Annotated in this window: 55 protein-coding genes, 2 tRNA genes and 6 pseudogenes (1 of these 63 running past the window's edge); 24 read left to right on the top strand and 39 right to left on the bottom strand. The window is 63.5% G+C overall.

From position 1 onward, the window contains the following. On the bottom strand, positions 1 to 1,267 hold the 5' portion of the coding sequence (locus tag IYY11_RS23250) for a lytic transglycosylase domain-containing protein (RefSeq protein WP_196402955.1). The gene continues 986 nt to the left of window position 1, outside the view; only the first 1,267 of its 2,253 coding nucleotides appear in the window; it begins with the start codon at positions 1,265 to 1,267; its stop codon lies beyond the left edge, outside the window. A gap of 236 nt (positions 1,268 to 1,503) precedes the next feature. On the opposite strand from IYY11_RS23250, the gene dapA reads away from it, so the two are divergent. Together dapA and smpB are read left to right on the top strand one after the other, a co-directional pair. Next, positions 1,504 to 2,397, top strand: coding sequence for a 4-hydroxy-tetrahydrodipicolinate synthase (gene dapA, locus IYY11_RS05275; protein WP_196402954.1), 894 nt, complete (start codon positions 1,504 to 1,506; stop codon positions 2,395 to 2,397). 49 nt (positions 2,398 to 2,446) lie between these two features. Continuing rightward, entirely contained in the window at positions 2,447 to 2,923 is a 477-nt protein-coding gene (gene smpB, locus IYY11_RS05270) for an SsrA-binding protein SmpB (protein ID WP_018409713.1), read from the top strand. Positions 2,924 to 2,995: 72 nt separating this feature from the next. Here smpB and IYY11_RS05265 read toward each other — a convergent pair whose 3' ends face one another. Beyond that, entirely contained in the window at positions 2,996 to 3,607 is a 612-nt protein-coding gene (locus IYY11_RS05265) for an NYN domain-containing protein (RefSeq protein WP_196394703.1), read from the bottom strand. Between the two features lie 387 nt (positions 3,608 to 3,994). Between IYY11_RS05265 and rpoZ the strand changes: the two genes are divergently transcribed. Together rpoZ and IYY11_RS05255 are read left to right on the top strand one after the other, a co-directional pair. Further along, the gene (gene rpoZ, locus IYY11_RS05260; RefSeq protein WP_018409711.1) at positions 3,995 to 4,381 is read left to right on the top strand and encodes a DNA-directed RNA polymerase subunit omega; all 387 of its coding nucleotides are present in this window, start codon (positions 3,995 to 3,997) and stop codon (positions 4,379 to 4,381) included. Positions 4,382 to 4,631: 250 nt separating this feature from the next. Beyond that, positions 4,632 to 6,842: a bifunctional (p)ppGpp synthetase/guanosine-3',5'-bis(diphosphate) 3'-pyrophosphohydrolase gene (locus tag IYY11_RS05255; protein WP_196402953.1), complete on the top strand. Its 2,211-nt coding sequence runs from the start codon at positions 4,632 to 4,634 to the stop codon at positions 6,840 to 6,842. Between the two features lie 48 nt (positions 6,843 to 6,890). Here IYY11_RS05255 and IYY11_RS05250 read toward each other — a convergent pair. The 4 genes and pseudogenes from IYY11_RS05250 to IYY11_RS05235 all read right to left on the bottom strand — a co-directional run. Further along, positions 6,891 to 7,100: pseudogene (locus IYY11_RS05250) on the bottom strand (hypothetical protein); the annotation flags it as partial. A gap of 155 nt (positions 7,101 to 7,255) precedes the next feature. After that, the gene (locus IYY11_RS05245; RefSeq protein ID WP_210331242.1) at positions 7,256 to 7,744 is read right to left on the bottom strand and encodes a GNAT family N-acetyltransferase; all 489 of its coding nucleotides are present in this window, start codon (positions 7,742 to 7,744) and stop codon (positions 7,256 to 7,258) included. A gap of 31 nt (positions 7,745 to 7,775) precedes the next feature. Next, the gene (locus IYY11_RS05240; RefSeq protein WP_196402950.1) at positions 7,776 to 8,069 is read right to left on the bottom strand and encodes a DUF1778 domain-containing protein; all 294 of its coding nucleotides are present in this window, start codon (positions 8,067 to 8,069) and stop codon (positions 7,776 to 7,778) included. An 87-nt stretch (positions 8,070 to 8,156) separates the two neighbouring features. Continuing rightward, positions 8,157 to 9,038: a GyrI-like domain-containing protein gene (locus tag IYY11_RS05235; RefSeq protein ID WP_196402949.1), complete on the bottom strand. Its 882-nt coding sequence runs from the start codon at positions 9,036 to 9,038 to the stop codon at positions 8,157 to 8,159. 114 nt (positions 9,039 to 9,152) lie between these two features. On the opposite strand from IYY11_RS05235, the gene IYY11_RS05230 reads away from it, so the two are divergent. From IYY11_RS05230 to recO, 6 genes are all read left to right on the top strand, one after another. Further along, positions 9,153 to 9,908 (top strand): pyridoxine 5'-phosphate synthase, encoded by a 756-nt coding sequence (locus IYY11_RS05230; RefSeq protein ID WP_196402948.1) that lies wholly within the window; start codon positions 9,153 to 9,155, stop codon positions 9,906 to 9,908. Positions 9,909 to 10,159: 251 nt separating this feature from the next. After that, a complete protein-coding gene (gene lepB / locus IYY11_RS05225; protein ID WP_196402994.1) occupies positions 10,160 to 10,930 on the top strand; it encodes a signal peptidase I in 771 nt (256 codons plus the stop codon). A gap of 19 nt (positions 10,931 to 10,949) precedes the next feature. Further along, a complete protein-coding gene (gene rnc / locus IYY11_RS05220; RefSeq protein WP_196402947.1) occupies positions 10,950 to 11,657 on the top strand; it encodes a ribonuclease III in 708 nt (235 codons plus the stop codon). After that, positions 11,654 to 12,580: a GTPase Era gene (gene era / locus IYY11_RS05215; protein WP_196402946.1), complete on the top strand. Its 927-nt coding sequence runs from the start codon at positions 11,654 to 11,656 to the stop codon at positions 12,578 to 12,580. Before rnc ends, era begins: the two co-directional genes overlap by 4 nt. 64 nt (positions 12,581 to 12,644) lie before the next feature. After that, positions 12,645 to 12,851, top strand: a complete 207-nt coding sequence (locus IYY11_RS05210; RefSeq protein ID WP_196402993.1) for a DUF1737 domain-containing protein — start codon at positions 12,645 to 12,647, stop codon at positions 12,849 to 12,851. A gap of 7 nt (positions 12,852 to 12,858) precedes the next feature. Then, the gene (gene recO / locus IYY11_RS05205) at positions 12,859 to 13,590 is read left to right on the top strand and encodes a DNA repair protein RecO (protein WP_196402945.1); all 732 of its coding nucleotides are present in this window, start codon (positions 12,859 to 12,861) and stop codon (positions 13,588 to 13,590) included. Between the two features lie 42 nt (positions 13,591 to 13,632). Here the strand turns inward: recO and IYY11_RS05200 are convergent, their stop codons facing one another. Continuing rightward, positions 13,633 to 13,875 (bottom strand): hypothetical protein, encoded by a 243-nt coding sequence (locus IYY11_RS05200; RefSeq protein WP_246719643.1) that lies wholly within the window; start codon positions 13,873 to 13,875, stop codon positions 13,633 to 13,635. A gap of 253 nt (positions 13,876 to 14,128) precedes the next feature. Here IYY11_RS05200 and parC point away from each other — a divergent pair, with 253 nt between their 5' ends. After that, positions 14,129 to 16,396, top strand: a complete 2,268-nt coding sequence (parC, locus tag IYY11_RS05195) for a DNA topoisomerase IV subunit A (RefSeq protein WP_196402943.1) — start codon at positions 14,129 to 14,131, stop codon at positions 16,394 to 16,396. Between the two features lie 8 nt (positions 16,397 to 16,404). Here parC and IYY11_RS05190 read toward each other — a convergent pair whose 3' ends face one another. From IYY11_RS05190 to IYY11_RS05175, 4 genes are all read right to left on the bottom strand, one after another. Then, a complete protein-coding gene (locus IYY11_RS05190; RefSeq protein WP_196402942.1) occupies positions 16,405 to 17,901 on the bottom strand; it encodes a DHA2 family efflux MFS transporter permease subunit in 1,497 nt (498 codons plus the stop codon). A 200-nt stretch (positions 17,902 to 18,101) separates the two neighbouring features. Continuing rightward, positions 18,102 to 18,698, bottom strand: coding sequence for a hypothetical protein (locus tag IYY11_RS05185; RefSeq protein WP_246719642.1), 597 nt, complete (start codon positions 18,696 to 18,698; stop codon positions 18,102 to 18,104). Between the two features lie 14 nt (positions 18,699 to 18,712). Further along, complete coding sequence (gene cysE, locus IYY11_RS05180) at positions 18,713 to 19,552, bottom strand: serine O-acetyltransferase (protein WP_196402940.1); 840 nt, start codon at positions 19,550 to 19,552, stop codon at positions 18,713 to 18,715. 69 nt (positions 19,553 to 19,621) lie between these two features. Continuing rightward, complete coding sequence (locus tag IYY11_RS05175) at positions 19,622 to 20,389, bottom strand: alpha/beta fold hydrolase (protein WP_196402939.1); 768 nt, start codon at positions 20,387 to 20,389, stop codon at positions 19,622 to 19,624. A gap of 161 nt (positions 20,390 to 20,550) precedes the next feature. Between IYY11_RS05175 and IYY11_RS05170 the strand changes: the two genes are divergently transcribed. Both IYY11_RS05170 and thrS read left to right on the top strand, forming a co-directional pair. Continuing rightward, positions 20,551 to 20,627: transfer RNA gene (locus IYY11_RS05170), tRNA-Arg, on the top strand. 1,108 nt (positions 20,628 to 21,735) lie between these two features. Then, on the top strand, positions 21,736 to 23,688 hold the full coding sequence (thrS, locus tag IYY11_RS05165; protein ID WP_196402938.1) for a threonine--tRNA ligase: 1,953 nt from the start codon (positions 21,736 to 21,738) through the stop codon (positions 23,686 to 23,688). Positions 23,689 to 24,206: 518 nt separating this feature from the next. Here the strand turns inward: thrS and rpmB are convergent. Continuing rightward, the gene (gene rpmB, locus IYY11_RS05160) at positions 24,207 to 24,503 is read right to left on the bottom strand and encodes a 50S ribosomal protein L28 (RefSeq protein WP_196402937.1); all 297 of its coding nucleotides are present in this window, start codon (positions 24,501 to 24,503) and stop codon (positions 24,207 to 24,209) included. A gap of 384 nt (positions 24,504 to 24,887) precedes the next feature. On the opposite strand from rpmB, the gene IYY11_RS05155 reads away from it, so the two are divergent. From IYY11_RS05155 to IYY11_RS05145, 3 genes are all read left to right on the top strand, one after another. Next, complete coding sequence (locus tag IYY11_RS05155; protein WP_196402936.1) at positions 24,888 to 25,778, top strand: NAD(P)-dependent methylenetetrahydromethanopterin dehydrogenase; 891 nt, start codon at positions 24,888 to 24,890, stop codon at positions 25,776 to 25,778. Between the two features lie 153 nt (positions 25,779 to 25,931). Next, positions 25,932 to 26,441: a formaldehyde-activating enzyme gene (gene fae / locus IYY11_RS05150; protein WP_196402935.1), complete on the top strand. Its 510-nt coding sequence runs from the start codon at positions 25,932 to 25,934 to the stop codon at positions 26,439 to 26,441. A gap of 66 nt (positions 26,442 to 26,507) precedes the next feature. After that, complete coding sequence (locus IYY11_RS05145; protein WP_196402934.1) at positions 26,508 to 27,542, top strand: hydantoinase/oxoprolinase family protein; 1,035 nt, start codon at positions 26,508 to 26,510, stop codon at positions 27,540 to 27,542. 5 nt (positions 27,543 to 27,547) lie between these two features. On the opposite strand, the gene IYY11_RS05140 is transcribed toward IYY11_RS05145, so the two are convergent. Genes IYY11_RS05140 through IYY11_RS05120 form a run of 5 tightly spaced genes read right to left on the bottom strand, consistent with a single transcriptional unit; the run spans position 27,548 to position 31,868 of the window. Further along, entirely contained in the window at positions 27,548 to 28,123 is a 576-nt protein-coding gene (locus tag IYY11_RS05140; protein WP_196402933.1) for a DUF447 domain-containing protein, read from the bottom strand. Further along, a complete protein-coding gene (locus tag IYY11_RS05135; RefSeq protein ID WP_196402932.1) occupies positions 28,107 to 29,528 on the bottom strand; it encodes a DUF6513 domain-containing protein in 1,422 nt (473 codons plus the stop codon). Before IYY11_RS05135 ends, IYY11_RS05140 begins: the two co-directional genes overlap by 17 nt. A gap of 12 nt (positions 29,529 to 29,540) precedes the next feature. Further along, positions 29,541 to 30,098, bottom strand: coding sequence for a flavoprotein (locus IYY11_RS05130; RefSeq protein WP_196402931.1), 558 nt, complete (start codon positions 30,096 to 30,098; stop codon positions 29,541 to 29,543). Continuing rightward, the gene (locus tag IYY11_RS05125; RefSeq protein ID WP_196402930.1) at positions 30,098 to 30,736 is read right to left on the bottom strand and encodes a uridylate kinase; all 639 of its coding nucleotides are present in this window, start codon (positions 30,734 to 30,736) and stop codon (positions 30,098 to 30,100) included. Before IYY11_RS05125 ends, IYY11_RS05130 begins: the two co-directional genes overlap by 1 nt. After that, the gene (locus IYY11_RS05120) at positions 30,723 to 31,868 is read right to left on the bottom strand and encodes a (5-formylfuran-3-yl)methyl phosphate synthase (protein WP_196402929.1); all 1,146 of its coding nucleotides are present in this window, start codon (positions 31,866 to 31,868) and stop codon (positions 30,723 to 30,725) included. The genes IYY11_RS05125 and IYY11_RS05120 overlap by 14 nt, the downstream gene beginning before the upstream one ends. 178 nt (positions 31,869 to 32,046) lie before the next feature. Between IYY11_RS05120 and IYY11_RS05115 the strand changes: the two genes are divergently transcribed. Next, positions 32,047 to 32,730, top strand: a complete 684-nt coding sequence (locus IYY11_RS05115) for a type 1 glutamine amidotransferase domain-containing protein (RefSeq protein ID WP_196402928.1) — start codon at positions 32,047 to 32,049, stop codon at positions 32,728 to 32,730. A gap of 51 nt (positions 32,731 to 32,781) precedes the next feature. Here the strand turns inward: IYY11_RS05115 and IYY11_RS05110 are convergent, their stop codons facing one another. The 4 genes from IYY11_RS05110 to IYY11_RS05095 form a co-directional block, all read right to left on the bottom strand. Next, positions 32,782 to 34,098, bottom strand: a complete 1,317-nt coding sequence (locus IYY11_RS05110; protein ID WP_196402927.1) for a folylpolyglutamate synthase/dihydrofolate synthase family protein — start codon at positions 34,096 to 34,098, stop codon at positions 32,782 to 32,784. Positions 34,099 to 34,118: 20 nt separating this feature from the next. Next, positions 34,119 to 34,985, bottom strand: coding sequence for an acetyl-CoA carboxylase, carboxyltransferase subunit beta (gene accD / locus IYY11_RS05105; RefSeq protein ID WP_196402926.1), 867 nt, complete (start codon positions 34,983 to 34,985; stop codon positions 34,119 to 34,121). Continuing rightward, positions 34,982 to 35,848, bottom strand: a complete 867-nt coding sequence (gene trpA / locus IYY11_RS05100; protein WP_196402992.1) for a tryptophan synthase subunit alpha — start codon at positions 35,846 to 35,848, stop codon at positions 34,982 to 34,984. Before trpA ends, accD begins: the two co-directional genes overlap by 4 nt. 148 nt (positions 35,849 to 35,996) lie before the next feature. Next, on the bottom strand, positions 35,997 to 37,931 hold the full coding sequence (locus IYY11_RS05095; RefSeq protein ID WP_196402925.1) for a potassium transporter Kup: 1,935 nt from the start codon (positions 37,929 to 37,931) through the stop codon (positions 35,997 to 35,999). Positions 37,932 to 38,258: 327 nt separating this feature from the next. Between IYY11_RS05095 and IYY11_RS05090 the strand changes: the two genes are divergently transcribed. Then, positions 38,259 to 39,056, top strand: coding sequence for a dienelactone hydrolase family protein (locus tag IYY11_RS05090; protein WP_196402924.1), 798 nt, complete (start codon positions 38,259 to 38,261; stop codon positions 39,054 to 39,056). A 6-nt stretch (positions 39,057 to 39,062) separates the two neighbouring features. Here IYY11_RS05090 and IYY11_RS05085 read toward each other — a convergent pair whose 3' ends face one another. Together IYY11_RS05085 and IYY11_RS05080 are read right to left on the bottom strand one after the other, a co-directional pair. After that, complete coding sequence (locus IYY11_RS05085) at positions 39,063 to 39,872, bottom strand: cyclase family protein (RefSeq protein WP_196402923.1); 810 nt, start codon at positions 39,870 to 39,872, stop codon at positions 39,063 to 39,065. A 39-nt stretch (positions 39,873 to 39,911) separates the two neighbouring features. Beyond that, positions 39,912 to 40,118: a DUF1674 domain-containing protein gene (locus IYY11_RS05080; RefSeq protein WP_196402922.1), complete on the bottom strand. Its 207-nt coding sequence runs from the start codon at positions 40,116 to 40,118 to the stop codon at positions 39,912 to 39,914. Positions 40,119 to 40,198: 80 nt separating this feature from the next. Here IYY11_RS05080 and IYY11_RS05075 point away from each other — a divergent pair, with 80 nt between their 5' ends. Beyond that, positions 40,199 to 41,617 (top strand): RsmB/NOP family class I SAM-dependent RNA methyltransferase, encoded by a 1,419-nt coding sequence (locus IYY11_RS05075; protein WP_210331238.1) that lies wholly within the window; start codon positions 40,199 to 40,201, stop codon positions 41,615 to 41,617. A gap of 108 nt (positions 41,618 to 41,725) precedes the next feature. On the opposite strand, the gene IYY11_RS05070 is transcribed toward IYY11_RS05075, so the two are convergent. Both IYY11_RS05070 and IYY11_RS05065 read right to left on the bottom strand, forming a co-directional pair. Then, on the bottom strand, positions 41,726 to 42,235 hold the full coding sequence (locus IYY11_RS05070) for an RNA pyrophosphohydrolase (protein WP_196402921.1): 510 nt from the start codon (positions 42,233 to 42,235) through the stop codon (positions 41,726 to 41,728). A gap of 120 nt (positions 42,236 to 42,355) precedes the next feature. Continuing rightward, the gene (locus IYY11_RS05065) at positions 42,356 to 43,450 is read right to left on the bottom strand and encodes a Ppx/GppA phosphatase family protein (RefSeq protein WP_196402920.1); all 1,095 of its coding nucleotides are present in this window, start codon (positions 43,448 to 43,450) and stop codon (positions 42,356 to 42,358) included. A 246-nt stretch (positions 43,451 to 43,696) separates the two neighbouring features. Here IYY11_RS05065 and IYY11_RS05060 point away from each other — a divergent pair. After that, a tRNA-Gln gene (locus IYY11_RS05060) sits at positions 43,697 to 43,770 on the top strand. Positions 43,771 to 44,061: 291 nt separating this feature from the next. Here IYY11_RS05060 and IYY11_RS22845 read toward each other — a convergent pair. The 12 genes and pseudogenes from IYY11_RS22845 to IYY11_RS23740 all read right to left on the bottom strand — a co-directional run bounded on the left by IYY11_RS22845 (position 44,062) and on the right by IYY11_RS23740 (position 52,474). Beyond that, positions 44,062 to 44,754, bottom strand: a complete 693-nt coding sequence (locus IYY11_RS22845) for a hypothetical protein (RefSeq protein ID WP_246719638.1) — start codon at positions 44,752 to 44,754, stop codon at positions 44,062 to 44,064. A gap of 32 nt (positions 44,755 to 44,786) precedes the next feature. Continuing rightward, on the bottom strand, positions 44,787 to 45,683 hold the full coding sequence (locus IYY11_RS22840) for a recombinase family protein (protein WP_246719636.1): 897 nt from the start codon (positions 45,681 to 45,683) through the stop codon (positions 44,787 to 44,789). Next, positions 45,680 to 46,057: a DUF2924 domain-containing protein gene (locus IYY11_RS05050; RefSeq protein WP_246719634.1), complete on the bottom strand. Its 378-nt coding sequence runs from the start codon at positions 46,055 to 46,057 to the stop codon at positions 45,680 to 45,682. Before IYY11_RS05050 ends, IYY11_RS22840 begins: the two co-directional genes overlap by 4 nt. Positions 46,058 to 46,181: 124 nt before the next feature. Beyond that, the gene (locus IYY11_RS05045) at positions 46,182 to 46,325 is read right to left on the bottom strand and encodes a DUF3489 domain-containing protein (protein ID WP_312029700.1); all 144 of its coding nucleotides are present in this window, start codon (positions 46,323 to 46,325) and stop codon (positions 46,182 to 46,184) included. Positions 46,326 to 46,906: 581 nt separating this feature from the next. Beyond that, on the bottom strand, positions 46,907 to 47,992 hold the full coding sequence (locus IYY11_RS05040) for a hypothetical protein (protein WP_196402919.1): 1,086 nt from the start codon (positions 47,990 to 47,992) through the stop codon (positions 46,907 to 46,909). Beyond that, positions 47,989 to 48,441 (bottom strand): DUF5681 domain-containing protein, encoded by a 453-nt coding sequence (locus IYY11_RS05035; protein WP_196402918.1) that lies wholly within the window; start codon positions 48,439 to 48,441, stop codon positions 47,989 to 47,991. The genes IYY11_RS05040 and IYY11_RS05035 overlap by 4 nt, the downstream gene beginning before the upstream one ends. Beyond that, positions 48,431 to 49,825, bottom strand: a complete 1,395-nt coding sequence (locus IYY11_RS05030; protein WP_196402917.1) for a site-specific DNA-methyltransferase — start codon at positions 49,823 to 49,825, stop codon at positions 48,431 to 48,433. Before IYY11_RS05030 ends, IYY11_RS05035 begins: the two co-directional genes overlap by 11 nt. A 212-nt stretch (positions 49,826 to 50,037) precedes the next feature. Further along, complete coding sequence (locus IYY11_RS05025; RefSeq protein WP_196402916.1) at positions 50,038 to 50,415, bottom strand: hypothetical protein; 378 nt, start codon at positions 50,413 to 50,415, stop codon at positions 50,038 to 50,040. 439 nt (positions 50,416 to 50,854) lie between these two features. Then, a pseudogene (locus IYY11_RS05020) lies at positions 50,855 to 51,587 on the bottom strand (transposase); the annotation flags it as partial. Between the two features lie 164 nt (positions 51,588 to 51,751). Beyond that, positions 51,752 to 51,920, bottom strand: a pseudogene (locus IYY11_RS05015) (transposase); the annotation flags it as partial. A 12-nt stretch (positions 51,921 to 51,932) separates the two neighbouring features. Further along, a complete protein-coding gene (gene tnpB, locus IYY11_RS23745) occupies positions 51,933 to 52,208 on the bottom strand; it encodes an IS66 family insertion sequence element accessory protein TnpB (protein ID WP_409455225.1) in 276 nt (91 codons plus the stop codon). Then, the gene (locus IYY11_RS23740) at positions 52,127 to 52,474 is read right to left on the bottom strand and encodes a transposase (RefSeq protein WP_409455224.1); all 348 of its coding nucleotides are present in this window, start codon (positions 52,472 to 52,474) and stop codon (positions 52,127 to 52,129) included. Before IYY11_RS23740 ends, tnpB begins: the two co-directional genes overlap by 82 nt. A 69-nt stretch (positions 52,475 to 52,543) precedes the next feature. On the opposite strand from IYY11_RS23740, the pseudogene IYY11_RS22835 reads away from it, so the two are divergent. Further along, positions 52,544 to 52,765: pseudogene (locus IYY11_RS22835) on the top strand (IS5/IS1182 family transposase); the annotation flags it as partial. 313 nt (positions 52,766 to 53,078) lie between these two features. On the opposite strand, the gene IYY11_RS04995 reads toward IYY11_RS22835, so the two are convergent. Further along, a complete protein-coding gene (locus IYY11_RS04995) occupies positions 53,079 to 53,363 on the bottom strand; it encodes a hypothetical protein (protein ID WP_196402912.1) in 285 nt (94 codons plus the stop codon). 214 nt (positions 53,364 to 53,577) lie between these two features. Between IYY11_RS04995 and IYY11_RS23735 the strand changes: the two are divergent. After that, positions 53,578 to 53,724, top strand: a pseudogene (locus IYY11_RS23735) (IS701 family transposase); the annotation flags it as partial. Positions 53,725 to 53,953: 229 nt separating this feature from the next. On the opposite strand, the pseudogene IYY11_RS04990 reads toward IYY11_RS23735, so the two are convergent. Continuing rightward, positions 53,954 to 54,484 (bottom strand): annotated as a pseudogene (locus tag IYY11_RS04990) (IS630 family transposase); the annotation flags it as partial. Between the two features lie 190 nt (positions 54,485 to 54,674). Between IYY11_RS04990 and IYY11_RS23730 the strand changes: the two are divergent. Further along, the gene (locus IYY11_RS23730; protein ID WP_210331237.1) at positions 54,675 to 54,995 is read left to right on the top strand and encodes a transposase; all 321 of its coding nucleotides are present in this window, start codon (positions 54,675 to 54,677) and stop codon (positions 54,993 to 54,995) included. A 60-nt stretch (positions 54,996 to 55,055) separates the two neighbouring features. Next, a partial coding sequence (locus IYY11_RS23725) for a transposase (protein WP_409455227.1) occupies positions 55,056 to 55,172 on the top strand: 117 nt, incomplete at its 3' end.

Here is a 55,172-nt window from a genome sequence, read left to right as displayed (position 1 = left end):
TCGGGTCGTTCAAGAACCGCAGGGCGATCCAGCCGGCGTTGAATTCAGCGTCGACCTTATTGCTGGTCTTGGCGGCGGCGTGATCCGCGCAAAGCGTGTAAGCGGTCTGCGGATCCCCCTGGTCGAGAAGCTTGCGGGCGACGATGCGCCGCTCTTCCCACCAAACGTCGCCGTCGACGACCTTCTCGATGTCGCGCGGCGCATTGCGCAGCAGCGCGCCCGCTTCAGCGAATTTCTTGTCGTTACGCAGCTTGTGCACGCGTCCGTAAAGCAGTCCGGGATCGTTCTGCACAGACGCCGGCAAAGAAGCCGCCAGCTTTTCGACGCCGGAGATGCGCGCGCGGGCGAGCAGCGTGACGTCCTTGCCGGCGAGCTCGGCGGTGCGCAACGCGAGCGTGTTCTTTCCAGCGTAGAGCAGACGATCGGCGCGGAACTTGTGATCGGCGGGGGTCAGAAGCTCGCCGAGCTCCTTATTGAAGGTCGTGTCGAACCCCTGTCCGATATCCTCGTTGCGCCAGGCGTCGCGCGCCAGCGCCGCCGCCGATTCGAAATCGCCTTCGCGTGCGATCGCCCGCGCCAGGGCATATTTGCCAAAGCCGGTGAGCGGCTTGTCGTCCGCGAACCAGGCCAGCACGCTCTTGTCGGCGTGGCGCTCGGCGACGAGCGCCTGCTCGCCGCGACGACGCAACCAGTCGCCGGCGGGCCAATCGGGGTGAGCCGCAAGGAATTCGGCGATGCGCCTGAACCCGGCTTCGTGGGCATGAAGCCGAAGGCCGGTCCAACGCGCGGCGGCCTCGGCAAGCGGCGCATGGAGCCGCGACGCGGCGTCGTCGCCTTGCGCGAAATCTCCGGACCTGTATGCGGCGACCGCCTGGGTGAAAACCTCGGCGTCGTCTCCCAGCAGGGCGGCGGCGGGATGCGCGAGCGCGTCGACGTTGAGCCGGTTCTGCGCAGGCGCATAGGCGACGATCGGCGGCAGCGCGCCTTCATCGGCGGCAAAGAGCGAATTTTCCAGAGGATGCGCCGCCTCATCGTCGCCGCGTTTGCGCTCGACGAATTCGCGCACTGTCTCCTGCAACGTGCCGACCCGCGAGCGCCAGGCGCCGAGACTGAAGGGAATCGACGGCGTCCAGCGCGAGGCGGTTTTGCGTTTCGCCTCGCCGTCGCCAAGACGGTCAAGGCCGGTGAAAGCGGGCGCCGCAATTACGAGGGCGGCGATGCCGACCGTCAGTTTGAACCGTGTCGCGACGCGTCGAGGCAACATCATCAGCGCGTTTCCCTACTGGTGTGAAAAAGCTGCGCTCATTTGGTTTACGAAGGGTCAACTTCGCGCGCCGGCTGTCTTCGACCTCTCGTCGTCTCCCATTATCGCGTGGGGCTTATAGCACAGTGTCGGGCTTTATAAGTGGGGCTTTCCTCGACGCAGCCCAACCGCTATGAAGGGCGTTCAATCCTAGCGACGCGATTACGGCGGCTCTGAGGCGTAGGGAAAGCTTTGATTCTATGAGTGGAAAGCCGATTTTTCATGGGTCGATGACGGCCCTGGTCACGCCGTTTTCCCATGGAGAGGTCGACTATGACGCCCTGCGCGCGCTGATTGACTGGCAGATCGAAAATGGAACGCATGGCCTCGTGCCCGTCGGCACCACGGGCGAGAGCCCGACGCTGAGCCATGAAGAGCATGGGCGCGTCATCACCGAGACGATCCGCGCCGCGCGCGGGCGCGTGCCGATCGTCGCCGGCGCGGGCTCGAACAACACCCGCGAGGCGATCGCCATCGCTGGGCATGCCGAGCGCGCGGGCGCCGATGGGCTGCTCATCGTCACGCCTTATTACAATAAGCCCAATCAGGAAGGGCTATATCTGCACTTCAAGGCGATCAACGACGCCGTCTCGATTCCCATCATCATCTACAATATTCCGCCGCGCTCGGTCATCGATATGAGCGTCGAGACCATGAAGCGCTGCGCCGAGTTGAGGAATGTCGTCGGCGTGAAGGACGCGACCGGCAACATCGGCCGCATCTCGCTGCAACGCGCGGCGATGGGGCCGGAATTCATCCAGCTTTCGGGCGACGATCTCACGGCGCTCGCCTGCATGGCGGCGGGCGCGCATGGGTGCATCTCGGTCGTCGCCAACATCGCGCCGCGGCTTTGCGCCGATCTGCAGAACGCCTGTCTTGCCGGCGACTACGCCAAGGCGCTGGAGATTCAGGACAAGCTGACGCCGCTGCATGTCGCGACTTTTGTTGAGGCCGGCGTCACGGGCGCAAAATACGGGCTGTCGCTTCTGGGCAAGGCTCAAGAAGAGGTGCGTCTTCCTCTGGTGCCCTGCACGCAACCCACTAAGGATCGCATACGCGCGGCGATGATCCACGCCGGCGTGCTCCCCGCCTAAGGCGCCAGAGTCGCGTCTCTCCTTCATCGAGACGCTTTGAGGAAAATCAGTGGCCGCAAAGCCGGATCCGAATTTCAAAGTCGTCGCCGATAACCGCAAGGCGCGCTACAATTACGAAATCGGCGAAATTTTCGAAGCGGGGCTGGCGCTGACCGGCACTGAGGTGAAGTCGCTGCGCACGGGCAAGGCGACGATCGCCGAAAGCTACGCCCATGTCGATCGGCAAGGCGAGGCGTGGCTCGTCAACGCCAACATTCCCGAATATCTCGCCGGCAACCGCTTCAACCATCCGCCGAAGCGGCCGCGCAAACTGCTGCTCAAGTCGCGAGAGATCGCCAAGCTCTCGCAGGCTATTGAGCGCGAAGGCATGACGATCGTGCCGCTGAAGCTCTATTTCAACGCCAAGGGCAGGGCCAAGCTGCAAATTGCCCTCGGAAAGGGCAAGAAGCTGCACGATAAACGCGAAGTCGAAAAGAAGCGCGACTGGAGCCGCGAAAAAGGCCGGCTGTTGCGCGCGCGCGGCTGACCCCGACCTACAAAAATTCGGCGCCCCGATATCGAGACGCCGAACCTCTGGTGTTCCGTCGGGACCTTGCCGTCACTCGCCGTCTTCCTCTTCGGCGTGAGCGGCTTGCGGTGCGGGGCGAGGACGCTCCTGATACCGCTGCATGCGCTCTGCGCGCTCGCCCGGATCGCGGCCGATCTTGCCGACAAGATGGATAAGGTCGATGAATTCGTCGGCCTGCCGACGCAATTCGTCGGCGATCATCGGCGGCTGGGTGGTGATCGTCGAAATGACCGAAACCCGCACGCCGCGCCGCTGCACGGCCTCGACCAGCGACCGGAAGTCGCCGTCGCCGGAGAACAGAACCATGTGGTCGATATGCCCGGCCATTTCCATGGCGTCGACCGCGAGCTCAATGTCCATATTGCCTTTAACTTTGCGGCGGCCGAGCGAATCGACGAACTCCTTGGTCGGCTTGGTCACGACCGCATAGCCGTTGTAATCCAGCCAATCGATCAGAGGACGGATTGACGAATACTCCTGGTCCTCGATTAAGGCAGTGTAGTAGAACGCGCGGATGAGGCGGCCCTTGCCCTGGAATTCGCGGAGCAAGCGCTTATAATCAATATCGAATCCGAGCGATTTCGCGGTCGCGTATAAGTTCGCGCCGTCAATGAACAACGCAGTTCGTTCGATATCTGCCATCTTAGTCTCACGGTCGGGTTAAGGTGTTAACGCGGGCGGCGCCGGCTAACGCCGTCAACCCGCAGTTTCGGCGTTTCGCACAATCTCAACGTCCGGCGCCTAAATTAACAAATCGCGACTGAGCCGTTCTCGCTGCATTCGCCGGCTAATCACAGCCATCTTTGAAAAGCGCCGCACGCATCTCTAGCAAATACATCGCCTCTCCATGTCGCAGCGTCAAGAGGAACTGCGTTTTTTTACGGGGCCATGAGTGGGCATTTTCTAGAAAAAATCCGCTCAGCAGCGTCAAAAAAAATCGCCCGCGCGTCTAGAACCAAGAGATTATTGCCTAATTTTCCTAATTGGCGTATCAGCGCTACTCCCGAACCGAATGGAGCTTGACAGCAGATGGCGCGCGTTACTGTCGAAGATTGCGTCGACAAGATCGAAAATCGCTTCGACCTTGTCCTTCTCGCGGCGCATCGGGCGCGAAACATCTCCTCTGGTCAGCCGATCCTCGTCGATCGCGACCGCGACAAAAATCCTGTGGTCGCCCTGCGCGAGATCGCAGAATCGGCGCTCGCGCCGGAAGATCTTTCCGAGGATTTCATCCACTCGCTGCAGCATCACGTCGAAGTCGACGAGCCGGAGGCCGAAGCGGCGCCGGCCTTGACCCCCGCGGTCGCTGGCGAACTCGAAGTCGAGGGCCCCTTCGACCGGATGACGGAAGAAGACCTGCTGCGTGGTCTCGAAGGGCTTGTGCCGCCCGCAGAGGTCGAGGACGAAGCGGAGTAGGTTCGCCCGATCCCGCTGGCGGGGCGTTCGCGACGCGTCTCCGCCGCGACGTCTCCTGCCAGAGCTGCGCATTCGCGCATCGTCGCCGTTGGTCATGGGCGTTGGTCATGGTCGTTGGTCATGGCGGCCGGCGTGCGCTATTCTCGCTCAACACACTCGCCGCTCCGGCGCCGCTCGCTTGCCTTTTGCGTGGAATTTACGCTTGGGCGGCGGCCGGGTCGGCGCATAACCAGTCATTGGCGCCACGCGCATGATGCGTCAGTACGAACTTGTTGAACGCGTGCGGAAGTATAACCCGCGCGTCGACGAGGATTTGCTAAACCGAGCCTATGTCTACGCGATGAAGGCGCACGGGGCGCAAACCCGCGCCTCCGGCGACCCTTATTTTTCCCATCCGCTCGAAGTCGCAGCGATCCTCACCGATCTGAAGCTCGACGACGCGACGATCGTCGCGGCCGTTCTGCACGATACGCTCGAAGACACCGACGCCACGCGCGAAGAGATCGACCGGCTGTTTGGCGAACAGATCGGTAAACTCGTCGAGGGCCTGACCAAGATCGAGAAGCTCGATCTCGTCACCAAGCAGGCGCGGCAGGGCGAGAACTTCCGCAAATTGCTGCTCGCCGTCGCCGAAGACGTGCGCGTTCTGCTCGTCAAGCTCGCCGACCGCCTGCACAACATGCGCACGCTGCATTTCGTCCCGCAGGAAAAGCGCGCGCGCATCGCTCAGGAGACGCTCGACATCTACGCGCCGCTCGCCGGCCGCATGGGCATGCAGCGGCTGCGCGAGGAGCTCGAGGGCCTCGCCTTCCGGCATTTGATGCCGGAAGCGCATCAGACCATCGAGCAGCGACTGCACGATCTGCGCGCGAAGAACGGACGCATCATCAAGCGCATCGAGGACGAACTCACCAAGGAGTTCGAGGCGCGCGGCATCACCGCGGCGGTCACCGGACGCCAGAAGTCGACCTTTTCGGTGTGGCGCAAGATGGAGCGCAAATCGATCTCCTTCGAGCAATTGTCCGACATCTTCGGCTTTCGGATCATCGTCGGCGCGGTGGAAGACTGCTATCGCGCGCTCGGCGTCGTGCATACCAAGTGGCCAAACGTTCCCGGCCGCTTCAAGGATTACATCTCGACGCCGAAGCAGAACGACTACCGCTCGATCCATACGACGGTGATCGGTCCCGGCCATCAGCGCGTCGAACTTCAGATTCGCACCGCCGAAATGCATGAGATCGCGCGCTTCGGCATCGCCGCGCACGCGCTCTACAAGGATGCGGTCGGCGCGCATGGCCGCGAGCAGCTCGCCAAGGAAAGCCGCGCCTTCCGCTGGCTGCAGGAAACGCTCGATCTCCTCGCGCATGGCGACAATCCCGAGGAGTTTCTCGAGCATACGCGGCTCGAACTGTTTCAAGATCAGGTGTTCTGCTTTACGCCGAAGGGCGGATTGATCGCGCTGCCGCGCGGCGCGACGCCGATCGATTTTGCCTACGCCGTGCACACGAAGCTCGGCGATTCAGCCGTTGGCGCGAAGATCAACGGGCGCGTCGGCCCGGTGTTGTCGCAGCTCAAAAACGGCGACGAGGTTGAGATCATCCGCGCCGAGGGGCATGTTCCGCCGGCCGCCTGGGAGGGCGCGGTGGCGACCGGCAAGGCGCGCGCCGCGATCCGACGCGCGACGCGCGACGCGGTGCGCCAGCAATATGCCGGGCTCGGCCGCCAGATCGTTGAACGCGCCTTCGAGCGCGCCGGGCGCGTGTGGAGCGAAGAGAAACTGAAGGCGGCGCTGACCAGGCTCGCGCGGCCGTCGGTCGAAGACGCGCTCGCCGCCGTCGGCCGCGGCGAAATCTATTCGGGCGACGTCGTCAAGGCGGTCTATCCGGATTTCAGCGAAGAGCGCAAAGCCGGGCCCGCCGCCATCCGACCCGGCGAGCCGGGTTGGTTCGGCGTCAAGGCGAACGCCAATGTCGTCTTCAAGGCGCCCGGCGCGAAAGACGATGGCGGCGGCGCGATTCCGATTCGCGGGCTGCGCGGCGACGCGCCGGTGCGATTTTCGCCGGACGGCGGCGCCGTGCCGGGCGACCGCATCGTCGGCATATTCACGCCGGGCGAAGGCATCACCATCTATCCGATCCAGTCGCCCTCGCTCACCGCCTTCGACGACCAGCCTGAACGCTGGCTCGACGTGCGCTGGGATATCGAAGCCGGCTCTTCGGCGCTGTTTCCCGTCCGCATCGTCGTGACGGCGCTCAATGAGCCCGGTTCGCTCGGCGCGCTGGCGACGCTCATCGGAGAGACCGGCGCCAATATCGACAACATCAGCTTCAAGGCGCATTCGCCGGATTTCCGCGAAATGACCTTCGATCTCGAAGTCGCCGATCTGAAACATCTGAACGGCGTCGTCACGCGGCTGCGCGCGAGCGCTTTGGTCAGCAAGGTCGAGCGGATGATTGGGTAGCTAATTGGGGCGTGACCGTTTCAGGTCGTTTCAGATAGTTGCTCGAAACTATCGGTTGATCGTTTCAGCAGTAATTTCCTTCGTCATCTGAATGCAGTCAGCGGCCAATCCTCTGAGTTCCGACTCGTCCCAAATATCTTTTTTCCATGCCATTTTTTCATAGAAGCCCACAGCGTCGGGGGCTGCGTTGACCAACAAGGTCGTTATCCCGAGACGCCGTGCATAGGCTTCGACCAGAGATGAAAGCACGCTTCCGTGTCCCGACCGCCTGGCGCAATAGACACCAGCTTCACAACTCCCGAGCCGTGGCCAGCCTCGTCAAGGCGCACTGTGCCAATCGGTGCGATTTCCATTTGAGCCGATTGCGCGTAATTCCGGCGCGTCTTGACCCCCTCAACTCCGATGGCGCTTCTTTATATTTTGGACATCTTCGACAGCTTTTGCAGCTTGAGCAGGTCGAGAGCGAGCGTTGGGGCCTCCCCCGGCAGGCGGGTGAATCCGTGATGCAGGTAAAAGGCTTCGGCGTCGGGCGAGATCGCATGGACAATCACCAGCCGCGCCGAGACCTCCGCCGCCGCCCGCAGCGACCGCCGCACCACATCGGCAAGCAGCGCGCGCCCCAATCCCTTTCCCTGCCACGCGCGATCGATCGCCAGACGCCCGAGCGTCACCGCCGGAATCTGTCTCGGCATGTTCCGGCGCATGGAGCCTTTGACGTCCTGCGCGAGGATTTGCCCCATGCTCAGCGCAAAGAAGCCGACAATCCGGCCCGACCCGGCGGGGCAAATCACATAGGTGCGGCTGGCCGCGACTTGCATATTGTCCCATGCGCGATTGCGGAGCCAGTCATCGAGCACGGGTTCGCCACAGTCGAACGACGCCGCATCATGCGCTTGCGTCAATAAAACGGGCGGACTGAATAAAGGCGCTGCGTCAGTCACTCTGCCACGGGGCTTTGGATTGAAGGATGCGCTTCATGCCCGCCGCCTCGTCTTGCGTCGCTTCGGCATCCATCCAGTCCATGATTTTTTTGAAAGCTTTCGCGTCGGCGTAGAAGGTCGATTGGTCGAGCAGGATGTTTTTGGCCTCTTTGAGCGCCGAGGCCATCATGAATTGCGAACGGTTCGACCCCACCAGTTCCGCAGCTTGGTCAATCAGCTTCTTGTCCCGCGCGCGGGCGCGCAGGTGAATATTGACTTCGGCGGATGGGCGGGAGCGAGCGTTCATTTCGGTATCATATCAATGTGTGTTGACAACTACAACACAGCCGTATGGCGCGCGCGTCAAATGGCGGGCGCGCCGCCCCGTCCGACTCTATTTGAGCGGCAGATAGATTTCGGTCAGATGGCGGTGTTCGGGCGTGTCGTGATCGAGGTTCAGATAGTGGAAATAGACCGGGAAATCCCGTAATTCCTCTCCCGATTCCGGCAGCCAATCGCGATAGAGCGCGTAAACGCTCTCGCTGATCCGGTCGCGAGAACCGGCATGGATCATCATGGCGCAGCGCCCGCCCGGGATCGTCTTTGTGACGACGTCCTGCTCATTCGCGGGAACCGGCGCCGGCGCCGAGCCGCAAATGTCGAAGCGAAACTCCTCGGGCGGCGTCGTGTTGGGGTCGTTATAGGGCACGCCGTAGGTCTCGCATTGGTTGACCGGAGAAAGCCCCGACGACTTTCGCCAGGCGATAAAGCGCTGCACTGAGTCGTTGAGCAGCGCCGGCGCGCCGCGATGTTCGAGCGCCGCGACCAACACGGGTTCGACGTCGACGATTTTTACGTCCATCTCTTCAGTCCTTTCACTGGGTGGGAGGCTTATTCGAGATCGCGCGCTCCAGGACGCCCAGTCCGGCGTCTTGCGGAACGCGCTGGGCGTCTGGCCGAAGGCGGCCTTGAAAGCGCGGGAAAAGGATTCAGGATTTTCGAACCCCGAATCCAACGCGACGTCGATGATCGGCGCGGTCGGATTGAACGCCAGTCGATAAGAGGCTCTCTTGAGCCTCATGAATTGAATGTAGCGTGCGAGGCTAATCCCGCAGTGATGGGAGAACTGCCGATGGAAGTGGAACTTCGAAAAGTTCGCGACATCGCTCAGCGCGTCGACGGTCAGCTCTTCGTCGAGATGCTTGTCGATGTAATCCAGCACGCGGTTGATGCGTCGCGCATAGTCAGGTTCCTTTCGCCTTGTCTTGGTCTCCATGTTTGCATCGTAGCAAGCGCAACGGCCGGCTTCCTGACTGAAATTGCTCTTTACGCCGCTGGCGTCGGCCGCGTGGCCAATGACAAACCGTCCGTCTGCGCGCTATAGAGCGCAATGACCTCGCCGCCCCTTCGCCTCGGCGTCAACGTCGATCATGTCGCCACCGTCCGCAACGCGCGCGGCGGTCCGCGGCCCGATCCCGTGCGCGCCGCGCTGCTCGCCATCGAAGCTGGCGCCGACGGCGTCACCGCGCATCTGCGCGAAGACCGCCGTCACATCAATGACGCGGACATGGCCCGGCTGAAGGCGGCGATTTCGAAACCGCTCAATTTCGAAATGGCGGCGACCGAGCAGATGCTCGACATCGCCGTCGCGACCGCGCCGCACGCCGTCTGTCTCGTGCCGGAAAAGCGCACCGAGCGCACGACCGAGGGCGGCCTCGACGTCGTCGGCCAGCACGACTACCTGCTGCCTTACGTCGATCAGCTGACGCGGGAAGGCGTGCGCGTCTCGCTGTTCATCGAGCCGTCGACAGAGGCGATTGACGCCGCCGTGTTGATGAAAGCCCCCGTCGTCGAGCTCCATACGGGCGCCTGGTGCCACGCCGTCGAGGTCGGCGATATGGCGCGGGCCGAAGCGGAATTCGCGCGGGTCGCGCAAGCCGCCGCCTATGGCGCCGCCCTCGGCCTCGAAATTCACGCCGGCCACGGCCTCGATTATGAGACGGCGCGCCGCGTGAGCGCCTTGCCGCAGATCGTCGAACTCAACATCGGCCATTTTCTCGTCGGCGAGGCGATATTCGTCGGGCTCGGCGAGGCGATCCGGCGGATGCGGGAGGCGATGGAGCAGGGCCGGGCGCAAGCCTTTTAGGGCCAAGGCGCTGCCCGGTCGGCGCATCGCAAGCGCAAGCGCGGCGTTAGCGTTAATCCCGATCGGGCGGAGACGCGCTGGCTGAGCGCGCTAAGGTGGCGGGCGGTCATCCATTTGACGCCGGCCTGGGGCTATTCTTTGGCTTGGGCGAAGGTTCTCATGGAAGCTTTAGCGTGTTAAGCCGGGCGGCCGGGCGGGCCGACGCCGCCCAAATGCATGAGGAGTGAGTCGGCTTGAGCAGGAACGTTCCGGTGGCTGAAAAACGCGAAGAGGGCGGGGTTCTCGAAACCATCAAGGTCATCCTTCAGGCGCTGGCGATCGCGCTTGTCATTCGCACGCTGCTCTTTCAGCCGTTCAATATTCCTTCGGGCTCGATGATCCCGACGCTGCTGATCGGCGATTATGTTTTCGTGTCGAAATACGCCTACGGCTATTCGAATTACTCGATGCCGTTCGGCCCCGACATTTTTTCCGGCCGCATTCTGGCTTCGCCCCCCAACCGCGGCGACGTCATCGTCTTCAAGCTGCCGCGGGACAATGAGACCGACTATATCAAGCGCGTCATTGGCCTTCCCGGCGACCGCATCCAGGTCATCGACGGCCGGCTCTATATCAACGGCGTCATCGTGCCCCGCACCCCGCTCGAAAAGGAGGTGACGGAGAACCGCGAAGGCCGCGAAGTCCCCGTGACGACCTACGAGGAAACGCTCCCGGGCAACGGCGATCATCCCGCGGTCGAACATAAGATCATTGAAATCGAGGGCGATCACGGCATCAACGACAACACCGAGCTGTTCGTGGTGCCGCCCGACCACTATTTCATGATGGGTGATAATCGCGACAACTCCACCGATTCGCGCATCGCGCCAGAGCTTGGCGGCGTCGGCTTCGTGCCCTTCGTCAATCTCGTGGGCCGCGCCGAGATCATCTTCTTCTCGGTCAGGAAGGACGAATCGGCGCTCGCCTTCTGGCGCTGGCCATGGTCCGTGCGGTGGGACCGGCTGTTCCGGCCCGTTCATTGATCGGACGCACAGGCGCGACATGACGCGCGGCCGCGAGAAGGGGCTCGCTGAGCTCGAGGCGCGTATCGGACATGACTTCGCCGATCCGGCGCTGCTCGGCCGGGCGCTGACGCATGTCAGCGCCTCGCCAGCCCGGCGCGATTCATACGAGCGGCTGGAGTTTTTGGGCGACCGCGTGCTCGGCCTCGCCGTGGCGCACATGCTCTATGACGCCTTTCCAAACGAGAGCGAAGGCGAGCTGTCCCGCCGCCTCGCGGCGCTGGTGCGTAAGGAGACCTGCGCCGAGGTGGCCGAAGTCTGGGGCGTTGGCGCAGCGATGCGGCTCGGCGAGGGCGAGGCCCAGACCGGCGGACGCGGCAAGCGCGCCTTGCTCGGCGACATTTGCGAAGCGATCATTGGCGCAGCCTTTCTCGACGGGGGCGCCGCCGCGGCCGAACATATCGTTCGCAAGGCGTTCAGCGACCGTATGGCGGCGAGCGGCCAGGATTTGCGCGACGCGAAGACCGCCTTGCAGGAATGGGCTCAGGCGCGCGGCCTCGCCACGCCCCGCTACCGGCTCGTCGCCCGCAGCGGACCGGACCACGCGCCCTTCTTCGAGGTCGTCGTGGAGGTGCAGGGATTTACGGCGGCGCCCGGATCGGGCGCCTCGAAACGGGTCGCGGAACAGGCCGCGGCGGCGGCATTTCTGGCCCGCGAGGACGCGGCCACAGGGAAGGGCGATACATGAGCGGCGACGACGAATTGGCGCGAGAAGACACGCGCTGCGGCTTCGCCGCGCTGGTCGGCGCGCCCAACGCCGGCAAGTCGACGCTGCTCAATCAACTTGTCGGGGCCAAGGTCTCGATCGTGTCGCGCAAGGCGCAGACGACGCGGGCGCTCGTTCGCGGAATCGCCATCGAGGGCGCGGCGCAGATCATCCTTGTCGACACGCCGGGCATCTTCAAGCCCAAACGGCGGCTCGATCGCGCCATGGTCGCCAGCGCGCTCTCCGGCGCGGCCGACGCCGACGTGATCGCGCTGCTCATCGACTCCCGCAAGGGGATCGACGAAGAAGTGGACGCGATCCTGACGCAGCTTCAGCACGCCAAGGCGCCCAAGCTCCTTGTGCTGAACAAAATTGATCTCATCCCCCGCGAAAGGCTGCTGGCGCTGGCGCAAACGCTGAACGCGCGCGAGAAATTCGACGAAACCTTCATGATCTCGGCGCTGAAAGGCGACGGCGTCGGCGATCTGCGCCAGGCGCTCGCGCAGCGCATGGGGCCCTCGCCCTGGCTCTATCCCGAGGATCAGCTCTCGGACGCGCCGCTGCGGCTGCTCGCCGCGGAAATCACCCGCGAGCAGATCTATGAGCGGCTGCACGACGAATTGCCCTATCAGTCGACTGTCGAGACGGACTCCTGGACCAATCAGAAGGACGGCTCGGCGCGCATCGAGCAGACGATCTTTGTCGCGCGCGACAGCCAGAAGAAGATCGTCATCGGCGAAGGCGGCCGCACCATCAAGGCCATCGGTCAGGCGGCCCGCCGCGAGATCGCCGAGGCCGCCGAACAGGTGGTGCATCTCTTCCTGTTCGTGAAGGTCCGGGAAAATTGGGCCGACGACCCAGAGCGCTATCGCGAGATGCGCCTGGATTTCCCGAAAGGGAAATAATATCGGCCAAGGTCAGGTGATTCGCGCGGCGCTGGAGAATCGAATGTCGAACGAACGCAAGGCGATGACCGCCTATCGTTTTCTCACCGGGCCCGACGACGCAGCGTTTTGCCATCGCGTCACGGAAGCGTTGAGCCTCGGCTGGCGACTTCACGGATCGCCGTCGCTCACCTTCGACTCGACGCAAAACCGGGTGATTTGCGGCCAGGCTTTGATCAAGGATGTCGAAGACTTAGACTACAGGCCGGATATGAAGCTTTCCGAAGTGTGAGCCTGATATGGAATGGCGCGACGACGCTCTTATTCTCGGCGCGCGTCGGCATGGCGAAACTTCCGTCATCCTCGAGGTGATGACGCGCGGACACGGCCGCCATCTTGGTCTCGTGCGCGGCGGTCGCTCGCGCCGGCTCCGTCCGATTCTGCAGCCCGGCAATCTCGTCGCGGCGCAGTGGCGCGCGCGTCTTGAGGACCATCTCGGCGCCTTGACGGTCGAGCCGCTCGTCGCCCGCGCCGCCTATTTCCTCGACCGCGCCGCGGCGCTCCATGGCGTCGTCTCGCTCTGCGAGCTGCTGCGTCTGCTGCCGGAGCGCGACCCTCATGAGGAATTGTTCGAAATGGCCGACGCCATTGCGGCGCTGTTCGGCGATATTCGCGCCGCCGAAGGCGCCGCGACGATGTTGGCGCGATTCGAACTTGCGCTGCTCGGCGCGCTCGGCTTCGGACTCGATCTCAACGCTTGCGCGCTGACCGGCGCGAGGGAGGATCTCGCCTATGTGTCGCCGAAATCGGGCCGCGCGGTAAGCCGCGCCGCCGGCGCGCCGTGGCGCGAGAAACTCCTGCTCTATCCCGACTTTCTTCAGCATGAGAGCATTGTGGCGGAGCAGGCCGATCTCATTGCGGCGTTCCGCTTGACCGGATATTTCCTCACGCGTGACGTGCTCAAGCCGCGCGGCGTCGCGCTGCCGGCGGCGCGCGAACTTTACGTCGGCGCTCTTTTGCCCGTGGCGTGAGAGAGCGAAAAGCGCAGCGGCGTAGAGTCGTCGGCGGATCGGTTAGCGGCGCTTGTCGCCGCAAATATAACGCGATTCATGGCTGCTGACGCCGTAGCCCTGATCGATGTCGACGAGCACTTCGCGGCAGATCGCCTGCATGTCTTCGTCAGCGTCGCGCGCCTGAGCCGCGCGGTCCCGCGCGGCGAGCGTCGGGCCGGAGACCGTCATTTGCGATCGATCCAAAGCAAACGAGGCGGAGGTCACGAGCAGCGCCGCGATCAGCGCCAAAAACAGTTTCTTCATGGACGCCATGTTTTGAAAGCCGCAGAAAACCGGCGAAAAGTCGACCGCGCCGATCCGCGCCATCGCTTCGCAAAGCTTCTAAAGGACGACACACGGCGCCCGCAAGACCTTATTTGTTACATTGCCGCACAAAACGCAGTCGATACATCGACGACATCCTTTCACAGTTAAAGAGCCGCTTCGAAATCCTTCGCTTGCGCCGACGCCCTCGCGGCCATAGTACCGATCGCAAAGGCAGAATCGGGTTTTTGAGATGGCGCAAAAGGGCGGCGGCGGAAGCGGAAAAGGCAAGAGCGCAGGCGAGGTTAGCGTGATCGCGCCGGTCGCGCTGCGCGAAGCGCTCGAGGAGCGCTATCTACGCTACGCGCTTTCGACCATCACCGGCCGCGCGCTGCCGGACGCGCGCGACGGGCTGAAGCCCGTGCACCGACGCATCCTTTACGGGATGCATATTCTTCGTCTCGACCCCGGCGCGCCGTTCAAGAAATGTGCAAAGATCGTCGGCGACGTGATGGGCTCGTTCCACCCGCATGGCGATCAGGCGATCTATGATGCGCTGGTGCGCCTCGCGCAGGATTTCTCCTCTCGCTATCCGCTCGTCGACGGGCAGGGCAATTTCGGCAATGTCGACGGCGATTCGGCGGCCGCCTATCGCTACACCGAGGCGCGCATGACGGCGGTCGCGCGCTCTCTTCTGGAAGGCATCGACGAAGACGCGATCGACTTCATCCCGAACTATTCCGGCGAGGAGAAGGAGCCGGTGGTGCTGCCGTCGGCGCTGCCCAATCTGCTCGCCAATGGCGCGCAGGGGATCGCCGTCGGCATGGCGACGTCGATCCCGCCGCATAATCTCGCCGAACTCTGCGACGCGGCGCTCTATCTCATCTCTCACCGCAAGGCGACCGCCGAACAGCTCTTAACCTTCGTGCAGGGGCCGGATTTTCCGACGGGCGGAATCATCGTCGACAAGCGCGACGAGATCATCGAGACCTATCGCACCGGGCGCGGCTCGTTTCGTGTGCGCGCGCGCTGGATCAAAGAAGAGCTGCCGCGCGGCGGATGGGTCATCGTCGTCACGGAAATCCCCTACGGCGTGCAGAAGTCGCGCCTCATCGAACGGCTCGCCGAACTCATCTCCGAGCGCAAACTGCCGCTCGTCGCCGATGTGCGCGATGAATCGGCGGAAGACGTGCGCATCGTTTTCGAGCCGCGCGCGCGCACCGTCGACCCGGCGCTGATGATGGAGACTCTGTTCAAGCTCTCCGAGCTCGAAACGCGGTTTCCGATGAACATGAATGTGCTCGTCGACGGCGTGACGCCGCGTGTCGTTTCGCTCGACGAGGCCTTAAGGCAATGGCTCGACCATCGCCGGACCGTGCTGCAGCGCCGCTCGCGCCATCGCCTCGCCGCGATCGTTCGGCGCATCGAGCAATTGGAAGGCATGGTCATCGTCTTCCTCAATCTCGATGAGGTGATCCGCATCATCCGCGAAGAGGACGACGCCAAGGGGGAATTGAAAAAGACGTTCAAGCTGACCGATTTGCAGGTCGAATACATCCTCGACACGCGGCTGCGCGCTCTGCGCCGGCTTGAAGAAATGGAGCTGAAGAAGGAGCTCGGCGAACTTTCGGACGAGCGCAAGGAGATCGAGTCGCTGCTCGCCGATGACGACAAGCAGTGGAAGACCATCGCCTGGCAGGTGCGCGAACTCAAAAAAACCTACGGCTCGCAGACGCCGAAGGGCAAGCGGCGCACGAGTTTCGAAGACGCGCCCGAGGCGATTGATCTCGACCTCGCCGAGGCGATGATTGAACGCGAGCCGGTGACGATCGTCGTTTCGAAGAAGGGCTGGATTCGCGCGCTCAAGGGTCATGTGCAGGATCTTTCGACGCTGCAGTTCAAGGGCGACGACGAACTCGGCGCTTCCTTCTTCGCGCAGACGACGTCGAAAATCCTGGCGCTCGCAGCGAACGGCAAGGCCTATACGTTAGAGGCCTCGAAACTTCCCGGCGGGCGCGGACATGGCGAGCCGATCCGGCTCTTCGCCGAGATCGAGGAAGGCGCCGATGTCGTCGCCGTGCTGCCGCATGAAGCGGGCGCCGCGCTGCTGCTCGTGACCAATGACGGGCGCGGCTTCGTCGTGAGCGAAGATGATCTCCTATCCTCGACGCGCAAGGGGCGCGCGGCGCTCAACGTCGAGCCGCCCTCTATATTGAAGATCGTGACGCAGGCGGAGGGCGATCATATCGCCATCATCGGCGAGAACAGGAAGCTCCTGGTGTTTCCGCTCAGCGAAGCGCCGCGCATGGCGCGCGGCAAGGGCGTGCGCATGCAGCGCTACAAGGACGGCGGCGTCGCCGACGCGAAGGTTTTTGCGCTCAAAGACGGGCTGACATGGACCGACGCCTCGAACCGAGTCTTCACAATCGACAAGGCGGAACTCAAGGACTGGATCGGCCACCGCGCCGAAGCGGGGCGGCTGCCGCCGCGAGGATTTCCGAGGAATAATCGGTTTGGGTGATCCCTCGTCTAGCTCGCCTTCTCTTCGACAGGCCGCAGCACGGATATGAGCCCCGCGACGGCGGCCATGCAGGCGAGCATCACCAGCCCGATGTCGACGGCGTAGAGCGTCGTGGAGCCCGGGAACGACTTCCAGTCTCCGTAGGAACCGGTCACAAGCTGGATACCCCAGGACAATGTCGAGGAAGCGCTCGCAACGCCGATGCTCGTGCCCAGGACGCGCATCAGATTCAGCATCGCGCCTGCCTGTCCCGCAAGATGTTTCGGGGCTGCATTGATCGTGGCGTGATTGTTGGGCGCGATGAAAACGCCCAGGCCCGCGCCGAACAAGGCGAACGCGACAGCGTCGGGAGTGCGGCTCGCGCTCTGGCTCACGATCGCGAAACCCAGAACCGCCAGAGCGACGCAGCAGAGCGTCATGCCGGCGCCGCTGAGCATGCGCGCGCCCAGCCGATCACTGAGCGAGCCGCCGAATGGAGCGGTCACGCCGAGGGCGACGGGAATGATCGCCAACCTCAGGCCGGCCGCCAGCGGGCTATCCCCATATCCATGCTCCAGCGCAAACGATATGAGAAAAAACATCCCATAAAGCATTGCGTAGCCGAGAAGGACGGCGATAGCGCCAAAGGAAAATCCCTTGCTCTGGAATAGCCGGAGATCGACGAGCGGCGAGGGAGAGCCGCGCTCCTGTCGCACGAGAAGCGCCATCAGCACGACGGACAGCGCGATAAGAAAGAGGGTCGCGGGGGAGGCGGCGCCCCATGCCGAAACCTGATTGAGAACGAGCACGAGACAGATCAGGGCAGGGCCCAGAAGCAAGGCGCCGCGCCAATCGAACGTCGCTCTTTCGTTGAGGACTTTCGTCTGGGGAAGCGCAAGCCATCCGATCGCCGCAGCGGCAATGCCAATGGGAACGCAAACCCAGAACAGCCAGCGCCACCCCAGCGAAGCGAGAAGCAAACCGCCGACCGCCGGCCCGGCGCTCATTCCGACCGCCTGGGCGGCGGCAAAGAACCCCAGCGCCCGGCCCTGCTGGTCCTTGCCAACGGAGCTAACCAGTATTGCGATGCTGTTTGCGCCCAGCAAGGAGCCGCCGACGCCCTGAAGAACGCGGAACAGGATCAGCCAGTCGATGTCCGAGGCGAGACCGCACAACGAACTCGCAAACACGAACAGTAAATATCCGATGAGGTAAAGCGACTTCCTGCCGAACATGTCGCAGAGCCGTCCGAAGATCGGCAGGCATGAGGCGAATGACACAAGATACGCCAAAGCCACCCAGCTCACCGTCTCCAGCGAGGCGTCAAAGGTCTTGCCGAGCGTGGGCAAAGCCAGTTGAACCACGCTCGCATCGAATTGACCGAGAAACGCGCCGATGGAGACCAAAGCGACGACCAGCCAGGGATTTAACGCCCGCGCTTCCACCGAATCCGCGGGCGGCGTTTCTCCACTGGAGCTCCCGCGTGGTTGCAACCGCTCCACATTTTTCTCAAGGTCGCAGGTCATTCCGCGCTTCACGTCCCGGACCGGCCAAGCCCGGTCCGCATCGAGGATTTGCCAGTCGATTCGCATTTGGCAAGGGGGCCTCTTGCGCGAAGACGCGTGCAGTTTGCCCGATTTTCCTTTGGCGGAATGCCGGCCTGCCGAGGCCTTACTTCACCTGCGGCGCGGGACCTTCACCCTCGCGGCGCTGATAGTGGACAGGCCTACTGTGGTTTCGAAAAATCCGGAATCTTGAATCCGAGCTTGCCCTGGCGCCAGAGCGTGAAGGCGACGCCGCCGGCGACGAGGACGAAAACGCCGAAGGCGATGTAGAGATAAATTTCCTCGTCGGTGACGAGGCCGACCGAGAACGGGTGCCGGCCCTCAAAACGCTTCGCGCCGTCGTCGCTCGTCAGCCTGGCGTAAAGCACGTATTCGCCCGGCTCCCTAAAATTCTGGTCGAAATTCACCATGCCGTTGCGGAATTTCTGCACCGGCAGGCGGCCGACGATATCGGCTTCGGGGTCCGCTTCGCCGTTCGGCCCTTTGCCGCGCAGAATGCGGATGTCCCAGTTCATGTCGCGCAATTCAGCGTCGGCGGCGTCGAGCACGATGACGCTGGGGCCAACGTCGGGCAGCGCGATGCATTCCCGGTCGACGTTCTTCTTGGGCTGCATGGCGACGAATTTCATCGACTTGCCGCCAAGATCAATCGGACATTCCGGGTCGTAATAATGCCAACCGGCGCCCAACGCGGCGCGTGGAGACAGCAACGACGCCGCGATAACGACGAGCGCAAAGCTCAGGAGAATTCTGCTCAAGGTCAACCCCGCCCTCACATGCCGGCGTCGAGATAGGCCAGCATCTGATCCATGGCAAGCGCCGGCTCGGCGCAGCGCGCCTCGCCGACGATCCGGGCCGGCACGCCGGCGACGGTCTTGTTGGCGGGAACCGGATCGAGCACGACGGAGCCCGCGGCGATCATGGCGCAGCGGCCAATCTCGATATTGCCGAGGATTTTCGCGCCGGCGCCGATCAGCACCCCGCGCCGCACCTTGGGATGGCGGTCGCCGCGCGCCTTGCCGGTGCCCCCTAATGTCACGCCGTGCAGCATCGACACTTCGTCTTCGACGACGCTGGTCGCGCCGATGACGACGCCGGTCGCGTGATCGATGAAAACGCTCTTGCCGATCACGGCGGCGGGATGGATGTCGACCTGGAAGGTCTGCGAGGACAGGCTCTGCAGAATGAGGGCGAAGTCGCTGCGGCCGTTCTTCCACAGCCAATGCGCCAGACGATAGGTCTGCAGCGCATGGAAGCCTTTGAAATACAGCGCCGGTTCGATCAGCCTTGTGCAGGCGGGGTCGCGCTCAAGCACGGCGAGCAAGTCGGCGCGGAACGCCTCGACCAGTCCAGGTTCGCGCGCGGCGCATTCTTCGAACGCTTGGCGGATGGCGATATAGGGCGCCTCCGGCCGATCAAGGCGCTGCGCCACGCGATGCGCGACGACGCCCAAGACGCCGTTCTGCGACAGGATCGCGGGATGCAGGAAGCCGCCGAGCTCCGGCTCGCGGCGCAGCACGTCCTCCGCCTCCGCGCGCAGCCGCGCGAACAGCGGGTCATTCTGGGCGAAGTCGATGATCTTCGCGCCATATTCGCGCGTTTCGGCGCCCATCCGCCCCTCCTTGGTCAGGCAATGATATAGCGGAGCGCTCGGACAATAGCACGGGCGCCCCCGCGACCGTTAAGGCCGCGTGTCCAGGAACTCCAGCACCGCCTGCTTGTAGATCCTGTCGCCGACGGCCCGGTTGTGGTCGCGGCCGGGAATATCGACCACGCGGGCGTTGGGGAAGAACTCGGCCAGCGGGAGCGGGTCGCCCGCGACGTCATCGCGGGTGCCGACGCAGATCAGCACCGGCGCGGTGATGCGCGCGAGCGACTCTGGCTCGACGGATTTGCGGGCGCCGCGCACGCAGGCGGCGAGGGCGGCGAGGTCGCTGCGGGTGGATTCGGCGAAGCCGCGGAAGATTTTGAGCGTCGAATCGGCAATGTCCTCGATGCGCTCAATCTCCATGGCTTCGGCGAGGCCACGCGGCAGGCCGGAGTTCTCGATGAGATTTTCGCCGATGCCGCCGAGGATCAAGGAGCGCACGCGCTCGGGCGCCGTTAGCGCCAGCACCGTGCCGATGCGTCCGCCGAGCGAATAGCCCATGACGTCGGCGCGCGGGATCGACAGATGGTCGAGCAGATGCACGATGTCGGCGGCCATCAGGTCGAGACTGTATTGCGCCGGATCGTACAGCTTGGCGGAGCGACCATGGCCGCGATTGTCGAAGACAATGACGCGGCGGCCGTCTTCAGTCAGCGTCTTGACCCACTGCGTGAACAGCCAGTTCACGGCATGGGTCGAGGCGAAGCCATGCACAAGGACGATCGGTTCGCCGCGATCTTCCGTTAAAGGCTCGAAATCCACATAGGCTATCTCGACGCCATCCGACAGGAACGTTTCCATTATAAATCCCACTTAGAGCCTTTTATCTAAATGCTTGCGACGTCGACGCAAGGCTGCGCGCCGCGAAAGTAAATGCGCTCTTGCCATTCGCGTCGCTTGCCGGTAAACGAGCCGACACGTCGCCATAGCCCGTTTATCGCACGGGGACTATGGCGAAACAGGCGCCCGTAGCTCAGCTGGATAGAGCACCAGACTACGAATCTGGGGGTCAGAGGTTCGAATCCTTTCGGGCGCGCCATCCTATCAAAGCTCACACGCCAAAAAGGCTGACGAGGCTGCTAGCCCTTCCCCGCGCGGGTCGCCCAAAAAGTTGATGGCGAAAGACGTCCTGAACGCTCGCGATTACAAAAACGCACGGTCATAGCGAAACGCGGAAGCCGCATCACCCGGGTCGCAAATCACGCTTCGGATTCTCGTGACTAGATGGTGGCGCGACACAAACCGAGACGCGCCGCTTTCATGTCGCTCCCTTTCAAGCCTGCATTGAGGGGGCGCCGGTCTGAGCCAATTTCAACGATTGCTCCCGCGCGTCTGGCCGAGCGCAGCTGCACCGCTCAGGTGCTGCTGACGAGCCTTCAACGCGTGCGGGATTCGCTCTAAAAACTCCCCGCAACGATCTTTCCCTGTCGGCGCAATTTTGAACTCCTCGAGCACGCGCCTCGCGGTTTCCGCGCGTTTCCATGGCAATTGTTGTCGGGAATACTTCGCAGGCGATGAGCGCTGAAGGCTTAGGTTGCTCGTCAAGAATCCAGGGACTCGTGGGTCACGTAATTCGTCCACTTCTTTTTTGTCGGGATGTATCTCCCATATGATGTACTCGTTGCGGCGAGGTCATTGGGACCAACGCCGATATGTGGACAAGCCAAAGCCGGAGCCATCGCACTGAAGGGAATGTAGATCATGGACACACAGACGCTCCTCATCATTATTATTGTTCTGCTCATCCTTGGCGGCGGTTGGTACGGCCGAGGACGTTGGTTTTAGACGACAGGCAGGCGCCCCTGCGGCGTCCGATCAGGCGGCGAGCGCTAACACGCTGGCCTCTTGAGGGCGGGGGCCCCCGTCCGCTCGCGCCACAAGTGAAACCCGAATTTAGCGCTGCTCAAAAACCGTCTAGCCATCAATCCGAAAGTTTAGCTCAACCTTGACTTGCTGCCGGCAAGCATCCGGTAAGCATAACCAATCGATTTCGCATCAAATATCGCGCCGCCGCGACTTTTTCCTTTAAGGCCACGCCGACTTCGGAACGATTGCGCCCGCGCGCGGGCGGCGCTATGAAGGCGCCGTCCATCCAAAGCGACTTACGTCGACTCGTATCGGCGATTGAGCGCGACAGGAGCGCAAACATGGTAGCGGTTACATTCCCCGACGGGGCGTCCCGTCAGTTCGAGCCCGGCGTTTCGGGCGTCGACATCGCCAAAAGCATCTCCCCCTCTCTCGCCAAGCGCAGCGTCGCCATGACGCTCGACGGTGCGCTCGTCGACCTCGCAAGCCCGATCGAGCGCGACGCTAGAATCGAATTCGTCACGCGCGAAGATCCGCGCGCGCTGGAGCTCATCCGTCACGACGCCGCGCATGTGCTGGCGGAGGCGGTGCAGGAGCTCTATCCCGGCACGCAGGTGACGATCGGCCCCATCATCGAGAACGGCTTCTATTACGATTTCTTCCGCGCCGAGCCGTTCACGCTCGAAGACTTGCCGGCGATCGAAAAGAAGATGCGCGAGATCGTCGGCCGCGACGCCAAGATCACGCGTGAAGTCTGGGATCGCGCCGACGCCAAGCAGTGGTTTCTAACGAAGGGCGAGATTTTCAAGGGCGAACTCATCGACTCGATCAAGTCCGATGAGCCCTTGAGCGTCTATCAGCAGGGCCAATGGCTCGACCTCTGTCGCGGACCGCATATGCCTTCGGTTGGCAAAGTCGGCACGGCCTTCAAGCTGATGAAGGTCGCGGGCGCCTATTGGCGCGGCGACTCGACTAAGCCGATGCTGTCGCGCATCTACGGCACGGCCTGGACGACGCAGGAGGAGCTCGACGCCTATCTGCACCGACTGGAGGAAGCCGAGCGGCGCGACCACCGCCGCTTGGGCCGCGAGATGGACCTCTTCCATTTTCAGGAGGAAGGCCCCGGCGCGATCTTCTGGCACCCGAAGGGCTGGGCGCTGTTCCAGAACGTCATCTCCTACATGCGCCGGCGCCTGAAGGCCGACTACCAGGAAGTGAACGCGCCGCTGCTCCTCGACAAGTCGCTGTGGGAGACGTCCGGCCATTGGGAGTGGTTTCGCGAGAACATGTTCGTCTCACAGCCCGCGCGCGAGCAGACGGACGAAGATCGGCTGTACGCCATCAAGCCGATGAACTGTCCGGGCCATATCCAGATCTTCAAACACGGCCTGAAGTCCTACCGCGATCTGCCGCTGCGCATGGCCGAGTTCGGCGTCGTGCATCGCTATGAGCCGTCCGGCGCGCTGCATGGCTTGCTGCGCGTGCGCGCCTTCACGCAGGACGACGCGCATGTCTTCTGCACCGAAGCGCAGATGGCCGAAGAGTGCCTCAAGATCAACGAACTTATTCTCTCGACCTACGCCGATTTCGGATTTGACAAAATCATCGTGAAGCTTTCGACGCGCCCCGAAAAGCGCGTCGGCTCCGATGAGGCCTGGGACGAGGCCGAGGCGATCATGACGCGCGTCCTGAGCGAAATCGAAGCGCGCTCGGGCGGACGCATCAAGACGGGCATCAATCCGGGCGAGGGCGCGTTCTACGGGCCCAAGTTCGAATATACGCTGCGCGATGCGATCGGCCGCGAGTGGCAATGCGGCACGACGCAGGTCGACTTCAACCTGCCGTCGCGCTTTGGCGCCTATTACATCGGCCCCGACAGCGAGAAGAAGACGCCGGTGATGATCCATCGCGCGATCTTCGGCTCGCTCGAACGGTTCACCGGCATTCTGATCGAGCATTTCGCCGGACATCTGCCGTTGTGGCTGTCGCCGCTGCAGATCGTCATCTGCACGATCACGCAGGACGCCGACGACTACGCCTATGAGGTCGCCGCCGCGGCGCGAAAGCTCGGGCTTGTCGTCGAGGTCGACGCGCGCAACGAGAAGATCACCTACAAGGTGCGCGAACATTCGCTGGCGAAGGTTCCCGTGCTGCTCGTCGCCGGCAAGAAAGAGGCGGCCGAGCGCACGATCTCCATGCGCCGGCTCGGCTCGCAGGCGCAGACGCAGCTGCCGCTCGACGAGGCGTTGAAGTTGTTGTCCGATGAGGCGACGCCGCCGGATCTACGGGGTTAAGCGCAAGGACGCCGGGCGTACATACCTCCCCCTTGCGGCGAGGTCGCTCGCCGAAGGCGAGCGGGTGGGGGTGTTATGGCCCTTTAAACCCCACCCGGTTCGCTTCGCGAACCACCCTCCCCGTAAAGGGGAGGGAGTGGGCGCGCTAGTTTGTCAAAACTGCGTTATCGGGCGGCCGCGCCGAACTCCATCGGCCCTCAGTTTTGCCTATGGATCGAACGTATTGGCGTCATCGGCATTGTCGCCGATTATGTTCTTGGAAAGTTTGGCGGTGCATAGCTACAGCGCACATACCTCCCCCCTTGCGGGGAGGTCGCTCGCCGAAGGCGAGCGGGTGGGGGTTTGATCCCCTACACGGCAGGCCGCTTCCCCTCATTCGTCGCGCTTCGCGCGCCACCTTCTCCCCACAGGAGAAAGATGCCCGCCTTTTTCAGCGACAAACCCGAGGCGCGGCAAAACAAAAGCCCCGCCGCAGGGCGACGGGGCACAATGTCAAAAAAAACAGAAGGCGGAGAGCTTTAAGCGCTCGCGGCGGCCGCCTGCTTCTTTTCGATTTCGCGCTTGAGCGTTCGGGCGTTCTGCGACAGCTCTTCGGTCTTCGCCTTCGCGAGGAAGGCGTCAAGCCCGCCACGATGCTCGACCGAGCGCAGCGCCGCGGCGGAGATGCGCAGCCGCACCGAACGCGCCAGCGCCTCTGAGGCGAGCGTCACATTGACGAGATTGGGCAGAAAGCGGGTCTTCGTCTTCCGATTGGAATGGCTGACGAGATTGCCGGACTGCACGCCCTTTCCGGTCAGCTCGCAACGGCGGGACATAATGGTTCCTTTCGCTCTATTCTTCCATGCGTGGACCGCGGCGTCAGTCGCCCGCGATCGCCAGCAGAGGGTGAAAAAGACAGCGAGGCGCGACGCCGATTGCGCCGAGCCTCGATTGCGGGGCTTATAGAGGCAAAGCGCGGCCGCCGTCAACCAACAGCCGCCGCCATGCGGCCGCACGCTGCGGCGCACACGCCTCTAGACATCGGCTTCGTTCTGGGTTCTAAGCCTCCCACCGCTCCGAGCGAGGCCGAGGCGCGCGCCCGCGCGCCGTTCGTTTTGCCGGAATCATTGAGAGATCGAGGGGCTGGAGACTATCTCCCGCCGCGCGTCGCCTATGGCCGCGTAAGACGCGAAAATCGAGGGAAAGGTTGGGGAGATTCAATGGCCAAAGCGATTCTGCACATGCTCAGCACGTTGAAGCACATGAGTCCCTTCGATGTGAACATGGCCCTCGACGCCGGCTATGACGCGGCGATTCCCTACACCAATGTCACGCTGGACGAAGTGACCGCGCTCGTGCAGGACGCGATGTTTTCGCGCGCGCCTTCGGCAGCGCTGCGCACCGGCATCTTTTTCGCCGGCCGCGACGCCGTGCTCGCGCTCGACATGATGGACACCGCAAAGAAAGCGCTGCTCAAGCCCTTTGAAGTGTCGCTCTTCGCCGATCCCTACGGCTCCTTCACCACCGCCGGCGCCATGGTCGCTTGCGTCGAAAAGATTCTGCGGGAGAAGAAACAGCGCGAGCTCAAGGGGTCCAAGATCGTCATCTACGGCGCGACGGGCGTCGTGGGCTATTCCGCCGCGGTCATCTCGGCGCTCGAGGGCGCCCAAGTCACCGTCGTCGGCTATAGCGGCCTCGATCGGGTCGCCAAGCTCGCCGATGAAATGTGCAAGCGTTTTAACATCAAGGTGGCGCCTGCCGACGGCTCTTCCCCCGAACAGGTGCGTGCGCTGCTTTGCGAGCATGAAATCGCGCTGTGCGCGGCGCGCGCCGGCGTCCAGGTGCTGTCGAAGGACGATCTCGCCGCCGCCAAGAATCTCTTGATCGCCGCCGACGTCAACGCCGTGCCGCCGCTTGGCGTTGAAGGCTGCGGTCTGCACGACAATGGCGTCGTGGTTTCGCCTCATGGCGCGCTGGGCATCGGCGCGCTGGCGATCGGCAACGTCAAATACGGCACGGAAGCTGGTCTCTTCAAGAAGATGGCGACGTCCGACGAGCCGCTTTGCCTCGACTTCCGTCACGCTTTCGCATTGGCCCGCGAACTCGTGTGACGTCTCGCGCGCTTGCCAGGCCCCGCGCCTTGGCAAGAACGCGCGAAAATGGTTGAGTCCGCGCCGCGAGCGTGGGCTCTTATCGCCGCGCGCCCCGCGTGCGGCTCGCTTAGGGCGCCTGTGAATCCGGCGCCAGAATTCTGGGAGAAAAACATGGCTTTGATCAACAAAATGCTGGTCGGCGAGTCGCTGGTCGGCGACGGCAATGAAGTTGCGCATATCGATCTGATCATGGGGCCGCGCGGCTCGGCGGCCGAGCTCGCTTTCGCCAACGCGCTCGTCAACAACAAGGACGGCTTCACGACGCTGCTCGCGGTCGTCGCGCCGAACCTGCTGTGCAAGCCCAACACGATCCTGTTCAACAAGGTGACGATCAAGGGCGCCAAGCAGGCCGTGCAGATGTTCGGCCCGGCGCAGCATGGCGTCGCCAAGGCCGTTGCGGATTCGGTCGCCGAGGGCGTGATCCCGGTCGACGAAGCCGACGACATCTTCATTGCGGTCGGCGTGTTCATTCACTGGGACGCTACGGACGACAAGAAGATCCAGGACTACAATTACACCGCCACGAAGGAAGCTATCGCGCGCGCCATCAAGGGCGAGCCGAAGGCCTCGGAAGTCGTCGCCAAGCGCAACGAAGCCAAGCACCCCTTCGCGCCGAACTGAACCGCGCAGCATCTTCGAAATTGAAGGGGGGCCGCGCGGCTCCCCTTTTTCTTTTGGGAGTGGCGGATGGCGGCGGTCATCGGCTGGGATATCGGCGGCGCCCACGTTAAGGCGGCGCGCGCGGACGACGGTCGCCTCACGGCGGTCGTGCAGATCGCCTGCGCCCCCCACGAAAGCGTCGCCAGCCTGGAGCAGGCGCTTCGCGACGCGCGCGCGGCGCTCGGCGCGGCCGAGCGTCATCGCGTCACGATGACGGCGGAGCTCTCCGACGCGTTCGAAAGCAGGGCGCGCGGCGTCGTTACGGTGGCCGCTATTGCAGCGTGCGAGATCGGCGTTCCCGACATTCTTTTTTACGCCGGCGAACGCGGCTTCATCAGCCGCGACGAGATCGGCGCCCATGTCGACGCCGTCGCTTCGGCGAATTGGCGCGCCCCGGCCGAACTCGCCGCGCGCCACTGCGCCGAGGCGCTGTTGATCGACATCGGATCGACGACGACGGACCTAACGCCGATTTGCGCCGGACGTGTCGCGGCGCGCGGGGCGAGCGACGCCGAGCGCCTCGCTTATGGCGAACTCGCCTATGCCGGATTTTCACGCGGCGCGCCTCAGGCCTATGCGGCGCGCGCGCCGATCGCCGGACGCTGGACGCCGCTCGTCAACGAGGCCTTTGCGTCGATGGCCGACGTGCGGCGCGTGCTCGGCGATCTCCCCGAAGGCGACACCGACGCCGACCTTTCGCCGACGGCGGACGGGCGGCCGAAGACGGTTGCGGCGTCCCGCGCGCGGCTGGCGCGTATGGCCGGGCGCGACGCCGCCGAATTGCGCAATGCGCAATGGCGCGCCTTCGCGCAGCATCTTGCGCGCGCGCAATTGCACGCCATCGAAGATCAGATTTCGCTGCTCGAATCGCGCGACGTGCTGGCGTTTGATGCGCCGATCGTCGGCGCCGGCGTCGGCCGCAAACTCGCTGCGCGTCTGGCGCATGCGCAAGGCCGGACATTCATCGAATTCGCCGATCTGATCGCAGCGCCGCCGGCCTTGGCCGCAAGGGCCGCGAATTGCGCGCCGGCTTCGGCGCTGGCCTTGCTCGATCTGCCGTAACGCCCCTACTGCGCCGCTGCTTTGGCGTGCTGATGCGCGTCGATCTTCGCCTTCACCATGTCCCAGGCTTCGCGCTCGGCCTCGCCGGCGGTTTTGTCGATGGCGATCTGCAGATAGGCGAGTTCGCTCTCGATCTTTTCGCGTGGCAGCATGTCGAGCCGCGTCGCGAGAATCGCCGCTTCCAGCACGGCGGCGCGCGCGCGGTTCATGCCGAGAAAGGCGCGATGCGATTCAATTCGCCTCACTCTGCAGAAGAAGCGCGGCCGCGAGTCGTGCTCCTCGACGCGCGCGACAATGAGTTCGGCATGCGCCAGCGCGGCGGAAAGGCGCGGCGCCGGCCAGTCTTCAATGTCGGTGAGCGGCCAGTTGCGTTGGCCGGCGACGAGTCCGGCAAAAATGCGGGCGTCGTCGGTGAAACTCGCCGTCGCCTTGGGATTATGCGTGAGATTGAACAGAGTCGAGGAGGGGCGAAACGGCGCGGCGACCCAGAAGCCGCGTTCCTCGATCAATCCGAGCGGCGCGATATGCGGTCGACCTTCCGGCGACAGCGTCGTGACGACGCATTCATGTATCAGAGGCATCTTTTGCAGGTCCTTCGCCCGCTTTGCGCATCGTGTGACCCATTTCCTTGAAGCGCGTCGCGTCCTCTTCGTTGACGTCCGTCGCGACTCCGAAATCGAGCGGCTCATCTTGACGATAGCGCTTACCGAGCTTGTAGGCGATCTCGGCTTTCATCAATTCGGCGCCAAGGTAAAAAGCGTGGGCGCCGTCATGTTCGACGGCAAGATGCGGGAAGAGCGCCATCGCGTCGGCTGCGACATGATGGAACCCTTTGGCGTAGATATGCACGCCGTCCTGCGTCACATCTATGCGGAAATTAGCATCGCGCAGTTCGCGCGCAAGCGCGGCAATCTCTTCCGGCGTTGCAGCATAAGGTTTGCGGTCGTGGATCTGCAGCAGGGCGTCGCTATAGCCTTTTGGCAGAGCGCGGTCGGCGCGCGCCGCAAACATCAACCGCCGCGCGGCGTCGTGCTCCTGCAGCGTTCGCCGCGTATGGGGGGATACTTGCACCGTCAGCAGATGCCGGATGTCGAGCTCGGAACATATGCCAAGCATCGCCGCGGTCACGCCGGCGGAATCGGCGTCGGTCAGCTCCGTGAGATTGCCCGTTCCCATCATGATCTCGGCCTCAGGCTCGCGGTCCCGTAGTTCGACGTAGCGGGCGATCGAGGCGGCAAGGCCGAAATGAATCGGATCGAGGATCGGATCGAGAATGACGCTGATGCCGCGCGCGCGCGCGCGGCGTGCGGCGCGCTGCAGCGAGTCGAGATCACCGTGCGGCCGCGGCGTCAGAATTGGAATAACGGGCGAATTGTCGGGAAGGATCGACAGCGTTTCTTCGTCGAGACTCAAGAGATGGTCGACGCCGGCCTTCGCCGCGCGTTCAAGCTCGGCGACATTGGCCGAGTCGACGCTCACCTTCAGGCCGTGGACCTTGAGCGCCGCGATCGTCTCCTCGAGATGATCGAAAGGCGTATCCGGCAGACAGCCGAGGTCGATGACGTCGGCGCCGCCGACGGCGAGTTCGCGCGCCTTGACCGAAATATCCGCGACGCTCATCTTCGACGCGTCGACGATCTCGGCGAAAATCTGCATGTCGTAGCGCGAGAGATCCGGCGCCGCGCCGCCGCGCCCGAGATAGGCGGGAAGATCGGCGATCTCTTCCGGCCCGCGTTCAAAGGCGACGCCGAAATCCTCGGTCAGCACGGCGAGGTTGGCGCGACAGCGCCCCGGCAAGATGACGCGATCGGCCTGCACGGGTCGCGGCAGGCGACGATGAATGATCTCCTGGGTCATGAGCGCCGCGACCTTCACGCCAATGTCGTGGATACGCCACGCCTGCGCCGCTTCGCCGAAGCTCGCGACCATGCGCTCCAACCGCGGCAGTGCAAGATGGCCGGTGATGAACAGCAGGCGCTCGCTCATGCGGAGACTTCGTTAGGGTTGCGGCTCGACTTCACGACGGCGGCGCTCCACCGCCTCCTGCAGCGCCGCGAGGCTTTCGACGACCTGCGTCGCTTCGAAGGATTTGAGCGCGTCGGTGTTCTGCAAATCGACGCGGCGCGGATAGACCATCACCATGCCCTTGGGCGCGCGCGTCTCGAGTTCGGGCGCGGTGTCGCAGGCGAAGACGATCGTCGGCACGCGGCATTTTCCGGCCTGCGCGAAAACATTCGTCGCAAGGTTGTCGGAAATGCCGGCGACGCATTTCGCGACGGTGTTCGACGTCGCCGGCGCGAGAACCAGCGTGTGATAAAAATTGTAGTAGAAATTCCCGACCGGCGCGGCGCTCGCGGTGGTGTCCTTAAAGATGCGAACGGTCTCCGGCAGATCGAGATCGTGCTTATACATCCGCACGACTTCCGCCGCCGCTTTGCTGACGAAAAGATCGACGTGATCGAGCGTGCGGATCATCTCGAGACATTCGGTGAAGAAATGCCCCGATCCGGTGAGCGCCCAACCCCAGCGCGGCGTGACTACTTTCTTTTTTGTCATCAGGCGAACTTCCGCGTTGGAAAATTTGTGATGGCTACGCCCGGCGTGACGCCATCGGCAAGAAGCGCGGCGGCGTGCGGGAGAGACGAGGGGCCGGCGAGGAAGAGCGGCGTCCCCTCGAGATAATCCGGAACCGCCGAATCGACAACGCCCTTGCGCACAATCTCACTCAGTAAGGCGCCATCGCCGACATCGACGCTCTTGATCAGCGCCAACGCGCAAGCGCCCATTTTTTTGGCAAGCCAGGCGGCGAGACTGTCGGAGGTGACGTTCCAGGAGGGCGCAATGTCATCGGCGCTAGCGACCATTGCGCTTGGCCGCCAAAGGGCGATGCGGCCTCGCGCCTGCGCCGCTGCGATCGCCTCACAAGAGGCCGCGAGCTCCAGCGAGCCGTCACGGTTCGCGAGCGCCAGCGCATATTGCTCCATCGCCAGAACCGCCATGGCGTGCGCGGTCGCATTGTCGTAGCGCATTGTCGGCTGCGCGGCGCGCACCGCGTCGGCGAAGGGTCCGCCGCCGGGAACGATCGTCAGCGGCCGCGGGTAGCGCTTCAGCGCTGCAAGCCAATCGGCGAGTGCCGGGGAAGCATGCAAGCTTCCGCCGAGTTTAACGACGAGGGGCGCGCTACTTGACGGCATCGATGCCCATCGGCGCCGGCTGCAGGCGACGCGCGTCCTCATGGGCGCGCGCGCGGCGGATTTTCACGCCGACGGCGCCCGGCGCGACATCGAGCTTTTCGACCTGGACGGTGACGGCGCGCACGCGTTCATGCAGCAGCACGCTTTCGGCGAGTCGCTCGGCGATCGTTTCGACCAGCTCGATATGGCCGCCGGCGAGGATCATTTTGATCGCGTCCATGATCACGTCGTAGGAGAAGATCGAGCGCATGTCGTCGGAGCCGTTGATGCGGGTCACGTCGGCCTCGACGTTGAAACGCACACGCTGCGTATGGCCGTGTTCGTGGGCGTAGGCGCCGATCTCGACGGGCGCGACATAATCCTTGAGAAACACGCAATCGGTGTCGTTTGCGCCGGCGGGCTCGATATAGCCGCGGCCGAGAAACGACAAATGGGCGAAAAAATCGGCGTGCGCGCCTCGGGTCGAGGGGATCAGATCGCGGATCAGCGTCGTGGCGCGGGCGTCCATGGCGGCGCGGCGCTCGCCATGCGCGCAGAGCGCGCCGCGAAAGCCAAGCACGTCGGCGCCGGTGACAAGCAGGCGCGGCACGTCTGGAGACTCCAGTGCGCCGGCGAGCCCGGAGGCGAGCCCGAGCGTGCGGCAGCGCGCCACGAATTCGGACAGCGCGCCGACGCTCATAAAGTCGACCAGTCGGCCTTTGCCTTTATGCGCGGTATCCAGCATCGCGCCATGAAAGCCGGCGCCGGCCAGCGGCTCGAGAGTGTCGAACTCGGGGCCGAGATCGGCGAAGAGGACGGCGACGAGCTTTGTTTTTGCGGTCAGCGGCGCCAGCGCCTCGATGATCTCGACGGCGTCGGGCGTCGCCGGCAGGGCGAATTTCACATAATCGACGCCTGCCGCGACGACCTCTTCAAAGTCGCGCAGCGCATGCGCGACATCGTGCGGCAGCTCGACGACGGCGCTGACCGGCCGCCGTCCGTCGACGAAGGCGACGATCTCGGCGACGGCGCCCAGGGGGAGGGCGCCCAGCGCGCCGCGCGAGGGCGCCTTGCAGTCGATGATGTCGGCGCCGCGCGCGAGGGCGATCTCCGCCTCATCGCGGGAGAGAACGCTCGCCAACATCAGGGTCATGAGTTCTTGGCTCCAGTCGTTGCGCCACGCGCATCTGCGCGCTTGTGGAGCAAATTTTTCCCGAATCCAAGTGGCCTCGCGCGCCTACCCTTCTGCTCGCGCTGGACGCCGCTCACCATTGCGTCATTTTTTCCCAACCCCAAGCATGCGAACATGCTCCCCGAAACAGGAGAAATCCGTGAAAATCCTCATCGTTCTCACCTCGCACGACAGGCTCGGCGACACCGGCCGAAAGACAGGCTTCTGGCTGGAAGAACTCGCTGCGCCCTATTACGTCTTTCTCGACGCCGGAGCCGAGATCACGCTTGCCTCGCCCAAGGGCGGTCAGCCGCCGTTGGACCCAAAGAGCAATGAACCCGAATTTCAGACCGATCTCACCCGCCGGTTCCAAGCGGACGAGGCCGCCAAGGCGCGCCTCGCCGACACGGCGCGGCTCGATAGCGTCCGTCAGGACGATTTCGACTCGGTCTTCTATCCCGGCGGCCATGGGCCGATGTGGGACCTCGCCGAGGACCCGGCTTCGATCAGGCTGATCGAATCCTTCATCCGCGCCGGCAAACCCATCGCGCTCGTCTGCCACGCGCCGGGCGTGCTGCGCCATGTCGAAGGTCCCGACGGCCGGCCGCTGGTCGCGGGCAAGACGGTGACAGGGTTCACCAATGGCGAGGAGGAGGCGGTTGGCCTCACCCACGTCGTTCCGTTCCTTGTCGAGGACGAGCTTCAGGCGAAGGGCGGGCGCTTCTCGAAGGTGGCGGACTGGGCCCCGTATGTCGTCCGGGACGGCCAGTTGATCACGGGCCAGAACCCAGCTTCCTCCGGTCCGGCGGCCCGCAAGCTTGTGGAGGAGCTTACAAAAGCGTGAGACCCGGCTCTCTCGGCGATGTCGCGGCGCGGGCGAAACGGGCGGCGCGGCTCATTCCACCAGCGAGCCGTTGGCCGCCAGCACCGAGGCGGCGAGATAGAGCGAACCAGCGATGAGCACGCGCGGCGGCGCGTCGAAGCTGCGCGTCGAAAGCAGCGCGAGCGCTTCCTCGACGCCGCCCGCCGCGGCGCCGGGCATCCCCTCAGCCCTGGCGAGGTTCGCGACATCCTCGGGCGGCCAGCTCTTATGCTCGCCCTCCACGGGCACCGCGACGACCTCGCGCGCCAGTCCGACGAAATGCTTGAGCAGCGCGCGAATGTCCTTCGTCGTTTGCGCCCCGCAGATCAGCGCCAACGGTCGCGGCGCCTTGTCGTGGAACTCCGCCATCGCCTCGGCCAGAACGCGGCCGCCATCCTCATTATGGCCGCCGTCGAGCCACACCTCGGCGCCGGGCGGCGCGAGATCCACGATGCGCCCGCGGATGAGGCGCTGCAGCCGCGCCGGCCATTCGGCGCGCGTCAGCCCCGCTTCGATCGCTGCGGGCGGAATCTCCGGGGCGACGGCGCGCAGGGCGGCGATCGCGCCGGCGGCGTTTTCATGCTGGTGGCGTCCGGCGAGTCGCGGCAGCGGCAGATCGAGCAAGCCGCGCTCGTCCTCATAAACGAGGCGCCCGTTCTCGTTAGAGATGTGGAAGTCTCGACCAGCGATGATCGGCGGCGCGCCGACGCGTCGCGCTTCTCGCTCGAGAGTCCTCGCCACGGGCTCCGACTGGAAGCCGATCACGGCCGGGACGCCCTTCTTCAAGATCCCGGCCTTCTCATAGGCGATCTTTTCGACCGTATCGCCAAGGAACTCGAGATGGTCGAGGGAGATCGAGGTGACGACGGCGCAGTTGGGCTGCGAGATGACATTGGTCGCGTCGTAGCGCCCGCCGAGGCCCGTCTCGAGCAGCAGCCAGTCGGCCGGCGCTTCGGCGAAGAGCAGAAAGGCCGCCGCCGTGGTGATCTCGAAGAAGGTGATCGGCTGGCCCGCGTTCGCCTGTTCGCAGCGTTCGAGCGCCGTCTTCAGACGCTCATCGTCGACAAGCGTTCCACTGCCCTCGGAGCCAAGACGAATCCGCTCGTTGAAGCGCAACAGGTGAGGGGAAGTGTAGACATGCACGCGCTTGCCGGCGGCTTCGAGCATGGCGCGCAGAAAGGCGATGGTCGAGCCTTTGCCGTTGGTGCCGGCGACGTGAATGATGGGCGGCAGTCTGAGCTCCGGTCGGCCGAGCGCGGCGAGCAGCCGCTCCGTGCGGCCGAGCGACAGGTCAATCCTCTTCGGATGGAGCGTGAGGAGTCGCGACAGGATCGCGTCGTGCTGATCCATTGCGGCTGCGCCTCGCGATGTCAGGCGGCGGCGCGTCGCGGCGGCGACTTGGTCAGGAGACCGCACAGGCGCGCCAGCGTCTCGCGCAGCTCCTGACGCGGCACCACCATATCGACCATGCCGTGATCGCGCAGATATTCGGCGCGCTGGAAGCCTTCGGGAAGCTTCTCGCGGATCGTCTGCTCGATGACGCGGGCGCCGGCGAAGCCGATAATCGCGCCAGGCTCGGCGATCTGCACGTCGCCGAGCATGGCGTAGGACGCCGTGACGCCGCCCGTCGTCGGATTGGTCAGCACGACGATATAGGGCAGGCGCGCCTCGCGCAGGCGCTGCACGGCGATGGTCGTGCGCGGCATCTGCATGAGCGAGAACATGCCCTCCTGCATGCGCGCGCCGCCCGACGCCGTGAAGATCACGAAAGGCGTGCGCTTGGCGAGCGCATGTTCGCAGCCGGCGATGATCGCTTCGCCGGCCGCCATGCCCAGCGAGCCGCCCATGAATTCGAAATCCTGGATGGCGACCGTGACCGGCGAACCTTCGAGATTGCCGAAGGCGACCGTCACAGCGTCCGTCATGCCGGTTTTGACCCGATATTCTTTCAGCTTGTCGATGTAACGCTTGATGTCGCGAAACTTGAGCGGATCCAGCGGCGCTTCGGGCGTCGGAATCAGCTCGCATTCGGCGCCGTCGAACAGGCTGGCGAGCCGCGTCTCGACCGGGCAGCGCATGTGGTAGCCCGACCCGGGCACGACATAAAGATTGGCCTCGATGTCCTTGTGGAAGACGAGCTGGCCGCTCTCGGGACATTTCACCCAGAGATTTTCGGGCGCTTCGCGCTTGATCAGCGCCTTGATCTTCGGCGGGACGACGTTCGAATACCAATTCATGACACGAGCCTCGTCAGCCAACTCATCACGCCGCCTTTAGGGCGGGCGTCGCGCACGCCTTCGGCGATGGACGCGACGAGCCCCGTCACAGCGCCAACGCTCAAAGGCCCGGCGCGGCCCTCCGCGTCGAGCGAGGCCTTAAGCGCTTGGACCAGCGCCGTGCCGACCACGACGCCATCGGCGTTCCGGGCGAGCTCGGCGGCGTTCTCCGCATTTTTGACGCCGAATCCGACGGCGATCGGCAGCGCCGTGTGCCGCTTGATGCGCGCAACCGCCTGACTGACGCCAGCGTAGTCGGCAAGCGCCGCGCCGGTGATGCCGGTAAGCGACACATAGTAGACGAAGCCGCTGGTATTTTCGAGCACCTTGGGAAGCCGCTTGTCGTCGGTCGTCGGCGTCGCCAGGCGGATGAAGTTCAGCCCGGTCTCGCGCGCGGGGGTGCAGAGTTCCGAATCTTCCTCCGGCGGCAGGTCCACGACGATCAGGCCATCGACGCCGGCGTTCCGGGCGTCGCGCAGAAAGGCGTCGACGCCATAAACATAAATCGGATTGTAGTAGCCCATCAGCACGATGGGGGTGGCGTCGTCTCCGGCGCGAAAGTCGGCGACGAGCTTTAAGGTCTTCTTGAGCGTGGTCCCCGCCTTGAGCGCGCGCAGGCCCGCCGCCTGGATCGCCGGCCCATCCGCCATCGGATCGGTGAAAGGCATGCCGACCTCGATGACGTCGGCCCCGGCGCCGGGCAGGCCGCGCAAGATGTCGAGCGAGGTCGCGAGATCCGGGTCGCCCGCCATCACAAAGGTCACGAGGGCGGCGCGCCCTTCCTTTTTGAGGGCGGCGAAGCGATCATCGATGCGGGTGGGCATAAGCGACAGACGTCCTTCGTAAGCCGGCGAATTCTTCAAAAAGCCCTCTCGACCGGGCGCCGCCGGACCTTTTCGGTTCTCAGGCGAGCCACGCGGGCCGCCGTTGCTTAGTGCCTGGGTCCCGTCCCGTCCACTGTTTTCGCGCGCGCTAAATCGTCACTTGCGCGCCCAATTCCACGACGCGGTCGGAGGGGATCGAGAAGAAGTCCGTGGCGTTGGCGGCCTGGCGGGTGAGCGCGACATAGAGCTTGTCCTGCCAGACGGGCATTTCGGAGGAGGGGCTTTCCTTGATCGAACGCCGCCCCAGGAAGAAGCTCGTGGTCATGATGTCGTATTTGAACCCGGCCTTGCGCATGGCGGCGAGCGCGGCCGGAACGCGAGGACTCTCCATGAAGCCGTAGTGGAGCGTCGCGCGGTAGAAATCGTCGCTGAGCTTATCAATTTCAAAGCGCTTGCCCGGCGCAACGCGCGGCCGGTCCTCCGTTTTCACGCAGATCACCAGCACGCGCTCGTGCAGAACCTTGTTGTGCTTGAGATTGTGCATCAGCGCGGTCGGCGCGACAGCCGGATCGCTCGTCAGAAAGACCGCCGTGCCGGGCACGCGCGTCGGCTTCGACTTCTGCAGCATCGCGATGAGCTCCATCATTGGGATGGAGTCGCGATGGGTTTTCTCGGCGAGAAGACGCGTGCCGCGCGTCCAGGTCCACATGATGATCATGACGCAGCCGCCGAGCGCGAGCGGCACCCAGCCGCCATCTTTGACCTTCATCAGATTGGCGGTGAGAAAAGCAAATTCGACGACCAGGAAAGAGGCGGCGAAGAGGATCGCCGCGAACAGCGGCCAGCCCCATTTGCGCCAGGCGACGATGAACAGCAGCGACGTCGAAAGCACCATGGTGCCGGTGACCGCGATGCCATAGGCGGAGGCAAGCGCCGACGAGCTCTTGAACGCGATGACGAGCAGCAGCACGCCAATGAGCAGCAGCCGGTTGATGCGGCCGATATAGATCTGGCCCTCCTGCGACGCCGAGGTATGCGTCACCTCCAGCCGGGGAATGAGGCCAAGCTGAATCGCTTGCCGCGCCAGCGAGAACGCTCCGGTGATCACCGCTTGCGCGGCGATTGTCGTCGCCATCGTCGAAAGGACGACAAGCGGCAAAAGCCCCCAGTCCGGCGCGAGCAGGAAGAATGGGTTGCCGACCGCTTCGGGGCGCGACAACACGAGCGCGCCCTGACCAAGATAGTTGAGCAGCAGCGCCGGCAACACGAATCCGAGCCAGGCTATACGGATCGGCCCGCGACCGAAATGACCCATGTCGGCGTAAAGCGCCTCGACGCCGGTGACCGCGAGGAAAACCGAGCCGAGGACGGCGAAGCCGAGCCAGCCGTGGGTCACGAGAAAGGCGATGCCTTGCCGCGGATCGAAACTGCGCAGCACCTGCGGCGCTTCGGGAATATGCATCGCGCCCAACACGCCAATGGTCAGGAAAAAGACGATCATGATCGGCCCGAAAAAAGCCGCCACCCGCGCCGTTCCGTGACTTTGCACCCAGAATAGCGTGACGAGAATGAAGATGGTGATCGGCAGAACGAATTCGCTGAAGCGGTGAGTGACAAGCTCCAGGCCTTCAATCGCCGACATCACCGAAATCGCCGGCGTGATGATCGCCTCGCCGGCGAAGAGCGCCGCGCCGCCGACGCCGAGCATGAAAGCGACTTTCGTGCGACGTCCCATGGCGGTCTGGGCCAAGGCCATCAGCGAAAGGATGCCGCCTTCGCCGCGGTTGTCGGCGCGCATGACGAAGATGACGTATTTGATCGTCACCGTGAAAATCAGTGCGAAAATAAGCAGCGAGATGGCGCCGATGACGGACTCCTCCGTCAGCGCGTCATGCTCCACCTGATGGGCGAGCGACTCGCGCAGGGCGTACAGCGGGCTCGTGCCGATGTCGCCATAAACGACGCCGATCGATCCGATGATGAGGCCGGCGAGCCCGCCCTTGGCGCGCTCGTCTCCGAGTTGCGCATGAGCGTGCGTCCCATCGCCGCCGGAGGCGGGACCGGCGTCGGATCGCTGCATCATGGGAGCTTTCCTTTGATAGGAGCCGCGGCGCCTTTTGTCGACATTCTCGGAAGAGGGCGCTCGCCCGGGGCGAGAACGAGGGCGACCAAGGCTTCCTCTCCTTCGGCGTGGGTCCGCCGATGCGGTGCGGCGATATACGCGGTTTCGCCCACAAAGAGAAGCCGCGGTTGCGGCGCAATATTGGCGCATCAGACTTTTGACGCCTTCGGGATAGCGTTCGCGGCGCTCAGAACTTTAACATAGAGCCGACGTGGTCGTGCTCGGCCGGCTGGACACAGCCCGTCCTCTTCATAGCTAATCCTCGACGTCAGCTTCGTAGGAGGCCTCGTGACCTCGCCCTCAGACGACCCCGCCCGCTTCGCCCAAGCGGCGGGCGCGCCCGCGCCCAGCGCCATCGCCACGGACGCGGAGGGGCTTGAGGCCGGCATGACGACGCTGCCGGGCGGCGCGCCGGCCTATCTCGCCCGGCCACTGTTGGGGGCCAATTTCCCGATCATTCTCGTGGCGCAGGAAATCTTTGGTCTGCACGAACATATCCGCGACATTGCGCGGCGGTTCGCGAAGCTCGGATTTCTCGCCATCGCGCCCGACTTCCTCATTCGCTACGGCGATCCGCAAGACGCGCCAGACATAGAGGCGATTCGCGCCATCGTCGCCAAGGTTCCCGACGCCGAGACGATGGAGATATTCGATCAGGCGCTCGCATACGCCGCGACGAAAGGCGGCGACGCCAAACGCGCGGCGATCACCGGGTTTTGCTGGGGCGGGCGCATCGCCTGGCTCTATGGGGCGCATCATCCCCGGCTCCTCGCCTGCATTCCCTGGTATGGGCGGCTGGATGGGCCGCATACGCCGGCGCAGCCGCGCTGGCCGATCGACATCGCCGGGGAGCTGAAAACGCCGACGCTGGGCCTGTACGGCGGCGCCGATCCGAGCATTCCCGCCGAACTCATCGAGACCATGCGAGAGCGACTGAAGACGGCGCAGGCGCCTGCCGAGATCATCGTCTATGCCGATGCGCCGCACGCGTTCTTCGCCGATTATCGTGACAGCTATCGGCCGGACGCCGCCAGCGACGCCTGGGAAAGGACGCTGGCCTTCCTGCGCGCCAAGGGCGTCGGGTAACCGCGTTTACCGCGGGACGAGCGCGATGATGCGGGCGGGGCCGCCTGAGCCTTTTTCGATCTTCATCGGCAGGGCGATGACGACCGCGCCGGTCGGCGGCAGCTGATCGAGGCTGGTAAGGTTCTCAAGCCCGCCGATGTTGGCGGCGCCGATGATCCGGTGCACCATAAAATCCTGCGACGGACCGTTGTCGACGCTCGCCGTGTCGACGCCGATGAGGTTCGGGCGGCGCTCTTTTGCGAGCCAGGCCGCCGCCTCCGGGCCAAAAGACGGAAAATGGAGGTGGGTCGCGTCGCCCGGCGTGTCGTCGCCCAGATAGGCCTTCTTGTCAGGCCAGCGTGCGCTCCATCCGGTGTGCAGCAGCACGATCGCCTTGTCGGGAATGCGGCCATGCGCCGCCTCCCAGGCGGCGATCTCCTCGACAGTTAGCACATAATCCGGGTTCGCCTCGGCCTTGGCGGCGACGTCAATGACGATCGCCGGGCCGACGAAGCGCTCGACGGGGATCTCGGCGTTGGTCCAGCGGCCCTCGGCGAAATGCATCGGCGCGTCGAGATGGGTGCCCCCATGCTCGGGCGAACAAAAGGCGTTGGCGAAATAGAAGAAGCCTGCCTTGGTCGGCCCCTTATGCAGCACTCTGAGCTCGAAACCCGACGGCGAGGTCGGCCAATAGACGGTTTCGGCGTTGAAGGCGTGACTGAGGTCGACGACCTTGCTCGACGCGAGATCGAGGCTCTGAGCTTGCGCTGGTTCGAGTCGGGCGGCGGAGAACGTCAGACACAGCAACAGACCGCCTAACGCCGTTCGTTTTTTCATATCGGGACGCTCTCCAGAAACGCGCTCGCGCGCAGCTGATCAAAAATCGCTAGCAATTCCTTTGACTTCCCAGTCGCCGTAACGCGCCGGGTCGGGTCCGCCGCGGCCGCCAACTTCTTGCGGCGGGGCCGGAGCTTGCGCGGCCTCGCGGCGACGCGCCTGCGCTTCGGCCAACGCGCGCTGCGCGGCGGGCGGCGGCTGCGCGCGCCGCTCTGTCGAATTCGCTGTGTCTTCTGCCTTCGACACGGTCCGTTCCTGTGTGCATTCATCGCCCGCCGCCGCGCTATTGTGCTATGATTCGGTTCGGTCGCGGAGGGAGAAGCCGTTTGGCGAACAGCGACAGTAGATCAATTTCCGCCCGGACCAAATCGGCGCGTCAAGGGTCCCGGCAAGGCTTCGTGCCCGCCGAAGCGGTGCGGGAGGCCGAAGCCGCGAAGATTCCCGGGTTGCCGGCGCGCCTCGCCGCCGCCAGCATCATCGGCGACATCGTGCAGGGCGGCCATCGTCTCGATGAGTGTTTCGCCGCGAACGCGGTTCCTTCGCGCCTCTCGGGGCTCGACGCCCGCGATGTGTCGCTCACGCGCTCGATCGTCACGGTCGCGGTGCGCCGGCTCGGCCTCATCCGCTACGTTCTCGCCGAACTCCTCGAAAAGGGGTTGCCGCGTCAGGCCGCTCGGCTTGAGTTCTCGCTGATCGCCGCCGCCGCGCAAATCCTGTTTCTCGACGCCGCCGATCACGCCGCCGTCGATCTCGCGGTGCGCGCGGCGCGCCTTGAACCGAAAACCGCCGGCTTTAGCGGGCTCGTCAACGGCGTGCTGCGCAATCTCGCGCGACGACGGGAGGAGTTCCTGGACGTCGCCGCAAGCGGCGAGCACGATGCGCCGCCATGGCTGGCGCAGCGCTGGCGCAAGCACTATGGCGAAGACACCGCGCGCGCCATCGCGGCCATGCACATGCTCGAGCCGCCCCTCGACGTTTCCGTCAAGGACGACCCGGCTGGCTGGGCGGAGCGGCTCGACGGCGTCGTGCTGCCGACAGGCTCGGTGCGGCTGCGCACCCACGCGCCGATCAGCGAGCTGCCGGGCTATGAGGACGGCGAATGGTGGGTGCAGGACGCGGCCGCCGCTCTGCCGGCCCGCCTGCTGGCGCCGCGGCCGGATGAGCGCGTGCTCGACATGTGCGCCGCGCCCGGCGGCAAGACGGCGCAGATGGCGCTTGCCCGTGCGCAGGTGGTCGCTTTGGACCGTTCGGCGGAGCGCCTGAAGCTGCTCGCCGCCAATCTCGCTCGGCTACAGCTGCACGCGGAAGTTGCGGTCGGCGACGCCGCCGCCTATCAGGCGCAGCCTTTCGACGCGATTTTGATTGATGCGCCCTGTTCGGCGACGGGAACGATCCGACGCCATCCCGACGTGCCCTGGACCAAGAAGCCGGGCGACATCGAAACGCTCGCGAGTCTGCAAACAAAGCTGCTCAACCGTGCGGCGCTGCTGACGCGGGCAGGGGGGCGCATCGTCTATTGCTCCTGCTCGCTGGAGCCTGAGGAAGGCGAACAGCAGATCGCCGCGTTTTTGCGCCGCAATCCGGATTTTCGCCGCATGCCGATCGATCCTGGCGAGGGCGTCCCGGAGGCGTTCATCAACCGGGACGGCGATCTGCGGACCTTGCCGCATTACTGGCCGAACGAAGATCCGCGCCTTGCCGGCATCGACGGATTCTTCGCCGCGCGGCTCCTGCGGTCAGCCTAGGCGCTTCCCGATCGCATGGAATTGCGTGATCGATAAGAAATCGCTCAAAATCAAATTGTTGGAGCAGGTTCTCATCCAAAAAGTCTGTCAACTTTTTCGGAGCCTGCTCTAGGCCCGCGCCGCGACGAGGGGCGCGAATTCCTTCACCACCTGCTCATAGACGATCCGCTTGAACGGCACGATGAGTTCCGGCAGCGCCGAAAGCGTCTCCCAGCGCCAGGCGTCGAATTCGGGCTTATGCGCGCCGTGGCCCGGCGCATGAATATCGATCTCGCTTTCGTCGCCGGTGAAGCGCAGCGCGAACCAGCGCTGAATTTGGCCGACATATTTGCCGCTCCAGCGGTTGTTGTTGTTTCTGGGCAGATCGTAGCAAAGCCAGTCTGGGGCCTCGCCGAGAAGGGCGACGCTCGACACATTGGTCTCTTCGTGAAGCTCGCGCAGCGCCGCCTCATAGGGCGTCTCGCCCTCGTCGATGCCCCCCTGAGGCATCTGCCAGAGATAGGGCGGGCGGGTCTGGTCGTGGGCGCCTTTGGCGCGCCGCCGCCCGATAAAGGCGAGGCCTTGCGCATTGAGCAACAAGACGCCGACGCAGGGCCGATACAATCCGCGTCCGCTCATCGTCCCGTCTCGCGGCGCGGCGTATGTCGGCGCGCTCCATTGACTGCGTCTGTCATCCGCTCCCCAGCATTCGAAATTTGGCGCGGACGCTTGCGCCGGCCCGCGCCCGCTGTCCAGCCGCTAGACGCGCCGCATCAGCGCGCCGTCGGCCTCCATTAGCTCCAGCAGCATGCCTTCCCGCAACCCCCGGTCGGCGATGCGCGTCCGCTGCGCCGGAAAAAGCTCGCGAATCGCCTCGAAAATCGCGCAGCCGGCAAGGACGAGATCGGCGCGTTGCGGTCCGATGCAGCCGTTGGCGACGCGCTCATCGAAATCCATGTCACGCAGCCGCAGGATGGCCCGGGTTGCGTCATCGTCGCTCATCCACAAGCCGTCGACGCGCCAGCGGTCGTAGCGCTCGAGTCCCAGATGGACGCCGGCCAGGGTGGTGACGGTTCCCGACGTGCCCAAAAGATGGAAGCGCGGACAGCGGCGCTCCGAGGCCATGCGCCGCGCAAAGGGGGCGAGAGTTTCGCGCACCTGCTGCGCCATGGCCGCGAACGTCTCGGCTGAGACGCAGCGGCCGCCGAAATGCTCCGCGAGCGTCACGACCCCAAGTTCGAGCGACGTCCAGGCGCGAAAAGCGTAAGCGCCATTTTCGCTGCGCCGTTCGCGCGTCAGCCAAACGAGCTCTGTGGACCCGCCGCCGATGTCGAACAGCAGCACGCTTTCGGCGGCCGGATCGGCGAGCGATCCGCAGCCGCGGGCGGCGAAGCGCGCTTCGGTTTCGCGGTCAATGATCTCGAGCTGCAGCCCGGTGCGTTCGCGAACGCGCTCGACAAATTCATCGCCGTTCGCCGCGCTGCGGCACGCCTGGGTCGCGACGAGCCGGGCGCGGGTGACGCCGCGCGCATCCATTTTTTCGCGGCAGATTTCGAGCGCCGCGATGGTGCGTTCGATCGCTTCCTCGCTGATCCGGCCAGCCTTGCCGAGGCCTTCCCCCAGCCGCACGATGCGCGAAAAGGCGTCGATAATGCGCAAAAAATCATTGTTGCGCCGGCGCGGCCTGTGCTCGGGCCGGGCGATCAGCAGCCGGCAGTTGTTGGTGCCGAGGTCGAGCGCAGCATAGGTGTGGCGCGCGTCGAGCGCGCCAGAAGCGACGCCGGAGTTGATGTGAAGCTCGGGCGCGGCCTGCGCCGACGCCGACGCCGTAGACGGTAGACCGGTTTCCCTCACTCGATCCCTTCCGCGAAGCCGCTCCGTCCCGCCCTGCGCCGCATCGACGGAAGCGGAGCGGCGATCATCGTAACGCCAGAAGGCTGGCGTAAATTTCTTTCATGCAGGATCGGCGCGCCGCCCGCAAGGGCGTTTCCTGCAGGCATTTGGAGCGCCAGAGGCGGCGTCGGGCGGCCGTCCGGTTGACACCGTCGGCGGCGCTCTCTAAGTCACCAGCCGTTCGCGCGCGCTTGGCGCGGCGCCGTTTGGGGGATAGTTCAACGGTAGAACAGCGGACTCTGACTCCGTTAATCTTGGTTCGAATCCAGGTCCCCCAGCCACGTAACCTATTAAATTTAGTGATTGTCTAGGATTCCGAAAGCCTGTCCAAAGACGCCGGCTTTCCCGCGACTTAGCCCCTCTACGAGTATGACGCCGTTACGCAGAGACGCTTTATGCCCGCGCTCGGGGCTTCGCAAGCCTCAGGGTCTCTGGAGGCCGTTTTCCAGTCGGGGGTTATGGAGCGTTTCGGTCAACTGCGGGCGACGGACGTTCGACGAATCCGAGAAATCGTCGCTGTTCGCGCCAGTCGTGCGGCAGGTCCTTACTCAGCTTTAGGAGCCGTGTCGGCGTCAGTTCGATGGGCTGGCGGCCTTCGAGCAGCGCGCGCACGATATCGGGGGCGAGATAGGACATCGAAGCAGCGCGGTGAGATGGCCCTTGCCGGCGCCAAGGCGTTGCGTCATCCCCTCGATGCTGTCGTCGGCGCCGGAGAACAGCTGCTTCCGGATCGAAAAGGCTTCGCCCATCATGGCGACCAGCTCCGGATAGATCTGGCGAGCATTCTCGTTGTCGATGACGAGCCGCTTTCCTTTGCCGGCGCGTTTTAGCGTGGCGTCAATCGACAAGAGCATCGGACCGGTGAGCTTGCACGGCGTCTTGTCGTTGCCGACGAGAACTCTGGCGAGTTCGCCGCGGTTGAGTTGAAGGGCGATGCCGTTGACGTTGACCTGCGCCTTTTCGACGATGCGGCGGACCAGGGCGGCGATGTCGATCGGAGTCAGGGTGAGCCATTGCCGGGAAAGATCGGACGCCTTGTTCAGCGCGGCGTCGAAACCGGTTGCATCCAAATCGAGCGGCGCGAGGGCGCCGAGCTCCGACCTTGACGCCAAAAGTTGTCGTAGCCGATCCAGCACAAGCCCTTCGATGTCGCCCGCTGAAACGCGAATCCCGGATGAGTTTGCAACGCGGCCGCCGTTGAGAAGCGACGCCGAGACATAGTATCGATATCGCTTTGCGCCTTTCGCCGCATGGGTGGGCGTCATGTGGGCGCCGTCCGCGTCGAAGATCAGCCCGGCTAGCACAGGCTGGGAGCCTCCGCGCCTGCGGCGAGGAGACGCTCGCGTCGATTGGTGGCGAGCCTGTCTTGCACGATCCGCCAGAGCTCTTCATTGATGATCGCGTCATGCTGGCCGTGGTAGGCCACGTCCTGATGGGTGATCTCCCCGCGATAGATGCGATTTTGCAGCAGCAGATACAGCGCGCCGCGCGAGAACGGCTTGCCGCCCGCAAGACAGCCGCCAGCGCCGGCGCGACGCTTGCTGACGACGCCCAAACGGTCGAGTTCGACTTTCAGCAGAGAAACAGATTTTAGCTCGGCATAGCGCTGGAAGATCGCGCAGACGCGTTCGGCTTCCATCGCATTGACGATCAGCTTTCGATCGTTGACATCATAGCCAAGAGGCACATTGCCGCCCATCCACATGCCCTTGCGCTTGGAGGCGGCGATCTTGTCACGGATGCGCTCGCCGGCGATCTCGCGCTCGAACTGTGCGAAGGAGAGCAGCATGTTGAGCGTCAGACGCCCCATGGACGTCGTGGTGTTGAACTGCTGCGTGACCGATACGAAGGACGCGCCATGAGTGTCGAGCACATCGACGATCTTAGCGAAGCCTGCAAGTGACCGGGTGAGGCGATCGACTTTGTAGACGACGATGATTTGAACCTTGCTGGCCCTGATGTCTGCCAGTAACCGCTGCAGGGCAGGGCGCTCCATCGTGCCGCCAGATAGTCCACCGTCGTCATACATGTCGGGAAGCGCGATCCAGCCGGTATGGCGCTGGCTTACGATATAGGCCTCGCAAGCCTCCCGCTGGGCGTCGAGCGGAGTTGACCTCCTGCTCGAGCCCGTCGTCGGAGGATTTGCGCGTGTAGATAGCGCAGCGGAATGTTGTGCTGGATTTTGGACGATCATGCTTCCGCATGCCGATCCTCAGCACGCTCGACGAAGCGGCGTTCAGCCTTGCTCAAACCGAAAAAGCGCGGGCCGGACCATCGCGCGCCGGTGATCTCTCGCGCCACCGCCGAGAGCGACGTATAGCGCCGTCCGCGCCACTCCACGCCGTCGGCGCAAATCAGCACCAAGTGAGTGCGCCCGCGCCATTCGCGCACCAGCCGCACGCCAGGCTTCAGCGAGATTGGCGGCGCCGGCTTGCTCTTGTTACGAAGAGACGGATCGGCGCTCAACGACTCAAGCTTCCGCGCGACGGCTTTGGAGAGGCCGCCACAGGCCTTCTCCTGCAGCTTGTAACTGATCCCGCGGATCAACAGATCGCGGGAGAGTCGCATCGGCGGCGGCGCTCTATGTAGTCACCGCCATTCGATGCGCAATTCGAAGATCTTTAGCGCAGAAACCCGCGCGAGCGTTTCGGCGACGTCGAATGCCGTTTTGTTCATGCCCTGCGGGCCGGCGTCAGCGATTGCGTTTGGGTTCTATCCGGTAGCGGCGCGAGCCATCCTTGCCCTTTACGGAGGTCAGGGTGAAGCCGAGCTTCTTTTTCACTGTGCCTGCCAGGAAGCCGCGCACACTGTGCTGCTGCCATTTCGTCGCCTGCACTATCTCGTGATGCTGGCGCCGTCGGTTCGACTGAGCAGAGTGAGCACGCGTTCCTGCTTGGTGGTGTTGGGCTCGTCGGACGTGCTGTTGTGCCTAAGGGCAGCGCTTCCGGCTGTTGCGAGTCTACGCGCGCCGAGCGCGGTTTAGATCCTGGCTTCGACTTTACGCTCGCCTTTGGGCGGCGGCGTTGTTCGACCTGGGAGATTTCTTGAGAGGGGCTGTCGACATTGGCTGCGGGCTCGTGGAAGCGGCGTCGGAATAGACGCTCGCACCGCCCAAAGCCCCGCAAATCGCGAGGCGAGCCCTGGGTGGCAACGGGTCGCTAGCCCGCTCGTTGACGCACGTAGCAATGCGTGCTTTGCCGCGGAAGCCCAGTCGTTTTGAAAGGCCCTAAGGTAGCTGCGAAGCGCGTTTGCTGACTCGCAATCGGCGGATCAACGGCAAAACGGCGTTCGCGTTTGTTCAGTCGCACAACAGAGTGAGAGTTGGTCTCGATCACTCGCGCCCGTTCTCAGCGGACTGCGGCCTGACATCGTGCTCGTGTCAGCTTCCGATCCCGACAAAGCGTGATGGTGGCGCGATCAATATTCGCTGTCGATTCGTGCCGCAAGCGCTTGGTATCTCTTATATGCAGCCATGGCTTGTTCGTCGGTGATTTCATCCTCCCGCGTCCCCGTCGTTTGGCAGTGAAAGATACGGCCAAACGTCAGCCAATCGCCCGCTCGATACGCTTCTGAAGATCGACGGTCGAGCTCGGCCTTACGCGCCCGGATCTGCTCCAGAGAGGTTGGATTCTGCTGATATTGGCTGGCGAAGCACAGTACTGAGACGCCGCGTCGTATCTCCGCCAAGGATGCGGCGCTTTCGCGCTCTGGATGCAGCGCATCGCCGCGCCGGCGTCTGAAGAAGCGTCGACCGAGCGGACCTTCAATCAAATGGCATTCTTCGCCCTCGGCGATCGCCGGCAAGCGCAAGACGTCCCAGTCTCCTTTTTTTTTCAGCACGTGGCCCACAAGGTCCTCCGGATGCTGCCGCTGCATCACGATGATGATGGCGTCTTGCGCCCTGTCGTTCAGGCGGTTCAGAAGCGTATTCTCGAACCAGCTATGTGTGGCGTTGCGGCTCGGCTCCGAAAGCGCTTCGTCAGCTTTGTGGGGGTCATCGAGTATGATGATGTCGGCGCCGCGGCCGGTGAGAGCGCCGCCGACCGATGTCGCTAGCCGTCGACCTCCGAGAACCGTCTCGAAATCATTCACGGCCTGGCGGCCCCCGAGCACATCGCCAAAAAGCGTCCGGTAGAGGGAGCTCCGCATGAGTCGCTGGCAGGCGCTTGCGAATTCGTCGGCGAGATCCTGTCCATAGCTTGCGCAGATCACATGCGTGACAGGATCGTGCCCGAGCATCCAGACGACAAAGGCGACCGACACGCAATGCGACTTCAGATGGCGTGGCGGCAGATTGATGATAAGTCGCTTGATCTCGCCGCGGCGCACCCGTTCGAGCTTGGTCGCGACGACCTCGATATGAGGCGCAAGGTCAAGGCGTTTGCCGGGATACAGTTCATAAAAGCTGGCTTCGATGAAGCTCGTGAGATCACTCCTTAGAATGCAAGCGTATTCTTCCGCCGAAATGGAGAGATCACGCTGGATGGCGCTTGGATCTTTCATCTCGGGGTCTCTTCGTTCTCGGGTGGCGTCTCTGTCTCCTCCTCCGCTTCCGCGGCCAGTCGGATTCGACGGACAATGCTTTCCACGACGTCCTTGTTTTCGGGGAGACCGACCCCAGCGTCGGCCGCAGGCGCCTTTCCGGAGCCTTCGCTGCGCCGAATCTGATCGAGGACCAGGGCCGCCGCTTTTGCGTCGTTGCTCAAAGCCTTGTTGACGATTTGCTTCACCAACGCCTGCCCTTTCGGCATTCTCTTGCGTTTTCCGTTTTCAATAAGGGTGACGAGCTTTGCCAATTCTTCGTCGAAGACCGTGCTAAAGTTCTTTGATCCTTTTGGTCGACCTTTCGGATTGCCGCTGCAGCCAGGCTGAAACCGCGTGTGTTGCGGAGGACGGCCATAGCCAACGGAATATTCGCCATTACGCCGGGAGGAACGCTTCTTACTGCTCATGCGAAGGTTTCCGACTTGCCGGAGTCGCCAGCGAGTGTCTGTTCGCTGAGCGCGACGCCATCCTCGCAGGAGGTTTCACACGCCGACCGGCGACTGAGGAGGCGAGGCGCTCGTTCAGCCGCTCCTCAGCGATCTCATCGAATGTTCGTCCGTCGCCGTCGAGAATGGCGTCGACTTTCGTATAGGCTTGCCAGCGGCGAACGGCGACGTCGATGAAGGCTGGCTGATATTCGAGGCCAAAGCAGCGGCGTCCGACCTTCGCGGCCGCCATCAGCGTCGTGCCCGAGCCGAGGAACGGATCCAACACGACATCGCCCTTGGAGCTGCAATTGCGCATCGCGTCCGCGACCAGCGCGACCGGTTTCACAGTCGGATGCATGGCCAGCGCGTCGTCCCGATCGGCGCCAAAGCTATTGACGCCAGGATCGGTCCAGACGTTGCTGGGATTGCGGCCGTGTTTGCCGAGTTCGACATTGTTCTGATGCGGCGCCGCGCCCGCCCGGAACACGCCGATCAGCTCATGCTGGCTGCGATACAAGGAGCCCTGGCCAGGATTAGTCTTGTCCCAGACGACCAAGTTGAGCATCGCGTCATAGATCTTGCGGCCGACGGTCATGAGAAGGTCAATGTGCCGCCAGTCCATGCAGACGAAATGCACGGCGCCGTCGCGCGAGAGGGCGGCCGCGGGGTGGAGGCATGCTTCTAGAAACGCCTCGAATTCGCGTTCTGACATTTCTCCCGAGGCGAGGGCGAACTCGTCATGCTTGATGCGGCCGCGGCCCTGCACGTGGCCGCCAATCCGGACATTGTAAGGCGGATCCGTGAAAGCCATCGCTGCAGGTTCGTTCTGCATGAGACGGGCGTAGTCTTCGGTCTCACGCGCGTCGCCGCACAAAACCCGGTGCTCTCCCAAAATCCACAGATCGCCGCGGCGGCTGACCACGGGACCGGCGGTCGGCGGCAGTCGGTCTTCGGGTTCGGGCTTTTCCTCGCCGATGTCGGCGAGCAGTACATCGACTTCGCCGACTGCAAATCCCGTCAGGGAAATGTCGAGATCGAGCGTCGGCAGAAGCATCGACAGCTCCTCGAGCTCGGCCGCCAACATCTCCCGGTTCCAGCCGGCGCGCTCCGAAAACTTGTTATCGGCGATCACGAAGGCGCGCATGAGTTCGTCGCTCAAGCCCGTGACGCAAATGGTCGGAACCGTTTTCATCCCGAGCAGCTTCGCCGCGGCGTGCCGAGCGTGACCGGCCAAGATCATTCCCGACTGGTCGACGACGATCACGCCGATAAAGCCGACGGTCTCAATCGCCTTGGCGAGATCCTTGATCTTCCGCTTGGGGTGCGTTCGCGCGCTCTTGGGGTTCGGCTTAAGCTCGTCCACTAATCAGGGGACGCAATGACGCTCGAAACGTCGCGACCATGACCCAGGCTGTTGAATGCGTTCTTCGCCGGCATGTCTGGCTTCCACGGACTTGAATGCTTCCTGGAACCAGATCACGAATCGTTTGCCGGACCGAAGGCACATGAAACGTCAATTTCTTCAGCGGCGCGGTTGATAGTCTGGCGCATGGCCGACTGGATCGACGTTGTCTTTTAGTTGGGCTTGCTTTTCCTTTTTCTCACGCGCCGGTAGGCCGGTCGCGGATCGAATTTTTGGGTACGCATTGCAATTTCGGTCGCCCGTGTCGCCGGATCATCAAAAATCCCATCGATGGGATCATACGTATAGGCCTGACGCAGTAGATACAGTTGAAGCTCATGCGTCACGCCGGCTTCGCTCGGGATGCGTCCGCGCGGATCAGAAACAAAAGGCATCAGCGCCGCGCAAATCGCGCCCAGACGGATGCAGGCGGCCACGTCACGTCTCGTCGCGCGGTCCGCGAGATCCCCGATTGAATGGGCTGTTCCTGAAAGACCCGCCTGCGCCCAAGCATCGTAAAGCGCCGCCATTGCCATCTCGTCGTCGAGCACAGCGAGGATCGATCGGGCGCGGCGCGAAATCACAAGAGGCGTCGCGTCTTCGGCTTTGACAATGCCAAAAATCGCACTCGCGAGTTTGCGTTCGGCGCGGATCTCCTTAAGGCGTTGTTTGCCGAGCCTCAATAGGTTGAGGCCAAGAATCCGCGCGCCAAGCGGAACATGGCCGTTGGCGATTAGAGTAGCTTCGTATCCAGGAACGGGCGGGAGACTTTCGATGCGCTGCAGGTCCGCGGCGAGTTGGAGGAACGAAAGAGGTGGATTTTGACGAAATTCTTGGGCGGCTTGCAGAAATTGCTTGGCGAGTCGCTTGATCCTCGCCTGTAAGGCGTACGCCATCCGCACTAGTCTAGCGCGGATAAGACGCGACGGCGCGATGTTGTCGGGCTACTGGCCTCGCAGAGTAAACGGGGGCGGTCGAGAACCTCCTCGGGCCTTGCGCCGTCATGCGCGGTGGCGTGTCGCCGTCCATTTGCGGATCAGCCCATGCGCCCGGTCGATCGACACATGGTTCTTGTATCCGAAGGCGGGAATGGCGAGATCGACCGGCGGAACCGAGCCGTCCCCCGCACTTTGGCTTTCGTGTATTTGACCGTCCAGCGCGCATCGCGATCTTTCTGCGCGAGCTTCGCTGGGTTGTCCTTCCAGCCCTCTGGTATGCGGCCGTCCTTGATCGCCTGCTTCTCGCCGTTCGTATTGCGCTGCTTGGGCGCGGCGACAATCGTGGCGTCGACGATCTGGCCCGACATCGCGAGAAAGCCGGCCTCGCGCAGCGCTGCGTCAAACTGCTCGAACAAGACGGTGGCCGCATTCGCCTTCTTCCGCGCCTCACGGAACGTTCAGATCGTATTGGCGTCGGGAACCGCGTCGGCCAAACCCAATCCGAGAAAGCACATGAACGACAGGCGGTCCTTGATCCGATATTCGCAGCGCTCGTCCGACAACGAATGCATTGCTTGCAGAATCAGCACCTTGAACATGAACACATGATCGAACGGCGGACGCCCACCCTTGGAGCGATCGGCGCGCGGCGCTGCCGCCTCCAGCGCCGCCCGGAACATCTCAAAATCGACCAGCGCCTTCACGCGCTCAAGATCGTCGCCCTTGGCCGACAGCTCCGCCAACCGTTCGTCGACGTCGAAAAATCCGGGCGTTCCCTTCGCCATGGCCCCGGTCCCCTTGCGACATGACCAAGTGAATCAACTCAACGCCGATTTGGCCAGAGGTTTTTGGGGGCCTCCAGCTTTTCACTTGGTGCCGAGAGTTCGACGTCGACCCTGCCGCGCCGAAGAATCTCACGCCGATACTGCCGATGACGATCGCGTCGCATCGCGCTGGGATCAACGTCATTGAGGCGCGCAGTCGCAAGCAGAGAGGCGATCGTCCATGTCTCGCCGCCGGCTTCGGACCCCGCGAACAGCGCGCTTTTTTCGAGTCGTCTGCGGTCGGATCGCGCGTTCGACGCCGTTGTTTTCGAGTTCGACGCGTCCATCTTTGAGGATCAGTGGAACTCAGCCTTTCTTGACGCGATCAGCGCGCTTGGCCCGAAAGACATAGAGCGCACCGCTGGAGGGATCGGCGCCGGCGTCGCGCACCAGAGCAGCCAGTTCATCAGGGCCTTTGCGGAAATCGACCGGTTGCGTCGCGCGCACGATACGCGCGTGCGGCCCGATCATGCCACGCGCCGCGCAACTCAGTCCGATCCTCAGGACGACTCCGGCCACGACGATCTCACACAGCTCGGCCCATATCGGCGCCACGAGCTCTGCTTCGTTCGCCGGCGCCATCTCAATGAAGGAGAGCGGCGGCTCACTCGGGGCACCCGCCCCGCCACGGTTCGAGACGGTGCAGACCTCGTCTGCGCTTCACTTCGCCAGCGAAAGATCTGATGCACGCTCACGTCGTGCGCTCTGGGCACCCCCGATACTTTGGCGCCCAGAATCTTGGCTTCGGCCAGGATCAGGTCCTTCGCCGCTTGCGACCAAGTGCGCCGCGTTCTCGCAGGGCTTGCTTCCAGCGCATCCAAAACATGAAACGTTCTATGCCCAGACATGTGCTCCGACTTATGATGATCACACCGGTAGAATCCCCGGACATCCCCATCATCGTCTTCCATGACCTGCTGCGCGAAGGGTCGGCCCGTGCGGGAAGCCGTGCGCCGCGCAACGTGATCGAATCGACCTTCCGCTCGCACGTCGAGCACGTCTTCGCCCAACGGAAGGATCGGTTCGGCCTGTTCATCCGCACCATCGGCCTCGCCCGAGCCAAGGTGAAAATCGGCATGGCGAACCTCGTCTATAACTTCAAGCGGCTGGTCTTCTGGCAAAGAACCATCACCGCGTGACGCCGGTGGGACGCCGCAGATGACATCGAGGCTCAAAACCGCTCCTTTGCGACCGTTTAGACATCAAGCCAAAATCGGCGCGCGCCACGCGTTGATAGAAGCGTCCAGGTTGCCGCCGTCCGACCGATGTGCTTTCAGATGGGTGGAATCGATCATGATCAGCATCGGTTTTGTCCTTCCCGCGAGCGCTGAGAACGAGCGCTGCGAAGATGCAATCGAAGGGACCGAGCCGGCTCAAGCGGATGCAAATCTATCAAAAAATAGAACCACTCTTGCGTAGCGAAGTGAAACAAGAGTGGCTTAGAAAAACGTATTAATACTTTCTCGCCTGCCTTTGACTATCGCTGGAATAATTAGCGGAGGTAGTAGGCTCTGGATTGGATTCGGCAGCGGCAGTCAATGTCTTAGGCGTCGAACCCGAACCGCGAACCACAGCTAAAGCTTCAGCATAAGAGCTAAGAATCCATTTTCTATTAGCGAGAACTCCTGGCTTTCCTTTCTCAAATACAATGCCCTCGGATTTCGCTATCAAATAAAAAAGGGAAAATGCCACCGTTTCCGGCGATCCATAATTTTTGAATTCTGTCTCGTTCGACATATGGTTCTCCCAACTATTAAGGGGGCAGGGTTAAGCTCTCGATCTCGTCCTTCGCGCACATCGCTAGCCGCGCCCTAATGTTTCGGAGATCGTGGCTTCCCCGCCACCATGAGTCCTATTTTGACAGGTCGGTTCGTTGAAGGCAAGATTCTAGCCGTGTTAGGATGGCGGATTCCCCTATTGCGATGGCGATTTTCGTTTCCTCCGCCTCGACAAGCTCAAGGAGGAACTCGGCCTCGATCCCTTTGAAGGTCGATCGTGCGCCGGCTTACATCGACACGCCTTGATGACGATGATCGCCTACGCCTTCCTCCAGTCCGCCGCCCCGACCACCCGAATCACGCAAAAGAACCCGAGGTAATCCCAAAAAACTGCCGAAGTTAGTGCTAGGTGGAGCGCCCGTGTAAAAAGCCCCGCGGGACTGAAAAAAAGAGTCGGGGGACCGCCACCGCAACCAACCATGCCGGCCGTCCAGCAAGCCATTCTCGACCTCTTGGCGCGGCCTCCCCCAAAGCGGTGTCCTCATTGTGAGAATCTCATCGACGAGGGCGTCGAACCTAAACTGCCAAAGTAGTGCTAGTCACGTGAACCTAAAGTTCGCCACATAAAGTCTGCTCTGTTTTCTGGCAGAAGCGTTTGCCGGAAGCGAGGATCATCTGCGGATTTTGTCCACCGATATGGCTTGGGATTACATTGTTCCGCTCGATGCAGCCGCGGAAGTCTGCTTCAAGCTGGTTCGTTGACGTATGGACGCCACGACGGTCTGCTTGCGGGGGAGTTCAGCAAACCAGCGCTCAGCCTGATTGATCCACGACGCCGATGTGGCGGGAAGTGCACGCGGTAGTGAGGTCGGCGCGCCAGCCAGTTTTTGATCACTGCTTGACGCGATATCAAGGGCCGCGAACAACGACGTCGTGCCGTGGCGGATATAAGAATGCGTTCGCCGCTCCGATCGGAAGGACAGGCTGCTCGCGATCAAGCGCTTGTATCTGGCGCTTCTCACTAACGCTGACCACCAGCGCCCCGATTCGGCGGCGACAGATAAAGACCGACGATGTCGCGAACCTTGTCGACGAACAGCGGGTCGTGGGAAGCTTGACAGTCTCCGAGCGATGCGGCTTGTCTGGGTGCGGCGGGCGCGAGAGACCGGGGAGCGCACGGCGCGCAAGCAGGGACAGCCTCGACGCTCGAAGCTCGACCCCATCGGGACTATCTGCTGGGATTGATCGAGGCGACGCCGGACTTGACGATCAGCGAACTCCTGGAGCGGCTGCTTGCCGAGCTCGGCGTGAAGGCCAGTCGCGCGACATTGTGGACGTTTCTCGACCGTTGCGGTCTGACGTTCAAAAAAAGACCGCCCATGCGAGCGAACAGGACCGCCCGGACGTAAAGGCGCGGCGCGAAGCCTGGTTCGAGAGCCAGCTCGATCTCGATCCGGAAAGGCTCGTCTTCATCGATGAGACCTGGACCACGACCAACATGGCGCGCAAATGCGGGCGCGAACAGAAAGGCGAGCGGCTGCGCGCGAGCGTTCCGCACGGACATTGGAAGACGACGACCTTCATCGGCGGTCTGCGCTGCGACCGCATGACGGCGCCGATGGTTCTCGACGGGCCGGTCAACGGCCAATAGTTCCAAGCCTATGTCGATCAGGTTCTGGTCCCGACGCTCTCGCGGGACGACATCGTGATCATGGACAATCTTGGCAGCCACAAGGGCGCCGGCGTGCGCATGGCCATCGAGGCGGCGGGCGCGACCCTGCTGTATCTCCCGCCTTACAGCCCCGACGTCAATCCGATCGAAAAGGCG

The sequence above is a fragment of the Methylocystis sp. H62 genome (genome assembly GCF_015709515.1).
GTDB lineage: Bacteria > Pseudomonadota > Alphaproteobacteria > Rhizobiales > Beijerinckiaceae > Methylocystis.
Note: the sequence above shows the minus strand (reverse complement) of the source record. Positions and strands in the feature narration are given on the sequence as shown.

Coding starts and splice junctions, on each gene's coding strand:
- dapA (WP_196402954.1), top strand. CDS start 1,504: ATGAGTGGAAAGCCGATTTTTCATGGGTCGATGACGGCCCTGGTCACG.
- IYY11_RS05265 (WP_196394703.1), bottom strand. CDS start 3,607: ATGGCAGATATCGAACGAACTGCGTTGTTCATTGACGGCGCGAACTTA.
- rpoZ (WP_018409711.1), top strand. CDS start 3,995: ATGGCGCGCGTTACTGTCGAAGATTGCGTCGACAAGATCGAAAATCGC.
- IYY11_RS05255 (WP_196402953.1), top strand. CDS start 4,632: ATGATGCGTCAGTACGAACTTGTTGAACGCGTGCGGAAGTATAACCCG.
- IYY11_RS05240 (WP_196402950.1), bottom strand. CDS start 8,069: ATGAACGCTCGCTCCCGCCCATCCGCCGAAGTCAATATTCACCTGCGC.
- IYY11_RS05235 (WP_196402949.1), bottom strand. CDS start 9,038: ATGGAGACCAAGACAAGGCGAAAGGAACCTGACTATGCGCGACGCATC.
- IYY11_RS05230 (WP_196402948.1), top strand. CDS start 9,153: ATGACCTCGCCGCCCCTTCGCCTCGGCGTCAACGTCGATCATGTCGCC.
- rnc (WP_196402947.1), top strand. CDS start 10,950: ATGACGCGCGGCCGCGAGAAGGGGCTCGCTGAGCTCGAGGCGCGTATC.
- era (WP_196402946.1), top strand. CDS start 11,654: ATGAGCGGCGACGACGAATTGGCGCGAGAAGACACGCGCTGCGGCTTC.
- IYY11_RS05210 (WP_196402993.1), top strand. CDS start 12,645: ATGACCGCCTATCGTTTTCTCACCGGGCCCGACGACGCAGCGTTTTGC.
- recO (WP_196402945.1), top strand. CDS start 12,859: ATGGAATGGCGCGACGACGCTCTTATTCTCGGCGCGCGTCGGCATGGC.
- IYY11_RS05200 (WP_246719643.1), bottom strand. CDS start 13,875: ATGAAGAAACTGTTTTTGGCGCTGATCGCGGCGCTGCTCGTGACCTCC.
- parC (WP_196402943.1), top strand. CDS start 14,129: ATGGCGCAAAAGGGCGGCGGCGGAAGCGGAAAAGGCAAGAGCGCAGGC.
- IYY11_RS05190 (WP_196402942.1), bottom strand. CDS start 17,901: ATGACCTGCGACCTTGAGAAAAATGTGGAGCGGTTGCAACCACGCGGG.
- cysE (WP_196402940.1), bottom strand. CDS start 19,552: ATGGGCGCCGAAACGCGCGAATATGGCGCGAAGATCATCGACTTCGCC.
- IYY11_RS05175 (WP_196402939.1), bottom strand. CDS start 20,389: ATGGAAACGTTCCTGTCGGATGGCGTCGAGATAGCCTATGTGGATTTC.
- thrS (WP_196402938.1), top strand. CDS start 21,736: ATGGTAGCGGTTACATTCCCCGACGGGGCGTCCCGTCAGTTCGAGCCC.
- rpmB (WP_196402937.1), bottom strand. CDS start 24,503: ATGTCCCGCCGTTGCGAGCTGACCGGAAAGGGCGTGCAGTCCGGCAAT.
- IYY11_RS05155 (WP_196402936.1), top strand. CDS start 24,888: ATGGCCAAAGCGATTCTGCACATGCTCAGCACGTTGAAGCACATGAGT.
- fae (WP_196402935.1), top strand. CDS start 25,932: ATGGCTTTGATCAACAAAATGCTGGTCGGCGAGTCGCTGGTCGGCGAC.
- IYY11_RS05145 (WP_196402934.1), top strand. CDS start 26,508: ATGGCGGCGGTCATCGGCTGGGATATCGGCGGCGCCCACGTTAAGGCG.
- IYY11_RS05140 (WP_196402933.1), bottom strand. CDS start 28,123: ATGCCTCTGATACATGAATGCGTCGTCACGACGCTGTCGCCGGAAGGT.
- IYY11_RS05135 (WP_196402932.1), bottom strand. CDS start 29,528: ATGAGCGAGCGCCTGCTGTTCATCACCGGCCATCTTGCACTGCCGCGG.
- IYY11_RS05130 (WP_196402931.1), bottom strand. CDS start 30,098: ATGACAAAAAAGAAAGTAGTCACGCCGCGCTGGGGTTGGGCGCTCACC.
- IYY11_RS05125 (WP_196402930.1), bottom strand. CDS start 30,736: ATGCCGTCAAGTAGCGCGCCCCTCGTCGTTAAACTCGGCGGAAGCTTG.
- IYY11_RS05120 (WP_196402929.1), bottom strand. CDS start 31,868: ATGACCCTGATGTTGGCGAGCGTTCTCTCCCGCGATGAGGCGGAGATC.
- IYY11_RS05110 (WP_196402927.1), bottom strand. CDS start 34,098: ATGGATCAGCACGACGCGATCCTGTCGCGACTCCTCACGCTCCATCCG.
- accD (WP_196402926.1), bottom strand. CDS start 34,985: ATGAATTGGTATTCGAACGTCGTCCCGCCGAAGATCAAGGCGCTGATC.
- trpA (WP_196402992.1), bottom strand. CDS start 35,848: ATGCCCACCCGCATCGATGATCGCTTCGCCGCCCTCAAAAAGGAAGGG.
- IYY11_RS05095 (WP_196402925.1), bottom strand. CDS start 37,931: ATGATGCAGCGATCCGACGCCGGTCCCGCCTCCGGCGGCGATGGGACG.
- IYY11_RS05085 (WP_196402923.1), bottom strand. CDS start 39,872: ATGAAAAAACGAACGGCGTTAGGCGGTCTGTTGCTGTGTCTGACGTTC.
- IYY11_RS05070 (WP_196402921.1), bottom strand. CDS start 42,235: ATGAGCGGACGCGGATTGTATCGGCCCTGCGTCGGCGTCTTGTTGCTC.
- IYY11_RS22845 (WP_246719638.1), bottom strand. CDS start 44,754: ATGACGCCCACCCATGCGGCGAAAGGCGCAAAGCGATATCGATACTAT.
- IYY11_RS22840 (WP_246719636.1), bottom strand. CDS start 45,683: ATGATCGTCCAAAATCCAGCACAACATTCCGCTGCGCTATCTACACGC.
- IYY11_RS05050 (WP_246719634.1), bottom strand. CDS start 46,057: ATGCGACTCTCCCGCGATCTGTTGATCCGCGGGATCAGTTACAAGCTG.
- IYY11_RS05040 (WP_196402919.1), bottom strand. CDS start 47,992: ATGAAAGATCCAAGCGCCATCCAGCGTGATCTCTCCATTTCGGCGGAA.
- IYY11_RS05035 (WP_196402918.1), bottom strand. CDS start 48,441: ATGAGCAGTAAGAAGCGTTCCTCCCGGCGTAATGGCGAATATTCCGTT.
- tnpB (WP_409455225.1), bottom strand. CDS start 52,208: ATGGCGCCGGCGAACGAAGCAGAGCTCGTGGCGCCGATATGGGCCGAG.
- IYY11_RS23740 (WP_409455224.1), bottom strand. CDS start 52,474: ATGTCTGGGCATAGAACGTTTCATGTTTTGGATGCGCTGGAAGCAAGC.
- IYY11_RS04995 (WP_196402912.1), bottom strand. CDS start 53,363: ATGTCGAACGAGACAGAATTCAAAAATTATGGATCGCCGGAAACGGTG.